Source organism: Streptomyces sp. NPDC058773 (assembly GCF_042746015.1).
Lineage (GTDB): Bacteria > Actinomycetota > Actinomycetes > Streptomycetales > Streptomycetaceae > Streptomyces.
This window is the reverse complement of record NZ_JBHYPE010000011.1, coordinates 1-56,577: the sequence shown is the minus strand read 5'-3', so window position 1 is coordinate 56,577 and position 56,577 is coordinate 1. Positions and strand designations below refer to the sequence as shown.

The following is a 56,577-nucleotide window of genomic DNA, read 5'->3' as shown; positions in this document are numbered from 1 at the left end:
TTGTGGCGGGCGGTCCCGTTTGCGGCGCCCCGTCAAGGGCGTCCGCGCGCGGTATCCGATGCCCCGCCGAGGAGCCGGGCCACGGCCCGGAAGGGCAGCGTGACGACGGTGGCGACGGCACCGCCGATGGACCTGAGAACATCCGCGATCGCTCGCAGCATGGCTGAACCTCCTTGTGGGCTGAATCTCCGTCATGGCCGTTCGGCAGCACACGCCTTGGCCGCCACGGGCCCGGGGCGAGGGGCGGGAGTGCCGGCCGGGCGCCAGGTCACCCGGGGGTCGCCTCGTCCGTCCAGCGCAGGATGGCGCCGAGCCCGCCGGACGGTGCCCGCTCCGGGTCCCGGACCACCACGATGTCGGCGCCGCTGGCAACCGCCGACCGCACCAGTGCGTCATCCGCCCGTGCGGCGGCCGGATGTGTCTCGCCCAGGTACGGCAACTCCGTTCCCCGTACGCCGAGTTGATCGGCTTCGGCGCCCACCCAGACCTGCCGGGCGATGTCCGAGCCGTGCGGGCTGACCAGCAAGGTGGCGATCCGGTGTTCGCGGGCCGCCTCGACCAGAGCGGGGATACCGGCCGCGGCGTGCGGGGCGCTCTTGCCTCCGGGCCCCGCGCCGGTGCGGAAGCGGTCCGCCACCTGCGCGATGTGCTCCCGTTCCTGAACCGCCCTGACCTGGGCGATGTCCCGGTCCACCAGCGCGCTTTCGGCACCGGGCGCCCGCCCGCCGTGTTCGCTCTCGTACGTGAGGGCGCGCAGCGGTTCGGGCAGTTTGTCGTGCACCAGATGGCGTTCACGGGCGTCGCCGATCAGGACGATGGCCTCGGCACCGCACTCCTCGAACGCCGCGCGCACCGCGTCGGCGATCTCTCCCGCGTTGTGCTCCCAGGTGTTCTCCACCTTGGCGCGGAAGTGCCCTTCGGACCAGTCGCCCGAGGCGGTGCGGTGGAGGGGCCAGTCGGCGCCGCTGACCCGGCCGGCGTCCTCGGTGCCGCGGGTACCGAGGACGGAGAAGTCCGCTCCGGCCCGGTCCAGCCGGACCACGAGGCAGAGCGGATCGTCGCCGACGGCCGCCAGGAAGGGGGTGACTCTGGGCACCGGTCCCCAGGCCGCGAACGGGGTCGCCGGGGGACCGGGAAGCGGGGTGTCGAGCACGATCACTCCATGGGCGGCGAACAGCACCCGCCCGGAGTGCTCGCCCGGTTCGCCTTCGCGCCGGGTGAGCAGCGCTTCGTGCACCGCACCGCAGGTGGCCTCGTCCGCGCCGAGCGCGAACAACTGCGCCGTGGTGGCACTCGCCGTCAACTCTTGCTGTTTCGCGGCGTCCTCGGTGCGGTGCGAGATATCGGCATAGACGGATGCCCAGGGGCCTGGCCGGTCGATGACCGGTTGCAGGAGCGAGAGTCGCATGGCGCTGCCTCCTTGGCTTCCTACGATTCCGTGGATTCTCCCGTTGTGCGGTGGCCGTCATCGGTATGCGGTGGGACTGCTTAAGTGGGCTGCCTTACGAATTCCCGTTCCCGAAAGGCGTATGCATCCAGGGCATATGCATCTGCTGTCACGTTCCGTGCCGGTCCGCGCGATTTCCGTAGGCACGGTTGAAACGGCGCCGCCGGGTTGTTAGGGCTGGGGGACCAGGGAAACTGGGAGTAACGCGACGGGTCCGTATGACTCGTGGAGCGGGAGGCACCCATGGTCATGGAACACGGCACGGACAAGACCGGTCCCGCCCGGGACGACATGATGAAGAAGCAACTACGGGGGCAGATGACGGCGGAGCGCTCGCTGCGCACGGACGAGGAGCATGAACTCCAGCCGGCCGGCGAGGACCAGCCGGTGGCGGCCTGGTCCCCCGAGAGCGAGTTCCGGGGCGGTACGCCGCGCGGGATGACCGAGCAGGACGTCGGGCTGCGCTCCGAACTCGCCCAGCACCTCGGGCGGAGCCTGTACCCGGCCGACAAGAGCGCGATCATCGAGACCCTGCGGCGCAACAACGCACCGGACCGGCTGGTCACCATGGCCGAGCGGCTGCCCGCGCACGAGCGGTTCGGCAATGTGCAGAGCATCGCCGAGGCCGTCGGGCTCGCGACGGAGCACCGGCGCGCCTGAGGCCGGCGCAGGTCCGCTCGTCCTGGCGCTGCCGGGAGCCACCAGGAGGCGGACAATTGGCTGTAGACGCACCTGCCGCACCCCGCGGCCGGGCGAAACGACGGGAAGAGGGAGGGCGGTCATGTCCGACGACGCGATGGGCGACGAGGTCTACCAGCCGCCCAGATCCGATCCCCAGGACAACCCCAACGACCTCGACATGGAGGACGCCCTCGACGAGCCGGACCTCGACGCGACGCTGGACACCGGCTATTCGCCGCCCGAGCGGCCCTTCGTGGTGAACCACGAGGGCACCACCGCGCGGGAGCTGCACGACCGTGAATCGCTGGAGCACCGGCTGTCGGTGGAAGTACCGGACGTCTGCGCACCCGACGGCGACGGGATCGGCGATCTGCCGGGCGGCGTCGGGGAACCGACGGACGTCGAATGCGGCGAGGAGCGGGCCGGCCGGCTGGTGGGCTCCGACGAGGGGTTCTGGCGCGGTGGCAGCAATGACATCGCCGCCCGGGACGTCGGAATCGACGGCGGCGCGGCGTCGGCGGAGGAGGCCGCGGTGCATATCACCCGGGACAATGCGGGGGACGGGGAGCGGGAGGTCTAGCCCCTGGGGCGTGCGACTTCCGGCCTTGCGCGTGTGCCTGATATCCGGGTGTCGGGCGTAAGAGGAGTGCACGCATTTTTTTGGGGTGCGGTCGGCCACCGAGCGTGGTCACTTCGATACCGAAAGCGGTGCCGCTGCGGCAGATATGCCGACCGGCCAGGGATAACGCTGAAGCGAAAACCCTGAAGCCGCTTTCGGACCGTATTTTCGAGCCCTTTCCATCGGCGTGTCAGAGGGCGGCCGTGACCAGCCGCCCGGCCCTCGCTCGGCGTGCCGCCGAGCGGCCGCCACCGTCAGAATGAGAGGGGTCATGTGTACCCGGCCGCACACCGGTTAGCCGACAGGGCAACACGGTGTGCCCGCGTCGGCCGTGGGCCCGTGCCGGACCGTGACCGCGGTTCGGCACGGCGCCAGGGCGTGTCCGTACGGTCCCGTCCGGCTCGCGCGGGCACCGTCCTCGACCGCAGGAGTCCACGTGAAGCGACGTCGTCCTCGGATCGTGATCGTCGGAGCCGGTTTCGCCGGCTACGAATGCGCCCGTACGCTCTCCCGGCAGGCCAAGGGGGCCGCCGAGATCGTGCTCATCAACCCCCATGACTACTTTCTGTATGTGCCGCTGCTGCCGGAAGTGGCGGCCGGCATCCTGGAACCCCGCCGGATCTCGGTGTCGCTCACCGGCACCCTGCCGGACGTCCGGCTCGTCCTCGGTGAGGTCCATGACGTGGACCTCGACGCCCGTCGGGTGGACTACACCGACCCCGAGGACCGGGAGGGCTCCCTGTCCTACGACCGGCTGGTGCTGACCGTCGGCAGTGTCAACAAGCTGCTGCCCGTCCCGGGTGTCGCCGAGCACGCCCACGGCTTCCGCGGAATGCCCGAGGCGCTGTACCTCCGCGACCATCTCACCCGTCAGGTCGAGCTGGCCGGTGCGGCCGAGGACCCGGCCGAGCGGGCCGCCAGAACCACCTTCGTGGTGGTGGGCGCCGGCTACACCGGTACCGAAGTCACCGCCCAGGGCGTGCGGTTCACCGACGCGCTGGTCCGGCAGAACAGCGGGCTGCGGGACGGACCACGCCCCCGCTGGCTGCTGCTGGACCTCGCCGACCGGCTGCTGCCCGAACTCGACGAACGGCTGTCGCGCACCGCCGAGCGGGTGCTGCGGTCCCGCGGCGTCGACGTCCGCACCCGCACCTCCGTCAAGGAGGCGACGCCGGACGGAGTGCTGCTCGACGACGGGGAATTCGTCAGCAGCCGCTCGCTGATCTGGTGTGTGGGCGTACGGCCCGATCCGCTGGTCGAGTCGCTCGGGCTGCCCACCGACAAGGGGCGGCTGTGCGTCGACAAGTTCCTGGGGGTGCCCGGCCGGCCGGAGGTGTTCGCCTGTGGTGACGCCGCGGCCGTCCCCGACCTGACCCGGCCCGGTGAGACGACGCCGATGACCGCGCAGCACGCCCAGCGGCAGGGCAAGGTCGCGGCGCGCAATGTGGCGGCGTCCTGCGGGCAGGGCACCCGGCGCGCCTATGAGCACCGTGACCTGGGCTTCATGGTGGACCTGGGCGGTATCCAGGCCGCGGCGAATCCGCTCCACATCCCGCTGTCCGGACCGCTCGCCGGTGTGATCACCCGTGGCTACCACCTCATGGGAATGCCGGGCAACCGCATCCGGGTGGCGGCCGACTGGCTCCTGGACGCGGTGCTGCCGCGCCAGGCCGTCCAGCTGGGCCTGGTCCGCTCCTGGTCGGTGCCGCTGGACACGGAATCCCCCGAAGTGGCCCGGGTGGCGGGCGGCGGTCCGGACCGTACCTGAGCGCGCAGCGCCGGACGGGCGACACGGAGCGCGCCGCGGCCGCCGGATGCGGCAAAGCCCTGCTTGGCTTGCCCGGGAGTGAGCCGTGCGGTTGGGTGCGGGCGGTTGCCCGCACGCCGTCGGCCCGAGGATTCCGGAGGCGGGAGATGGAGTTGCGGCACGGCTGTCCGGCGCCGGAGGACGCGGTGAGCCCGCCGTTCACGGAGCGCGCCGCACCGGGCGGCCCGCGGGCGTTCCCGGCGCTCCGTGTCGTCGCGCCCGGGATCGAGGGTCCCGAGGACGTGGTGGCCGATGGCGAGGGCGGTCTCTTCGCAGGCGCCGCGGACGGCGCGGTCTGGCGGCTGCGCCTCTCGGCCTCGGGCGAGGTGGCGCAGGCAACCCCCGTGGGACACACCGGCGGCAGACCGCTCGGTCTGCAGCCCCTCCCCGGCGGCGACCTGCTGGTGTGCGACGCCCGGCGCGGGCTGCTGCACCTCGACCCGCGCCGCGGGGCCGTACGGGTGCTCGCCGACGAGGTGGCCGGCGCGCCCCTGCGGTTCTGCAGCAATGCCACCGCCGCGGCGGACGGCACCGTCTACTTCACCGTCTCCAGCCGTCGCCACGGCCTCGACACCTGGCTGGGCGACTTCCTGGAGCACACCGGAACCGGTCAGCTGCTGCGGCTACGGCCCGGCGGCAGACCCGAAGTCCTCTTGGAGGGCCTGCAGTTCGCCAATGGCGTGGCCCTGTCCCCGGACGATTCCTACCTGGTCGTGGCGGAGAGCGGGGCTCGCCGCCTCTGCCGCTACTGGCTCACCGGCCCGCGGGCAGGCACCGCCGACACCCTGGCCGACGGTCTGCCCGGGTACCCCGACAACCTCTCGCGCGGTCCGGACGGCGTGTTCTGGGTCGCGCTGGCCCGGCCGCGGTCCGCCGGTGTGGAGCTGCTGCACGAGCTGCCGCGCCCGGTCCGGCGGACGGCCTGGGAGGTCGCGAAGCGGCTGCGGCTCTCCCTGCCGCCGCATCCGACGGCGCGGGTGCTGGCGGTCCGCCCGGACGGCACGACGGCCTGCGATCTGCGCGCCGTACGGTCGCCGTACCGGATGGTCACCAGTGTCTGCCGGACGGGAAAACTCCTGGTCATGGGCAGTGTCGCGGAGCGCGGGATCGCCGTCTGCGCGCTTCCCGGGGCGGACCGCGCGGCCCCCGCGCGCTGATCCGCCGCGCGCAGCGCATCCGCCGTCGTGGACCGCGCGGTGCCGTTACACCACCCGTTCCGCTCCGGCCTCCTCCTCCTCGGGGAGCCGTACGTCGCTGACCGCGATATTGACTTCCACGACCTCGAGACCGGTCATCCGCTCCACCGCGGAAATCACGTTCTCCCGTACCGCCTGCCCCACTTCGGGGATGACCTCGCCGTACTCCACGACGATGTCCAGGTCCACCGCCGCCTGTTTCTCGCCGACTTCGACCTTGACACCGTGCGTGGTGGTGGTGCCGCCTCCGGGTACGCGTTTGCGCAGCGCTCCCACCGACCGTGAGAGGCCGCTGCCCAGGGCGTGAACTCCGGTCACCTCACCGGCGGCCAGGTAGGCGATCTTCGCGACCACACCGTCGGCGATGGTCGTCCGCCCCAGTTGCCCGGTGTTCCGCGACCCGCGCTCTGCGAACTCGGTCATTGCGCATCACCCCAGTGCTCCATCGAGGGGAAGTCTTCGGCCCTCTCTTCACGCTATGGCCGTACGGGTGACGCTGCCTCCCGAGACGGGCCGCGGCGGCCGCGGGGCCGTCGGCCCGTCCCCCACCTCCCACTTTGCCGATGCGGCAAAGAACCTTGTCATTTTCGCCGCCCCGGGCGGAACATCCCGGCACAGGCGGTACGGCACGGAAACGGCGCCACCGGCCTGCCCGAGGCACACCGACCGAGGAGGATCCATGACCCATGACGCCACCGTCCCGGACGCGGAGTACTGGGACGCCCGCTACGCGCAGAGCGACCGGATGTGGAGCGGCCGCCCCAACTCCGCCCTGGTCCGGGAGGCCGGTGACCTCGCCCCGGGCCGGGCCCTGGACCTGGGATGCGGGGAGGGCGCGGACGCGATCTGGCTCGCCGAGCGGGGGTGGCGGGTCACCGCCGTCGACATCTCCGCCGTCGCCCTCGGCCGGGCGGCCGAACACGCGGCGGCGACCGCGGCCGCCGACCGCATCGACTGGCAGCGGCACGACCTCGGCTCCTCGTTCCCGGCCGGCCGCTTCGATCTCGTCACGGCCCAATTCCTGCACTCCCACGACGCCATGCCGCGCGAGGAGATCCTGCAGCGGGCCGCCGCCGCCGTCGCACCCGGCGGGGTGCTGCTCATCGTCGGACACGCGGGCATGCCCGCCTGGGACCCCGAGTCGGACGTACCGCTGCCCACTCCGGACGAAGTCGTCGAGTCCCTCCGCCTGCCGGACGGAGAGTGGGAGCTGCTGCGCTGCGAGGAGCACCCGAGCTTCCGGACCGATCACGACGGGAATCCGGACCCGCGCACCGACAACACGGTGAAGCTCCGCCGCCGGACCGCCTGACTCCTGCGGCTGCGGCACCGGTGAGCGGCACCCACCCGCACGGATTGCGCCAACTCACGTGCGATGAACGACAGTTGAGCGATGCCGTGCACACGGCTCCACGATAGTGTCTGCCACCGATACCGTCCCGGGCCTGCGGGGACCGGGGGTCGCGGGGGCCCGCGGCGGCCAAGGACATCTGTCAAAAGGGTGCCGCTCCCGGTGGCGGATCCGTATCGTCTGCTCGCGCCGGAGCCTTCTCGCCCCCCGGGATCTCCTCATGAGATCACCCCTGGGCGCCCGTGCCGTCGATGGCAGTGCCAGCAGCTAGGGAGCAAGTGGTGACACCCCTGATCGTACCCGTCATGATCACATTCGGGATATTCCTGCTCGGCATGGTGGCCGTGGGTATCTGGACGTATCAGGACACCGTGACCTTCTCCGATTTCGCCCTGGGCGGCCGCCGGCTGAGCGCACCGCTGGCGACGCTGTCCGCGGGCGCCAGTGATATGTCCGGCTGGCTGTTCCTGGGACTTCCCGGCGCCGTGTACGCGGCCGGGATCGGCGCCTCGTGGATCGCCGTCGGGCTGGCCATCGGCACGTATCTCAACTGGCTGCTGGTCGCGCCGCGGCTACGGACGTACACCGAGCTGGCCGGTGACGCCAAGACGCTCTCGGCGTATCTGGAGGAGCGGTTCGAGGACGGCAGCAGAATGCTGCGGCTGGTCTCGGCGACCGTCACCGTCGTCTTCTTCACCGTCTACGTGGCGAGCGGAATGCTGGCCGGGGGCGTGCTGTTCGAGGGGATCTTCGGCGGCGGCTTCGAGTTCGCACTCACCGTCTTCGCCGTGGTCATCGTCGTCTACACCGTTCTGGGCGGCTTCCGCGCGGTGAGTGTGACGCACTCGATCCAGGCGACGGTGATGTTCGGTGCGGCCGTGGCACTGCCGGCGATCGGCATCGCGACGCTGGGCGGCTTCGGGGCGTTCCATGACGTGCTCACCCGCAAGAGCCCGGCCCTGCTGGACATGGGGGCACAGGCCGGTTTCGACGGCAGCCGGTGGACATCGGGCGGGCCGCTCGGCGCGGTGGCGGTCATCTCCCTGCTGGCCTGGGGACTGGGCTACTTCGGCCAGCCCCACATCCTGGTCCGCTTCATGAGCATCCGCAGCACCCGCGAGATTCCCCGGGCCCGCCGGATCGGCGTGAGCTGGGTGGTCGTCTGCCTGGCGGGTGCCTCGCTGGTGGGCCTGGTGGGGATCGCCGCCCTCGACCAGACGCTGGACAATCCGGAGACGGTCTTCATCGCGCTCTGCGCCCAGTTGGTCAATCCCTGGGTCGCCGGCATTCTGCTGGTCGGTGTGCTGGCCGCGATCAAGTCCACCGCGGACAGCCAGCTGCTGGTCTCGGCGATGGCCCTCACCGAGGACTTCTACCGGGCGTTCGTCAAGCGGCAGGCCTCGGACGCGTCCATGGTGCTGGCGGCGCGCGCGACGGTGGTCGTGGTCGCCCTGGTCGCGTACGTCATCGCGCTCAGCGGCGGCGCCGTGCTGGACATCGTCGCGTACGCCTGGGCGGGCTTCGGTGCGGCCTTCGGGCCGGTGATCCTGCTGTCGCTCTACTGGCCGCGGATGACCCGGGCCGGGGCGATGGCCGGCATCGTCACCGGCGCGGCCACCGTCGTCCTGTGGAAGCACATCGACCCGCTGCTCGGGCCGCTCCGGTCCGGCATCTACGAGATGGTGCCGGGCGTCGTCGCGGCCACGGCGGCGGCGCTGCTGTTCGGCAAGTTCGTCGGCCGCCCGCCGCGCCGCATCTGGACGGGCGCCATGGAGCGGAAGCACGCCGGCGCGGTACCGGTCGGCTGAGGCGGCCGGCACCAGGATGCGGGCCGGCCGGGTCAGCGATTCCCGTCGGCGGCGCACGGCGGGCCCTGCTCCTGGGTCGCCAGCCCCTGCCGGTAGGCGCCGCAGGCGACCACCGAGACCGCCCCCTTGGCACCCTGGCGCAGCAGCACGAAGGTCTTGTCGGGCGGGGCCGTGTTGGCGCCCGCCTGGTAGGCGATGTAGCCGGTCGCCCCGTCGAAGGTCATACCGCTGGAGAGCGCGGTCAGCATGGACCGGCGGTCGGCGTGCTTGTCGCGGTAGGTGACATCGGCCGCCCGGGAGAGGACATGGAAGGCGTCGTACGCGACCGCCGCATGCCCGTCCTGGCGCCAGGGGTCGGCACCTTGCGTGGTGGTGCGCACGAAGCGGTCATAGGCGTCGACGAACTGCCGGGTCTTGTCGCTCGCCCGCCGGTCCGTGACCGGGATGCGGTGCGACGAGTAGTAGAGCCGCAGCCAGCGCTTGTCGCTGAACGAACCGGTCTGCGCCACCATCGTCAGCTCGTTGCCGCCCAGCACGGTGAGATCGTCCTCGATACACGTCCCCTGCGTGTTCAGGGCGTTGATGAAGGCGATGAAGTCACGGGCGCGCGCGGACCAGAACACGATGGATCGCGGCTGCGCCTTCAGCGCCCGGCACACCGTGCCCGCCAGGTCGTGCGCGCTGGTCACCCGGGGGGTGCCGGCGGGCGCACGCCGGAAGTCGCCGTTCTGCGCGAAGTTGATGACCTGCGACCGGCCGGGGAAGTCGTGGCTGAACTTCTCCGTCAGGCTTCTGCTGTACAGATCCGCCGGGCTCTGCACGATGACGGCCTGTTCGGCGGTGGTGCATCCGGCCTGTCCGTTCCGCCGCGCCACGATGTCGAACCGGCTCGCGAAGTCCGCCTCGATCCGGGACTCCGTGCTGTTGGCCGGTGCGAAGGGCCAGTAGCTCTGATTGTCCCCGTCCAGCATCTCGTCGGCGGTGGCCGTGGTCCCGAGGGTGGGGATCCCCGCCGCGCCGAGCACCTTCAGGGCGGCCCGGGTCTCGTCCCTGCTCTGGGAGTACCCGAGGACGCCGATGACCTGCTCGTAGGGCTTCCGGGGGCGGCCGTCACCCTGCTCGGCCACCAGCTTCCGTGCTTCCTGCTCGGCGTCCTGGAAGTCCTTTCCCGTGGTGCGTACCTCCACCCGCAGCGGCACCCGGGTGTCGTCGGAAATGGCCTCGTCGTTCAACTGCCGCTGCCACAAGGCGATTCCGCGCAGTTCGGGGATGCTGCCGTCGAACCGGGTGTTGATCTCGGTGGTCGGCCGGTTCGACTCGAAGGCCACGACGGTGCGGACCGTCCGGCCGGCGTCCACGGCGAGGGCCTCGGCCCGCTTGTTCTCCTTGCGGATCGCGTCGGCGGCGGCGTCGTACCACTCCTTGGGCCGGACGCTGACCGGCTCGGCCTGCGCGGACGCGGCGACGGAGTCGTCTCCGCCGACACAGGGATGGGCCTGCGGCCCCCGGATCACACCGGCGGCCCAGACGCCGAGCACGGCCGCGGACGCCACCGCTCCGGCCGTCACCAGCGAGGTCGTGGTCTGCCAACTCGTGTTGAACGTCTTCGGGTTCACCCGGAGAATGGGCAGCCCGTGCCGGGTCAGCGGCTCCTCCCGCAGCGTCACCAGGACCGGCCGGCCGTCCTTCTGGGTCAGCTGGAGTCCCGCCTGGGTGAAGTTGCTTTCCTCAGGGTTGCCGAGCTCCGCCAGCAGCGTGTCCGAGGGCCGGCCCACCGCGATGACCAGCGGGCCCGGCGGCTGTGCCGCGGCATGCGCCCGGTGGAACGCCCGCAGCATCCGTTCGGCCTGCACCGCCCCCGCCGTCCCCTCCGGAGGCACCTCCACCACGAGTACGGGCCGGGCGGTCCGGCGCCGCCGCCGGGGCAGCAGCCGGCCGGGCGACGGCACCCGCAGATCCTCCAGCAGCGCCCGCACCAGCAGGTCCTCCAGCCGCTGGAGCGACTCCTCCCGCTGGGGGTGGGACGCGTCGAGCGCCAGCCGCACCACCTGCCGCCGGGCCATGTCGTCCAGCACCCGGAAGAGGTTCTCCTTGCCGCGCTCGGCGTTGAGTTCGGCGCCGAGCCACCGCTCGCGGCGGAACGGCGAAAGGCGCATCGGCCGGACGAGCTGACGGGTCTTGCGCAGCGCCCACCACCAGCGCGGGAAGGTCTGGGTGAGCGGTACCCACAGGAGGCCGAGCAGCCAGCCGTAGAAGCTGTCGCCCGGCGGGTTCTCACCACCGCCGAGCTTCCAGAGCACGGCCGGCAGCCCGCCCCGCTGGACCCGTTGCGCATAGGCCTTGTCACGTAACGCCTTGGCGCCGATGGCCGCTCCGGTCCCGGTTCCGTGTGCCATGACCTCCGCGATCACATCGCGGAGCAGCGAGAAATGCGGAAGGCGGTCGGGAATCATGTGCCGGGGAATCCCGTATCCGAGCCGCTCCCCCGCCACAGCGGCCAGCAGGCCGGTGTCCGCCGCCCCGGCTTCCAGCACCGCGTGGGGGACGAGCTTCCCCATGTCATCGAGCGGCTGCCGTAACGCCTCGACGACGCGGCGGACCCGCCGCTCGTACTCGTCGCCGCTCCCCGGCACCCGTAACAGGAACAGCGGCGGCTTGGTCGACAGATACTCGCGGTCCGCGGGAGCCACCACCGTGGGGAACTGCGCGACGAAGGTGTCGGCACCGGTGTCGTCAGGAAAATGCGCGGGCACACCGAAAGGCACGGTCATGATTCCCCCGAATTCAAGTCACCCCACCCACAAGTGACATGAACCATATCCGTATGCCCCTGCAATAAACCGGGAACCGTGTCAACTCCCCACCCGACTCATGCGATCACCCGAGCCCCGCGCGCAATACTGCGCAGGCCGCCATACGCACGCTCCCGACTCCCCGCCAACTACGGCCACGTCCGCACAACTTGCGCTCCCCCTGCGGTCGTTACACCCCACTCCGCGTGGTAATCACCCCAAGCGAGCCGCTCCACAGCGTGCCGACACCTTCACACCAAGTGAGCGATCCGTCCGAATGGCGGGCGTTCACGTCGTACGCACAACACGCCCCCCAGACTCGTGTGGCTCACCTGACGTCTCACCCAATGAACAGGCACGACCATGAGTCGGACTAATACCCGGTCCCCCCAGAACGCTCCGGAGGCCGGGCAGAACTCCGAGTCCGTGTTGTCACACGGCCTCAAGCAGCGCCATTTGTCAATGATCGCGCTCGGCGGAGTCATCGGCGCGGGGCTCTTCGTAGGCTCCGGAGTCGGCATCGCCGCCGCCGGACCGGCCATCGTCCTCCTCTTCATGGGTACCGGTGCGCTGGTCATGCTGATCATGCGGATGCTCGGCGAGATGTCCGCGGCCCGGCCGTCCACCGGCTCGTTCTCGGTGCACGCCGAGGAAGAGGTCGGCTCCTGGGCCGGTGCCACCTCGGGCTGGATGTACTGGCTGATGCTCTGCGCCGGTGTGGCCGCCGAGGCCACCGCGGCGGGCTCGATCATGCACAACTGGGTCACGTTCATCCCCGCCTACGGCTGGGTGGCGATCTTCATGGCGTTCTTCTGCGGCAGCAACCTGACCGCCGTGAAGAACTTCGGCGAGTTCGAGTTCTGGTTCTCCGCCATCAAGGTCGCCACGATCGTCGCCTTCCTCGTGCTGGGCGTGCTGGGCATCCTCGGGGTGTTCGGCGACGCGCCCGGCACCAGCAACCTCACCGACCACGGCGGCTTCTTCCCGGGCGGCGCCGCAGGGCTCGCCGCCGGACTGCTGACCACGATCTCCGGCTTCGCCGGGCTGGAGACCGTCACCATCGCGGCGGCGGAGTCGGACAACCCCAGCCGGAACGTGGCCCGCGCCGTCCGCACCGCCGTCTGGCGCATCGCACTCTTCTACATCGGCTCGATGGCAGTGGTCGTCACCCTGGTGCCGTGGAACAACCCGCGGGTCGCCACGGACGGCCCGTACGTCACGGTGCTCGACAAGCTCGGTATCCCGGCGGCCGGCACGATCATGCAGGTCGTGGTGCTGGTGGCGCTGCTGTCCGCGATGAACGCCAACATCTACGGCTCGTCGCGCATGGCCTACTCCCTCGTCCACCGGGGCCAGGGGCCGCGCTTCCTGGCCAAGGTCACGAACGGTGTGCCCATGGCTGCCGTGCTGGCGTCCTGTGTCTTTGGCTTCGCGGCCGTGATCGCCGGAATCGTCTGGCCGACCACCGTGTTCACCTGGCTGCTGAACATCGCCGGCTGCGCGGTGCTGGTCGTCTGGTCCATCGTCTGCCTGACCCAGCTGAAGATGCGCCGCCGCCTGGAGCGCGAGGCACCCGAGCTGCTCTCGGTGCGGATGTGGGGCTTCCCCTATCTGACCTGGGTCGCGTTCGCCGCCATCCTCGGAGTGTTCGCGGTCATGGCCGCGAGCGAGGACGGGCGTCAGCAGCTCCTCGGCACGGCCGTCGTGGTCGCCGCGCTGGCCGGCGCCGGTCACCTCAAGCAGCTCCGCGACCGGCGGGCCGCCACCGAGAGCTGAGCGCGGCTCGGCGCGGCGAACCAGGGCGGTCAGATGCCGTCGGGGCCGCGCCAGACATTGTCGAAAGCCGCTTTCTCGAGGGCCCGGCGCTGCCGTTCGGCCTCCAGCTCCCGGACCGCATCATGAACGGCGGCGAGCACGGTGATGACCGCTTCGTCGGTCACATCGGGCTCGTCGCCGTTCTGCGTGCCGTCGAGGCCCGCTGCGGTGGCCAGGGCGGTGAGCACGGACTCGTGCGCGGTCCAGCGGTCCGTGGCCTGGCGGCGAGCGGGGGTATCCGTGAGCACCGTCCGGTCGCTCCGGAAGGGCCGCCAGCGGCGGTGTTCCCTGGTGAGCTGCCCTTCGTCCTCGAAGGCGGCCAGATAGGCCGCCGCCAGTCCGTGACCCCTGCGCCACAGCCAGTCGTCGACCGACTCGTACGGCGCCTCCTGGGCGAGTGAGGACGCGGCCTGGTCCAGCAGGCGGTCCGGGATCGCCGGCCGGTAACCCGGCACGATCCGGTCGCCCTCCAGTCGGGCGGCCTCGGAGCCGAGCAGATCGATCAGCTCGGCCCCGGCGAGCACGAGGGACAGATCACCGCGTTCCAAGGACCGGCCGGACTCCCTGTCCATGGCGACGATCAGCAGATCCCGCGGTGTGGTCATGGACGGCTCCCTGCCTCGTCGGCAGCCCGCCCACGTCGCCGACCGCCCGTCCTGCCTCCGCCAACGGGCCGGTCGGGCCGCTCAGGCCGGGTACCGGTCTCCGGTCCCATGGTCGCGCTTCCGGCAGCTGTTCGCCCGCCGACCGTCCATGGCTCCCGGCACTCGCGAGACATGCGGTCCGCCTCCCGGAGTTCGCCCTCCGCCCCGCCCTGTCCGGATCTGCCCGAAATCCAGTGATGAATGAGCAAACCGACTGCTAATGTCGCCAGTTCATCTACTTCAAGGACTGCGCATGACCATGCCCACGCCACCCGACGGCCGGCAGCCCGGTGACCGGATACCGGACGACCACGACCCGTGGCGCCCGCCGCCGCCCGGAGCGCCTGCCGCTTCCCCCTGGGCGCCGTACCCGCCGGCCCCCACACCGGCACCGCAGTCCCGCAACGGCATGGGCCTCACCGCCCTGGTGCTCGGCATCGTCGGCGTCGTCCTCGGTCTGCTCGTCATCCTGTTCTGGCTGTCCTGGCTGCCGGCCCTGCTGGCGGTCGTCTTCGGCTCCATCGGGCTGAGCCAGGCCCGCAGGGGCCGGGCGACGAACAAGGGAATGGCGCTGACCGGTGTCGTCCTGGGCGCGGCCGGTCTGCTGGTCGCGGCCGGCGGCGCGGTCCTCACCGTCACCGCGGTGCAGAAGGTCGCCGACAAGGCGCGCGCCGAGGTCGCAGACGTGAAGGCCTCCGCATCGGCGTCGGAAAAGGCCCGGCACCTCGCGTTCGGCGAGTCCTACACCTTCGAGAACGGGCTGAAGGTCACGATCACCGAGCCGAAGCCGTACATCCCGGACGACTATGTCCTCGGGCACGCCAAGGGCAACAAGGCCGTCCAGGTCACGGTCAGGGTGGTCAACACCGGCACCGCACGGGTCAAGGTGGACACCGGGCTGCCCGAGGTCAGCGATGCCGACGGGGCCTCGGCGGAGCTGCTGATCGACGGCAGCGGACGACAGAAGGTCATCACCGGTTACGTCCTCCCCGGTAAGGAAGCCGTCGGGAAGTACGCCTTCTCGCTGCCGCCCGACGCCGCCGACCGCATCGAGGTCGAGTTCAGCCCGGACGCCATGCAGTGGAAGGACGCCTCCTGGAGCGGGCCACTTAACTGACGGTACGTCACAATCCGTTGTGCCAGGGCGCGTTGCTGCACCCTCAGCTACTCCCCCGCACCTCCACCACCTGCTTGCCCACCACACCGCCCCGCTCGAACGCCTGGTGCGCCGAGGCGATGCCGGCCAGCGGATACACGCTGTCGATGACGGGCTTCAGTCCGCCGGAGGTCACATATCCGGCGCGTTCACCGGCCTTGAGATGCAGCGTGTCCCGCAGCGCCGTCAGCGCCGTCAGCGCCGTCGTTCCCGCGACGACCAGGGAGGCCGCCTCGACCGACGCGAGGTCCGCCGGTGCGGGCCCGATGCGGTCCGCGGTCACCACGACGTATTCGGCGGCGCCTGCGACGGTGTGCCGCTTGAGCGGGTGCACCGTGCCCCACACCCGGTCGCCCGCCTGGTGTTGGAGGGACCTCGGCACCGGTCGCGGCGACGACACCGGCGAAGTCCAGCCCCACCCCCATCGGGAACCGGCGCCCGGTCACGACCCGCAGCCCCCCGGAGCGAACGATGGTGTCGAGCCCGTTCACACTTGCCGCCTCGACCGATACCAGGACCTCATCCGCACGGGGAGCGGGGCGCTCAACGTCGTTGATCCGCAGGGTGTCCGGTGCACCGAAGCCGGTGATCTGTGTGGGCCTCGCCGCAGTCCACCTCGCCCCGGCCGACGATCCGTGCGTCGGGGAACCGCTCGGCCAGTTTGGGCACTTCGTGCGCGTGCCGCGGCAGGGTCGTTGGGCGGCAGCTCCTCGGCGCGGACCGTGAACGGGGGTTGCACGACGGTGATGTTGTGGAGGCAGCCGCCGCCGTGAACCATCCGGTCGGGCGGCAGTGTCCAGAAGCCGGGATCGTTCATGGACGACACCGTAGTGCGGAACACCGGGCCAGGGGCGCTGACTTGGGTCAGTGGAGCTGGCGAAGGTGATCACGCAGGGTGCGGGCGATGTGGGCCATCAGGGCTTCGGCTCCGGGCTGTGAACTGGCGGGTACCAGCGATTCGGTGAGGGCCGCGACGGCGAAGGTCTGGCCGTCGGAGTGCTCGACGACTCCGATCTCGTGGCGGAGGTTGAGCAGAGTGCCCGTCTTGGAGGACCAAGTGGTCGCATCGGAGCTGAAGTCCGGGGCGAGCCGGTGCCGCAGCAGGTTCTGGGCCATGAGGCCGCGTACCCGCTCGGCCACCTGTGGGTGGATGGCGGACGGGGTCCACAGGGCCTGCAGCAGGTCGACGAAGGCGCGGGCGCTGCCGGTGTTGGCACGGGAGGTGTCGAGCTGCGGAACCCGGTGGCCGCCGCCGCTGGTGCCGGCATCGATGGCGAGGGCATGGGCAAGGTGCGCCTGGGCGGCGTCGAAGCGTTCCGCGGGCGTATCGGTCAGCTCGTCGATGGTGTGGCGGACGGTGATGCCGTCGAGGCCGAGTTCGCGGAGAAGGGCGGCGACCTGGGCGGGCGGGGTGAGGTCGAACAGCGCGTCGGCCGCCGTTCCGTCACTCAGGCAGGTGCTCAGATAGAGCAGGTCGTCGATCGCGATCCGGGCGGGGTGACGAAACCGGCTCAAGCCGGTGGGGCCGGGTGCGGTGATCCTGCCGGGTCGCACTTCGAGCGGCATCGCTCCGTCCAGCTCGCCGCGCCGGATGCGCTCGGCGGTCGCGAGCGCGAGCGGGACCTTGACCAGGGAAGCGGCGGGCAGCTGGGTGTCCGGCTCGATCCCGATCTCCTCGCCGGTATGCAGATCACGTACGAACAGGCAGCCGTGCAGCCCGCCGTCGTCGAGCTGCCGGCGCAGGTCGCGGAGCAGGGTCTCGGTGTTCACTACGGCTCTCCGCCCGTGGTGCGGGCCCGTTGGTGGTCTGCGCCGAGGCAGCGGGCGATCGCGTCGCCCAGGCGGGCCTGGATGTGCTGTGGGGTGCCGGCCGCGGCGGCGGTCAGGGTGAAACCGCGACTGAGGGTGATTCCGCCCATCGGGCGCCAGATCAGGTCCAGTTCCGCCGCCTGCGCGGGTGAGCACAGCAACAGGTCGCCGGAGCACAGGACTTCCGCCGCGGCCGTGGGCAGGTCCGCCGCGACGGCGAGCTGTGCGGGCCGCAGACCCACCGCGTCACGCAGTCGCGTCAGCGGGTCCCGGATGTGCGGCACATCGTCCTCCGGCTGGATCCAGACGCGGCGGACGCGGTCCGGGCCGCCCCGGGAGACCCGGAGCGTTTCGAGGTGGACGCGCTTCCTGCCGGGGTCCTCCGCGCCGGCCAGGCCGAGCGGCACGGACCAGGTCGCCTCGGGCGGCGGCACCGCGAGCACACCGGCCCGGACCTGCTGGGAGTGGATGAGCTCCATCCGCTCCGCCGGTGCCGCGACGCGGAGGTCGAGTGTGATGCCGTACCCGCGGGCTTCGGCGACGAGGCGGGCGAGAGCGGCCGTGGAGCAGATGCCGGGCACCGCGAGCCGCCACGGTTTGCGCTGGGCGGCCTCCGCCTCGTCGAGCAGCACATCGGCCGCCTGCACCAGCCTCCTCGCGATCGGCAGCATGTCCCGTCCGAAGGGCGTGAGGACCGCTCGCCGGGCGGTGCGCTGGAACAGCTGCTCACCCAGGCATTCCTCCAGGGCGGCGACGCGACGACTGGCCACCGACTGGGACATCCGGGCGGCTGCGGCGCCGACGGTGAAGGTGCCGCGATCGCTCACGCTCACAAACGCACGGCACGCTCCCACCAGGTCCACAGCCGCAGCCTATGCCAGATCGGCATGAAAAGGCGCATCAGCGTATTGGCTCGCATAGCCACCCCGGGGTGAGGGTGGCTGCACGACCAGGCCCTGGTGGGTCCGGTCGCTCGGATCCCCTGTGCGCCGGTGCCACAGGGGCGACTCGGAGGTTGGACCATGCAGCTCACCCGCGCCCGACGCGCCGTCCTCGGCGCACTGACCGTGCTCACCCTCGTCCCGCTGGCAGCGTGCGGGGACGGCGGCTCCTCTGCCGCATCGTCCCCGGCCGCCGAGGCGGAGCGGTCGGACGCGGCGGCCAAGCCGTACACCGGCGCATTCAAACGGCTGGAGCGGAAGTTCGACGCACGGCTGGGAATCTATGCCGTCGATACCGGCAGCGGTCGCGAGGTGGCCTACAACGACGGCGAACGGTTCGCCTTCGCCTCCACGTTCAAGGCGCTGGCCGCCGGTGCCGTCCTGCGGAAGTACTCGGCGAGCGGGCTGGACCGGGTGGTCAAGTACTCCAAGGACGATCTGGTCGACCACTCCCCCGTGACCGAAAAGCATGTGGGAACGGGAATGAGCCTGGGCGATCTGTGCGATGCCGCGGTCCGGTACAGCGACAACACCGCGGGCAACCTGCTCTTCGACGCGCTGGGCGGCCCCAAGGGCCTCAACGCCGACCTCAGGAAGATGGGTGACGCCACGACCCGGATGGAGCGCCGCGAGACCGAGCTGAACGAATGGTCCCCGGGCGCCACACGGGACACCAGCACACCGCGGGCGCTGGCCGAGGACCTGCGTTCATTCGTCCTCGGCGACACCCTCGGCAAGGGCGGACGCGCACAGCTCACCCGGTGGCTGCGGAACAACACCACCGGTGGCGAACTCATCCGGGCCGGGATGCCCAAGGGCTGGGTGGTCGGCGACAAGACCGGCGCCGGCAGCACCTACGGCACCCGCAATGACATCGCCGTGGTGTGGCCCGCCGGTCGTCGCGCCCCCCTCGTCGTCGCGATCCTGTCGAACCGCACCGAGAAGGACGCCGACTACGACAACAAGCTGGTCGCGGAGGCGGCGTCGGTGGTCGCCGCCAAGTTCTCGTAACTGACGTAGCTGTCGTAGCTGTGGGGTGAGGGCCGGGACCCGGGCCGGGAGACGACCCGGCCGGGACCCGGCTCTCTCTTCGGGCAGAGGGGCCGTGGTCCGTGAGTGCGACCCGGCCGCGGCGGATCCGCCCTTCGGAGGGCGGCGCATTCCCGACCTGGGAGCGACGCATCGGGGATGCGCCGCGACAACGATGGATCGGGAATTCCGCACCTCCGCACCCCTCCCGGGAGTATCCATGTCGCAGCCCGCCACCCTGACCACCGGCCCCCGGGCGCCCGCCGGCGTCGCCGCCCGCGCGACGGAGCTGACCAAGGTCTACGGCGAGGGCGAGACCCGCGTGGTCGCCCTCGACTCGGTCTCCGTGGAGTTCGGCCGCGGCCGGTTCACCGCGATCATGGGGCCGTCCGGCTCCGGCAAGTCGACGCTGATGCACTGCATGGCAGGGCTCGACGCGGTCTCCGCGGGCTCGGCCCGGATCGGTGACACCGAGCTGTCCGGCCTGGACGACCGCCGGCTCACCCGCCTCCGCAGGGAGCGGATCGGCTTCGTCTTCCAGGCGTTCAACCTGATGCCCACCCTGAACGCCCTGGAGAACATCACGCTGCCGCTGGACATCGCCGGCCGCACGCCCAACCAGGAGTGGCTGGACCTGATCGTGCGGACCGTCGGCCTCTCTGGGCGGCTGCGGCACCGTCCCTCGCAGCTCTCCGGCGGCCAGCAGCAGCGCGTCGCCGTGGCCCGCGCGCTGGCCTCCCGGCCGGAGATCATCTTCGCGGACGAGCCGACCGGCAACCTCGACTCCCGTTCCGGCGCGGAGATCCTGGGCTTTCTACGGGATTCGGTACGGGAGTTGGGGCAGACGGTCGTGATGGTCACCCACGACCCGGTGGCCGCCTCCTACGCGGACCGGGCGGTCTTCCTCGCCGACGGACAGCTCACCGACGAGCTGCCCGCCCCCACTCCCGAGACCGTCCTCGACCGGATGCGGCACTTCGACACCACGGTGCGGACGGACTGACGACACGGACCGGCTGACGCGCCGCTCCCGTACGGCATCCGTCTCGCACAGCGCCGTCCCGTACGGCGCCCGTCCCGTACGGTGCCCGTCCCGTACAGCCTCGCGCCTCACCCGGCGCGCGCCCCTCCCGCGCCGCCTCCCTGCCCCACCCCTCGCACACTCCCCTCGCGTACCCATTCGCGTACTCCCAGGACTGGCCCACCATGCTGCGTACCGCCCTGCGCAATGTCCTTGCGCACAAAGCCCGTTTGCTGATGACCGCGCTCGCGGTCCTGCTCGGTGTCGCCTTCGTCTCCGGCACCCTCGTCTTCGCCGACACCACGGCGAACGCCCTCCGCAGCGCGTCGGCCGAGAGCCTCAAGGGCGTGGCCGTCTCCGTACGAGCGGACGATGCCACCCCCGATACGCCGGCAGGCGGCGCATCAGACCAACGGACGACCGTCCTCACCACCGTGCTGGCCCGGAAAATCGCCCGGCTGCCCGGTGTGGCCTCGGTACGCCCCACCGTCAACGGCACGGCCACCCTGGCCGCCAAGGACGGCCACCCGGTCAACGCCGACGACAACAGCCAGAACCTGGCCACCACTTACCTGCCCGGCCCCGGAGGCAAGGACAGCCGCTTCCCGCTCACGGCGGGCCGCGGTCCCGCCGCCCAGGGCGAGCTGGCACTGGACGCCCGGACCGCTGAGCTGGCCGGCTACCGGATCGGCGACACCGTCCGCTTCGCCATCGACGGGCCCACGCTGGCAAAGAAGCTGGTCGGCATCGTCTCCACCGACGACCCTCGGGTCACCGCCGGCAGCCCCCTGACGCTCTTCGACACCCGGACCGCACAGGAACTGTTCCTCCGCCCCGGGCAGTTCGACGAGATCGCGGTCGCGGCCAAGGACGGTACCGACGAGCGCGCGCTGACCGAACAGGTGCGGGCGCTGCTCCCCGAGCGGGGCGCCAGGGCCACCAGGGGAGTGGACCTGGCCGCTGAGCAGTCCGCCCAGATCGCCGAGGCCACCCGGTCGCTCACCAAGACCCTGCTGGTCTTCGCCGGAATCGCGCTGTTCGTCGGGGTGTTCCTCATCGCCAACACCTTCACCATGCTCATCGCCCAGCGCAGCCGTGAGATCGCGCTGCTGCGCGCCGTGGGAGCCTCGCGCCGCCAGGTCGTACGCTCCGTCCTCATCGAGGCCGCGCTGCTCGGACTCGTGGCGTCCGCCGCCGGATTCGCACTCGGCCTCGGCATCGCCGCCGCCCTGCCGCCCCTGCTCAACACGACCGGCGCCGGACTGCCCGACGGCCCCCTGGTCATCACGCCCACGGCCCCGCCGGTGTCGCTCGCGGTCGGGGTCGTGGTCACCGTCCTGGCCGCCTGGCTGCCGTCCCGCAGGGCCGCACGGATCGCCCCCGTCGCGGCACTCAGCAGCGTCGACCAGGCACCGCCCGCCCGTGCCCTGCTGATCCGCAATCTGCTCGGCGCCCTTCTCACCGCGGCGGGGATGCTGGTGATGCTCTACGTCTCCACCCTCCACCAGACCTCCGAATCGAATCTGCTCACCGCCATGCTCGGCTCCGCGCTGACCCTCGTCGGCGTGATCGTGCTGGCTCCGCTGCTGTCCAGGCCGCTGATCACCCTGGCGGGCAAGGTCACCACCCGGCTCTTCGGCGTCAGCGGCAAGCTGGCCAAGGAGAACGCACTGCGTAACCCGCGCCGCACCGCCGCCACCGCATCCGCCCTGATGATCGGGCTCGCCCTGATCACCGGCCTGACCGTCGGTGGGCGCTCCGCCCAGCGCGCCATGGACATCGAGGCCACACAGGGGCTGACCGCCGACTACAAGGTCACCTACGGCTCCGCCCGCGGCCTCGACAGCGACGCGGCCGGCAAGCTCGCCCGGGTACCCGGTGTCGCCGCGGCCGCTCCCGTCACCTCGGCGGGGCTCGACGCCCGGGGCCAGTACGCCGTGCTGACCGGCACGGACCCGCGGGCGTTCGGCAAGGCCGCCCAACTCGACTTCCGGGCCGGTTCGCTGCGTGACGTCGGCCCCGGGCGGATCGCGCTCTCCGACACGTTCGCCGAGCGGACCGGGCTCGGAGTCGGCGACACCGTCGATGCCCGGATGGGCAACGGCGCGGACACCGGTCCGGACGCGAAGCGGAAACTGACAGTGGTCGGCATCTACGCCAAGAGCCGTGCCGCCGACGACGCGCTGGGTGCGCTGAGCGATGTGCTGCCGTACTCCACCAGCCCCCGCGAGCTGGAAAACGTGCTGGTCAAGGCCGAGTCCGGAAAGACCGCCGGCCTGGAGCGGAAGATCCGTGCCGCGCTCGGCGACAGCCCGCTGCTCAAGGTCCGGGACCAGGAACAGCTCATCAAGGAGAACAGCAGGTCGATCTCCAGGGTCCTCACCATGATGTACGGGCTGCTCGGCATGGCCGTCGTCATCGCGATCCTGGGTGTGGTCAACACCCTGGCCATGTCGGTCTTCGAGCGCACCCGCGAGATCGGGATGCTGCGGGCCGTCGGCCTCGACCGCTCCGGCGTCCGTCGCATGGTCCGGCTGGAGTCGGTGGTGATCTCGCTGTTCGGCGCGGTGCTCGGCATCGGCACGGGCATCTTCCTGGCCTGGGCCGGCGGCAACCTGACCACGACCTCAATGCCGGCGTTCGAGACCGTACTGCCCTGGGACCGGCTGGGCATCTTCCTGGCACTGGCGCTACTGATCGGCCTCCTGGCCGCGGTCTGGCCGGCCCGCCGGGCAGCCCGCCTGAACATGCTGCAGTCGATCCAGCCGAGTTGAGCCGAGCGGCTACTCCGCAGGGACCTGTTCCGCGGCTCGACGACGCGCCGCGACGTTGCGGAGAAAACCGGTCAATGACGGGCGCCCGAAAAGAACCAGATGATGACGGCAGCCCCCAGCATCTCCACCGACCAGAACAGGCAGGAGTCCCTGATATCGGGAGACTGCTGATGTGCCGTCAGAACAGCTAGGACTCAAGGACATCCGAAACAAAAGACGTCGGGGAGTCAGCACGGCACGAGCAGAAGGGAGAAGGGCCAAAAACACCCCGACCGCTTGCCGATATGAGCCGGGGACGCCCTGCTGACCTGGGATGACACAGGTCGCGAGGCCGTCCCCGGTCTCATCGTCACCCGATTCGGGCGATCCCCCGCGTCGCCCGAATCGGGCTGCTTGACCGGATCCGTTCCCGTGGCGGGGATCCGGAGTCATACTGAGTGTGTTGGCCCCAAGCCAGTCAACGCAGGAGTTACAGGATGTCCCCCCGCAGCGCATCGGTCAATGAAGAATTGCGGCGGCGCTCCCGCGAGCGGCTGCTCCAGGCGACGGTCGACCTGGTGGCAGAGCGCGGCTACGAGGCGACGACGCTCACGGAGATCGCCCGGCGGGCGGGAGTCGCGCGAGGGCTCGTCTCCTATTACTTCCCCGGTAAGCGGCAGTTGCTCCAGTCCGCCGTGCACCGGCTGATGCACCTCACGCTACAGGCGGCGCTGGAGCGTGCGCCGAGGCCGAGCGGACCGGACGCCGGGCGGGAGCTGATGACCCGGGCCATCGACGCGATCCTGGGGCTTGCGGATGCCCATCCGCTGCTGATGCGGACGCACATGGCGGGGATTCTGACAGCCGAGGGTTTCATCCGGTGCCCCGAGCAGCAGCGACTGGCCAGGCTACTGCGGGAGACCCTGGTGGCGTACGGATCGTCCGATCCCGATACCGACTATCCGTTGCTGCGGGCCCTGTTGATGGGTTCGGTGGTGGCGATGCTGCTGCCGGGAGCGGCCATGCCACGGGACCGGCTGCGTACGGAACTTCTCCAGCGGTACGGACTGGAGGGTGAGTTGGGGGTCTCCTCGGATGAGGGAACGCCGTCCGGCGGGACGCGGGGACCGGGACCGGGTGGCCAGCGGTAGTCGGGCTGAGTCTGGACGTTGACTTGCGCCGGCATCACGGTGAGACGCGTCTGGGGCCGGCCGGGCCCGGTCTGCGGGTTGGGCTGCTGTGGCACGACACCCGCCGCCACGGGACGGCCCGCGGAGACCGGGGAGACAGGCCCTAACGCTTGTTGTGGCGCGGCGTCAGCAGTCCGTCGTCGCGGGCGCCGGCGATCAGTCGCAAGGATCTCCGGCGGTTACGGCCGGTGGCAAGCATGACGGCCGCCACCGGATCGCGCCCCTCCCGCTGTGCCTGCCGGTAGGCGTCCGCGGCGACCTTGCGCCGCTCCCCGGTCCGCGTCCGCGCGAGCACGGCGGAACGGGCCCGCGCCGCCGGTGTGGTGGAGGGGAGCGGCGCGGATGCCGGAGACGGCGCCGAGCCATCGGGGGGTGTGGATGCCGAGTCGGGCGTGGGTGAGTCAGGTGTCGTGGGCGGCCCGGGCGGCGTGGATGACGTCGCTGAGGCGGACGGCGGGGCAGGCGCGGACGGCGAGGAAGGTACAGACCGTCCTGCGGCGCCCTTGGCGGCCTTCTTCGCGGCAGCCTTGGCTGCGTTCTTGGCGGCGCTCTTGGATGCCCGTCCTGGCGCCTGCCGTGATGCTTTCCCTGACGCTTTCCGGGGGGCCTCCCCGGGAACCTGCTCGCAGGGTTGCTCCGCACGTGAGTCGGGGGCCGGGGAGGCAGGCAGGCCGGCGGGGTGGCCGAGGCCCGCACCGGTCGGAGCCGGCTTCGCTTCACTCTCACCATCGGCGACGCCCGCCACATCCGCCGCCGCCATCCCGGTCGGCTCCGTCGCCGTCGTCCCTGTCGCCGCCCCCATCCCCGTCGGCGACCCCGATCTCGTCGGCACCACTCCTGCCCCTGCCTCCCCCGTCTCCCCCGTCTCCTGCATCTCTCGTCTCTCCGCCTCCGTCACCTCACCCCCCGGCGGCCTCGCGCATTCCGCCGCCGCCCCCGCTCCGACGCCCGACCGTCCCGGCGCCGCTCCCGTTTCCGCTCCCGCCTCTCCCCTGGACTCCGTTCCCGTCCCGGACCGAGCGTGCCGCAGCGGCTCAGGCGACGATGCCGGCCGCTGACCCCGTACCGGATCGTCCGCCACACCGCACACGGACTCCGGCTGCGGCTCCGGCTCCGACGCCAGCCCGTCGTGCCATCCCCCACTCCGCTCCCGTACCACGTCCGCCGGGCCGGGCTGCCGGGGTGTGGGGCGGGGCTTCCGTGGGCGTCCGGTGGCTGCCCGGAAGGCGTCATCCAGGGGGCCGTCGATCCAGCGGGCGAGGTCGGCGAGGCCGCCGAGGGTCAGCGGCGGGTCGGCACGTACGTCCTCGACGGTGATGTGATCGTCGGAGACCGTCACGAGGACATCGACCCGGGCGCCGTCGGCGAAGGTCAGCCGGGCGCTGCACCAGGGGCCCAGCGGGTCGAGCCGGGGCAGCGGGCAACCGGGCCCCCCGGGTCCGGCCGGATCGTCCGGGGCGGCGGGGTCGGGAGCGGGCGCGGCGGAGCCGTGCGCCCGCAGCTCCCATGTGGGCCACTCCAAGGGCGCGCCCTGGGCTTCATATCGGTGATTAACGGTATAAAAGTCACTTTCCGACACATTTGAAAACCTAGCCCCCCGCTCACCCGGCCCAGTGGCGCGGCACGCTCATCCCACGGGGAGCAACCCCGATAGCGCATCTCCCGTCGCGCGCCCGCCGGTGCGATCCTGGGGGTATCCCGCAGAAGGGGCCACTCGTGCTTCGTGTCGCAGTGATCGGTTCCGGGCCCAGCGGCGTCTACACCGCCCAGTCCCTGATCGAGCAGCAGACCGTACCGGACATCGAGGTGTACGTCCTGGACCGGCTGCCCTGCCCGTACGGTCTGGTGCGCTACGGCGTCGCCCCGGACCACGAGAAGATCAAGTCACTGCAGAACAATCTCCGTACGGTGCTGGAGCACCCCAGGGCCCACTTCCTGGGGAATGTCGAGGTGGGGGCGCCGGGGCTGGGCATCGCGGAGTTGCGGAAGATCTTCGATGCCGTGGTGTTCTGTGTGGGCGCCGCCACCGACCGGCGTCTGGGCATCCCCGGCGAGGATCTGCCCGGCAGCCATCCGGCGACCGAGTTCGTCGCCTGGTACAGCGCGCATCCCGATGCGGCCGCGCTCCGCTTCACCTTCGCAGCCAGGTCGGCCCTCGTGATCGGAGTGGGGAACGTGGCGGTGGACGTGGCCCGGATGCTGTCCCGTGGCGCCGCCGAACTCGCCGCGACCGATATGCCGCAGGGACCGCTCGGCGCGCTCGCGGACAGCCACGTCGAGGACGTCTGGATGATCGGCAGACGCGGCCCCTCCCAGGCGAAGTTCACCACCAAGGAGCTGCGGGAGCTGGGTTCCCTTCCGGATACGGACGTACGGGTACGGCCCGAGGAACTGGCACTGGACCCGGCGTACCGGGACCCGGGCGAGCTGCCCGCGGCGGCGCGGCGGAACGTCGAGGTGCTGCGCGGCTGGGCGGAGCGGCCGGCGACCGGCCCGGAGAACCCGGACGCGGGGGCCGGGGCGCCGCCCGCGCGCCCTCGGCGCCGTATCCATCTGCGGTTCTTCCTGCGGCCCGTCGAGATCCTGGGGGACGACGGCGGCGTCCGCGCGGTCCGGTTCGAGCGGACCGCGCCCGACGGGGCGGGCGGGGTCTCGGGGACCGGCGAATTCGAGGAAATCGAGGGGCAGTTGGTGCTGCGTTCGGTCGGCTACCGGGGGACGCCGCAGCCCGGTCTGCCGTTCGACGAGGCGACGGGGACGGTGCCGCATCTGGCGGGGCGGGTGCTGCAGGACGGGGCGCCGCTCCCGGGTGTGTATGTGGCGGGCTGGATCAAGCGGGGCCCCACGGGGGTGATCGGCACGAACCGGCCGTGCGCGAAGGAGACCGCGTCGTCGCTGCTGGCGGACGCCCCCGCACTGGCGGCGCGCGGTACGGACGGGGGCCCGTTGGCGGCAGGGGCGGCGCACCGTACGGCCGAGGATCCGGTGGCGGCGCTGATCCGCGCCGGGCAGCGGCCGGTCCCGTGGCCGGGCTGGCTGGCCATCGAGGCCGCCGAGGCGGAGTGGGGCCACGGGCTGGGACGCGGCACGGTCAAGCTGCCGGACTGGGCAGGGCTGTTGAACGCGGCCCGCTCGGCGGAACCGTCCGACTGAGACTGTGGGCCGAGCCGGCTGAGCCGACGAGCCGGTCAGCCGGACGCGAGGGGAAGCGGCCGGAGGTGACCGGAAGCGACCGGACCAGAGGCATCCGCCTCGCTACACCACACCGGCCCCGCCCCGGGCAACCCTTCCCCCCCGAGGCCGGCCCCTCTCACCCCTCCCCAAGGCGGCGGGCCTGCAGTTCCGCACCCCTGAGGACGTCGTCGATCAACCCGGGGAAGAGTTCATCCAGATCGTCCCGGCGCAGCCCGTTCATCTTCGCCGTGCCCCGGTAGAACTGCTGGATGACGCCATGCTCCCGCAGCACCCTGAAGTGGTGCGTGCAGGTCGACTTGCTGACCGGAAGTTCGATATCCGCGCAGTTCAGCTCGCCCTCGGCCGCCGCCAGGGCACAAACGATCCGCAGCCGCATCGGGTCAGCGAGGGCATGCAGCACGTCGGCGAGCCGGATGTCCGCACGGGCCGGATGCTCCAGCGAACGGGAGCCCGACGAGGTACGCGGAGAGGTCGTATCGGTCGGCATGGCGGCTCCTGATTTCTTCGGCGGGACGCGGTATGGCCTGGTCGCGCCGCCCCGCCCGCTTATTGTACGAGAAGCATCGTAGTTTGACATCCGTCACAGAACACCCCGCCCACAGCGGCACCACGGCACGAAGGCCCGACGCCTACAGACACATCGCCGCACCAGGCCACCAGACGACTACCCCACCACCTACCCCACCGCCCACCGCGCGAGTCGGGTCGGGGCGGTCGGGTCGGGTCGGGTCGGGTCAACAGGGACATACAGCGATCCGAAAACCCAGGGCATGTCCGACGACTGAGAGGCCGCACGGCGAGCGCCCACGCAACCGCCTGGAGGACCCGGGCGTCTTTCGACCAGCCGACCGCAACAGCCACGAGACGTATCGGGGGACCAAGAATGGCCATCACACTGGCCGAGGAAATCATCCTGCTCTCACTGGACGACGAGTCCGGAGTACTGGAGCAGCGACAGGCGGCGGGCTGGGCCGTCGCGGGCGGGATCCTGCTGGACCTGGTCCTCGCCGGGAGGGCATCCGTCGAGGGCAAGCACCTCAAACAGACGGACGGGACGCCGACCGGTGAGCCCTTGCTCGATGACCGCATGGCGCTGCTCGACGCCTGGTTGGGCGGCCGCGAAAAGCGCCGCGTGACGGACTGGCTGACAAAGGACCGGGGCAACGCCGCCCGCGCGGCCATGGACAGCCTGTGTGCGCGCGGCGTGGTCATCGAGCAGCACTACAAGGTCCTCGGCCTGTTCCCGATGCGTCGCTACCTCAAGGCCGACAGCGCACCCGAGACGGAGCTGCGCCGGCGACTCCAGGCCGTCGTCCTGGAAGGCACGGCACCGGACGAGCGCACAGCGGGCCTCATCGCCCTGCTCCACGCGACCAAGCTGCACCGCCTGGCATTCCCCGACGCCCCCCGTAAGCAGGTGACCGACCGGATGGCAGCCATCGCGACCGGTCAGTGGGCAGCCGAGAGCGTTCGCACTGCGATCCGCGCCGTGCAGGCAGCCATAACGGTTGTCGCCGTGGCCGGCGCCACGGCCGGAAGCTAGGCCCGCCACCTGCCCACCGAACAGCGTACCCGTGGTGCAGGCGCCCATCGGGTCCGCGGTCACCACGGAGCTGGTGGCGGCGGTGGCCAACGCAGGAGGACTCGGCACCCTTGCACTGACCTGGGTCACGGCCGAGGAGGCGGTGCGCCGGATCCGACAGGTTCGGCGGGCGACACCGAGGCCCTTCGCCGCGAATCTGGTGCTGGACTTCCCCGTTGACGAGCTTCTCGACGCCTGCCTGGCAGAAGACGTGCCGGTCATCTCGACGTTCTGGGGTGACCCCTCGGACGTCACCGCGCGTGTGCACTCGGCCGGTTCCCTGCACCTCCACACGGTCGGTTCGGTCGCCGAGGCCGAACGCGCCGTTGCCGCAGGCGTCGATGTGATCGTGGCCCAAGGGTGTGAAGCAGGCGGCCATGTCCGCGGGGAGGTCACCACGATGGCGCTCGTGCCCGCGGTCGCGGACGCGGTGCACCCGGTGCCCGTCATCGCGGCCGGCGGGATCGCCGACGGGCGCGGGCTCGCCGCCGCACTTGCCCTCGGCGCCCAGGCCGGATGGCTTGGCACCCGCTTCCTGACGGCATCCGAGGCGGCCACGCACGAGGTCTACCGTCAAGCCGTCATCCAGGCGGCGCCGCAGGACGCGGTGCACACACGGTGCTTTGACGGCGGCTGGCCCAACGCCCCGCATCGCGCCCTGCGCAACTCCACGCTCCGCACCTGGGAGGCCGCGGACCGTCCGGCCGCTCCGAATCGCCCCGGCGAAGGCGCAATAGTGGCCCGGAGCGCCGACGGACGGGCCTGGTCGCGTTACGACGACACGGTCCCTGCCCCCGGAATGACGGGTGAGGTGGAGGCGCTCGCCCTCTACGCGGGCCAGAGCGCCGGGCTCGTCCACGACGTCACCCCGGCGGGCCGCATCGTGGTGGACCTCGCCGCGGACGCCGCAGCCCTCATCAGCCGGACGGGTGCCACCTGAGACTGCCGCTTCCCTGCACCACGCCACTACAGCGGTGAGTCCGCACTGCGCGATCGCCGAGGGAGAGACCGCCCCGAAATGGCAATGCCTGAATGCCAGTTGGAGTACTACGCTGCACTCCGACGATCGAGGAGGGAGCATGGAGCCCTGCGCGGAGTGCGGTGTGCCCGTCGTGGAGTCGCGATCCTGTGACGACCTGTTCCAGGTCTTGCTCGCGTTGGATCACGGACGGCAGGCACCGTGGGGGCCGTTGCACGGCGTCTCAGTCGCTTGCTTTCTGTTCCAGCACCCCAGTCGGCTTCCCTCCGACGGTGGCGCGAGGGCCTGGGCGCTCCTGCACGCATACCTCGAAGACGGCCTCGATGCGGTGAACCAACTTGTCGGTCAGGCTCGTCGTGGCAACTCGCATCGCGTGAAGAGCGGCCCTTCGCCAGTCGCCCGCGACACCGCACCGCCGCGCCGGGACGCGCCGCCCACCCGTTTCTCCGTCACGATCGAAGACGTCGCCGTCGACGGGACGTTCCCCGCCGAGGAGTTCGCGGAACGCGTCAAGGCTTGGGCCGCCGCCACGGTCGACGCATGGAGCCGCAGCGCTTGACCGGAAGTCCCTGGGCCCGGCGGGAAGCCGGCGCACGGCGCGGCTGAGCTGCTGGACGTGCCTTGCGTGATGCCGGTCAGCGGTGCCGCCCGCGCCGGAGACCATCACTGCCCCTTCCGCCCCTGCCCTTTCGGCTGCGCCCCGGCTCACCACGTTCGCGCCACTACTGGTGCCACCCCCGGCACCCCGCTCCATCGACCGCTCACCGGCCGCCGCCCCGCCTACCTGCCCACCCCCGCCCATCCATGCATCGTTCGATAGGCGTCGTAGTTTGACAGGTGCCGTAGTACGACGGCTATCGTATGACAGCGGGTTCCGGTCGGTGCCCGTTCACCTTCAGGTACAGGAGCCTGCTGTGAGCGCACTGTTCGAGCCCATCACCCTTCGCTCGCTGACCGTCCCGAACCGTCTCTGGATGGCGCCGATGTGCCAGTACTCGGCGGACCCCGAGGGCCCGGCAGAGGGGGTGCCCGGTGACTGGCACTTCCAGCACCTGGCGGCGCGAGCGGCCGGCGGAACCGGCCTGATCCTCGCCGAGGCGACCGCGGTGAGCCCCGAGGGGCGGATCACTCCGTACGACCTCGGGCTGTGGAATGACACGCAGACCGAGGCGTTCCGCCGGATCACCGACTTCCTCAAGGCGCAGGGAACCGTTCCCGGAATCCAGATCGCACATGCCGGCCGGAAGGCCTCGACCGAGCGGACGTGGGTGCATCGCGGGGGCCCGATTCTTCCTGGTCAGCGGCTTGGGTGGGAGCCGGTCGGGCCGAGTGCGGTGCCGTTCGACGACGGGTTCGCGACGCCGGCGGAGCTGTCCGTGGCGCAGATCCGTGAGCGGGTGGCGCAGTTCGGTGCGGCGGCGCGGCGGGCGCTGGCGGCCGGCTTCCAGGTGGCCGAGATCCACGGTGCGCACGGGTATCTGATCAATGAGTTCCTCTCCCCGTTCACCAACCGGCGCACCGACGAGTACGGCGGCTCGTACGAGAACCGGACACGGTTCGCACTGGAGGTCGTGGACGCCGTACGGGCGGTCTGGCCGGACGAACTGCCGGTCTTCTTCCGGATCTCGGCGACCGACTGGCTCACCGAGGACACCACTGACGCGCGCGAGGGCTGGACGGCCGACGACACCGTGCGCTTCGCCCACGACCTGCGGGAACACGGCGTCGACCTGCTGGACACCTCCACGGGCGGCAACGCACCCGACGCCAGGATCGCCGCGGGGCCCGGCTATCAGGTGCCGTTCGCGGAGCGGGTCAAGAAGGAGAGCGGCCTGGCGGTGGGCGCGGTCGGCCTGATCACCGAGGCACGGCAGGCCGAGAAGATCATCGCGGACGGTCAGGCCGACGCCGTACTGCTCGGCCGCGAGCTGCTGCGCTCCCCCAGCTTCGCCCTGCACGCGGCCCGGGAACTGGGGGCGGAGATCGCGGTGCCGAACCAGTACCACCGGGCCGTCTGAGGCCGCCGGAGGGCCCGCTGCGTCCGCGGCGGGAGCGGATGCCGCACCGTCCGACCTGCACGGATGTGGTCCGGGACGCCATTGTCAGTGGTCGGGTGCAGACTTGCCACTATCTGAGACAACGGCGTCCCGGAGGTGTTCCGGCATGACTGACGTACTACTCGCGGTGGGCACGCGCAAAGGGCTCTTCATCGGGCGTCGGCGACACGGCGACTGGGAACTGAGCGGCCCGCATTTCCCCGCGCAGGCGGTGTACTCCCTCGGGATCGACACCCGTCGCACGACGCCCCGGCTGCTGGCCGGTGCCGACAGTGCCCACTGGGGGCCGTCGGTGTTCCACTCCGACGACCTGGGCGAGACCTGGCACGAGCCCTCCCGCCCCGCGGTCAAGTACCCGCCGGACACCGGGACTTCGCTGGAACGGGTGTGGCAGCTGCATCCCGCAGGACCGGCCGCACCCGATGTGGTCTACGCGGGTACCGAGCCGGGCGGGCTGTTCCGCTCCGAGGACGGCGGCGAGACCTTCGAACTCGTACGGGCGCTGTGGGAGCACCCGAGCCGGGAGCAGTGGGTGCCGGGCGGCGGCGGGCTGGCCGTCCACACCGTGATCACCGATCCCCGGGACCCCGATGCGGTCACGGTCGCGGTCTCCGCCGCCGGGGTCTTCCGCAGCCTCGACGGCGGCGCGAGCTGGGCCCCGTCCAACAAGGGCGTCAAGGCGGTCTTCCTGCCGGATCAGCATCCGGAGTTCGGCCAGTGCGTCCACAAGATCGCGCGGGACCCGGTCAACCACAACCGGCTGTATCTCCAGAACCACTGGGGCGTCTACCGCAGCGATGACGCGGGCGCGCAGTGGACGGATATCGGCAGCGGACTCCCCTCGGACTTCGGCTTCGCGGTGGCCGCACACCCGCGCAAGGGAGACGTCGCCTACCTCTTCCCGATCACGGCCGATATCGACCGGGTGCCGGCCGAGCACCGCTGCCGGGTCTTCCGCACCGACGACGCGGGACGGAGCTGGGAGCCGCTGAGCGCGGGACTGCCGGACGAGGACCACTACGGCACGGTGCTCAGGGACGCGCTCTCCGTCGACGACAGCGACCCCGCGGGGGTGTATTTCGGCAATCGTAACGGTGAGGTGTACGCCAGCGCGGACGACGGCGACAGCTGGCAGCAGCTCGCCTCCCATTTGCCGGATGTGCTGTGCGTACGGGCGGCCGCTGTTGCCTGAGGGGGAGGACAGTGACGACGGGAAGGTGACAGAAGACGGGACGATGCCGAGAGCGGCAGGCGGACAGGCAGCCAGCCGGACAGGCAGCCGGACCGAGCGGCCGGTAACGGAGCGGCGGGGCTGAGCGGTTGAGGCGTTCGCCGCTACGGGCCGCCGGGGACGGCCGCCGCTCCGGCCGGGGTTCCAACGCTGCGGGCCGCCAAGGGGGTGCTCCCTCCGCCACAAACGAGGACCTCCTCGCTGCCGCTGCCGCCGGCCCGTCCCCAGGCCATCGGTTGAAGACGAGGGGCCCGCGGCCAGTAGGGTGATCCCGTGGCTGCACGACCTCTCCAAGACATTGTCGAACCGGGCTGGGCCAAGGCACTTGAGCCCGTTGCCGGACGGATCGCCGCGATGGGTGACTTCCTGCGGGCGGAGATCGCCGCGGGACGCACCTATCTCCCGGCCGGCAACAATGTGCTGCGGGCCTTCCAACAACCCTTTGACGACGTACGGGTCCTCATCGTCGGACAGGACCCCTATCCGACCCCGGGGCATGCGGTCGGGCTCAGTTTCTCCGTGGCGCCGGACGTTCGCCCGCTGCCGGGCAGCCTGGAGAACATCTTCCGGGAGCTGCACTCCGACCTCGGACTCCCGCGCCCGTCGAACGGCGATCTGACGCCGTGGACCCGCCAGGGCGTACTGCTGCTGAACAGGGCGCTGACGACGGCCCCCCGCAAGCCCGCCGCGCACCGCGGCAAGGGCTGGGAGGAGGTCACCGAGCAGGCCATCCGGGCGCTGGTGGCGCGCGGCCGCCCGTTGGTGTCGGTGCTGTGGGGGCGCGACGCGCGCAATCTGCGGCCGCTGCTCGGCGATCTGCCGGCCGTCGAGTCCGCCCACCCCTCCCCCATGTCCGCCGACCGGGGCTTCTTCGGCTCGCGGCCCTTCAGTCGGGTGAACGACCTCCTCGTGCGGCAGGGTGCCCAGCCCGTCGACTGGAGGCTGCCCTGACCACGGGCGATAGTGTGCCCCGCATGACGAATGCGAACATCCCTGCGGGTTGGTACGCCGACCCTCAGGGCACCCCCCACCAACTTCGCTGGTGGGACGGGTCCCAGTGGACGGAGCACACCCACCCGGGACAACAGGCCGCGGCGCCGGGCCAGGCACCGGCCGCCCAGCCGGCCCCCCAGCAGGCACAGCAGGCGCCCCAGCACCACGCACCACAGCAACAGACCGCTCAGCAGGCCCCCCAGGCGCCGGCGCAGCAGCAGATGCCGCAGCAGTTCGCTCCGCAGCAGCCCGCGCAGGCTCCGGGTCATGCGCCGGGCCAGGCCCCCTATCCGGGCCCGCAGCAGGGGGGCGCACCGCACGGCCAGGGCTACGGCTACCCCCAGCAGGCGCCCGGCCAGGCGGCACCCGGCCGGCACGCGCCCGGCCAGCCGATGCCGCAGCCGTACGGGCAGCAGCCGATGGCGGGGCAGCCGGGCGGGAACCCGGCCGGCGTGCAGCGGCAGGTGCAGCAGCAGGCCGGGGTGGCGGCCGGCGGTCCGGGCGGTGGCACCCTCTTCACCGAACCGGTGCTGGTGGTCAACCAGAAGGCCAAGCTGATCGAGGTCACCAACGAGTACAGCGTCTTCGACCAGCACGGCAACACCCTGGGCGCGGTCGTCCAGGTCGGCCAGAGCACGGCCAAGAAGGTGCTGCGGGTCGTCTCCAGCCTCGATCAGTACATGACTCACAAGCTGGAGATCCGGGACGCGTACGGCCAGCCGCAGCTGGTGCTGACCCGGCCCGCGAAGTTCATCAAGTCCAAGGTGATCGTGCAGCGTCCGGACGGTTCGCCGGTCGGCGAGATCGTGCAGCAGAACGCCATCGGGAAGATCAACTTCGCGATGATGGTCAACGGCCAGCAGATCGGCGCCATCAAGGCGGAGAACTGGCGCGCCTGGAACTTCGCCATCGTCGACCACGCCGACACCGAGGTCGCCCGGATCACCAAGACCTGGGAAGGCCTCGCCAAGACGATGTTCACGTCCGCGGACAACTACGTCCTGCAGATCCACCAGCAGCTGCCCGACCCGCTGCTGAGCCTGGTCGTCGCCACGGCGCTGACCGTCGACACCGCCCTCAAGCAGGACGCCCGCGGCTTTGGGTGACCCGGCCGGCCGCGCCCCGGAGGCCCCCGGGACCGGCCATGTCCTCGGCGTCGACTCGGGCGGCTCGGGGCTGCGGCTCGCCGTCGCCCGCGCCGACGACGCCACCCGGCCGCTGGCCCGGCGTACCTCGCACGAGCCGGTGCGCACCGGCCCCGCGGGGATCGACGCGGAGCATCTGCTGACTCAACTGCTGCCCGCAGCAGCGGAGTTGGCTCGGGAAGTCGGTGCGGACGGATTCACCGCGGTGTGCGTGGGCGCGGCCGGCATGGCCTCGCTGGGCGAGGAGCTGCGCGCCCGGCTGCCGGCCGCGCTGGCGACCGCCTTCGGGGTGCGGCAGCTGGCGCTCGCCGCGGACGCGGTCACCGCGTACGCCGGGGCGCTGGGGCAGCGGCCGGGAGCGGTCCTCGCCGCGGGGACCGGCGCGATCGCCCTGGGCACCGACCTGACCCCGGAGGGTGGTTGGCGCCGCGCGGACGGCTGGGGGCATCTGCTGGGCGACTGCGGTGGCGGCGCCTGGATCGGCCGCGCGGGTCTGGAGGCCGCGCTGCGGGCGTACGACGGGCGGCCGGGCGGTTCGGCCGCCCTGCTGACGCGCGCGGAAGCGGTGTTCGGGCCGGTCACCGAGCTGCCCGTGGCGCTCTACCCGCGCCCCGACCGGCCCGCCGTACTGGCCTCGTTCGCCCCGGAGGTCGCCCGCTGTGCCATCGCGGACGACACGGTGGCCCTCGGAATCCTGCGGGCCGCGGCGGGCCATCTCGCCGATGCCGCGGCCGCGGTCTGCCCGCCGGGCGCCGGCCGCGCGGTGGCCTGTACCGGCGGGCTGTTCGGCATGGGCGACATCCTGCTGGCTCCGCTGCGTAGGGCGCTCGTCGAGCGGCTGCCGGAAGCCGAGTTGACCTCCGCTGCCGGGAGCCCGCTCGCCGGGGCACTGACCCTCGCCGCGGCACTGGCCGGCGACCGGCTGACGCTGCCCGCCGAGGGGAAGTTGTTGCAGATCACACGGCTTGCGCCGGGGTGACGCGCGGGATAAATCGGGACGGATACCGCTCGACCGAACCCTCCCTCGGCGCGGGGGTGGTCCGAGGCGTTAGCATGCGACGCCATGAGTTCCCCCACTGGGCCCGCACCTGGCTCGCCCGATTTTGACGCCGCCTCCCCGAGCCCGGGAGCCGCACCCGGTCTGCCGGTACGTATGCCGCGCCGGCAGTCCGGCCGCCACCGCAAGCCGGAGCCGCTCGCCGCACCCGAGGGCGCGCCCGCCCTGGTGCTGGCAGTCCCCGGCTCCCCCTCCGCCGCCTCGCGCAGCCTGGCGGAAGAGGTCTCCAGCATCGCCCGCTCCGAACTCCCGGGCCTCGACGCCCGGATCGGCTATGTCGACGGTGGCGACGACGAGTTCCCGTCCCTGGAGGCCGTGCTGGCGCACGCCGCCGCCGAGCACAAGGACCGGGTGGACGCCGACGGACAGCCCGACCCCGGACCCGCCGCCGTCGTGGTGCCGCTGCTGGCCGGACCGGACAGCGCGCTGCTGCGCCGGATACGCCAGGCGATGATGAACAGCGGTTCCGGCGCCGAGCTGACCGATGTCCTCGGCCCGCATCCGCTGCTCGCCGAGGCGCTGCACGTCCGGCTGTCGGAGGCCGGTCTGGCGCGTGCGGACCGGGCCCGGCTGTTCACCGTCGCCACCGCGGCGGACGGCATCATCCTCGCCACCGTGGGCGGCGAGGAGGCCGTGCAGGCCGCCGGGATCACCGGCATGCTGCTCTCCGCGCGGCTCGCGGTGCCGGTGCTGGCCGCCGCCCTGGACGAGGAGGGCGCGATCTCCCGTACCGCCGAGCAGCTTCGGGAGGCCGGTTCGCAGCAGCTGGCGCTGGCCCCGTACCTGATCGGCCCGGAGATCACCGAGGGTCTTCTGGGGGCGGCCGCGGCGGAAGCGGGTTGCTCCTCGGCCGAGGCGCTGGGCGCCTACGGCACGGTCGGCCGGCTGGTGCTCTCGAACTACGCGGCGGCGGTGGGCATCACCCTCCCGACGCAGACGCAGGGGGTTCCGGTCCGCTAGTCCGCCCGGACCGGACACCGTTCTCCGAGGGGCCGTCTTCGCGCAGCGCGCGGGGCGGCCCTTCGCCTTGCCGAGGTGGATTCGCCCCTACCGGAGTCGCCTCAGCCGGACGGAGGTAATAGCTCCGCTTCCCGCCCTGAGCGGCGCAGACGCCCGCCAGACAGCCCGGAACGGCGAAGGGTGCGCTGCGGGTGAGCGAACACCCGTACGCCCGCGAGAGAGGCGCACAGGGCACTTGCTGTCCCCCTCCGGCGCCGGCCGATGACTCCGGGTGCCGGACGACGCCTACCGGGCCACCTACCGGGCCACATCGCGTGCCAGTTCGTCCTCTCGTGCGGCGTGCCCGGGTTGAGCCGCGTATTGGTCTGTCCGGGTGATACCGAGTCAAGGCGGTGGTGTTCCATTGGCCATTTCGGGTTAATGGTCGTGACCGTTTTCCGGTGGGTTGCCCATCTCTCCGGGGAGAGAGGCAACCTCCTGTGGTGCGCGGGTGCGCGGTACGTGCCGGCGTGGCCTCGCTCTGTCCCGGTGTGCAAGCGGTGATCCGGTTCGCGTATACCGGCGTCGTGCGACGCGGGCCCCGGTGGGAGTTCTTGGGCGGCCCTCTCAGCAGAGAGGTGTGTCATGGAACCGACTACGAGTTGGTTGGGAGCTCCGGCGGTAGCCGGCGGGGTCCGGCCGGTTGTACCGGCCGGTGGATCTGAAGCGGCCGCTGTACGGGGGCTTGCGGCCGCGCCGTTCAGTGCGGCGTTCTCCACGGTGACGATCCCGGCGGGCACGACCCCGCTGGCGGTGGCGGTGGCGCAGAACGGCAACGTCTACGTCGGCAACGCCAATTCGGCCAACGTCACGGTGATCAACAGCACCACGAACACCGTCCTGGCCACCGTCCCCGCCGGCTCGGACCCGGCCATGATCGCGGTGGCGCAGAACGGCAACGTCTACGTCACCAACCAGAGCTCGAACAACGTGACGGTGATCAACAGCGCCACGAACACGGTCCTGGCCACCGTCCCCGTCGGCGGGGGCCCGTTCGCACTGGCGGTGGCGCCGAACGGCAACGTCTACGTCGCCAACAGCACGTCGAACAACGTGACGGTGATCAGCAGCGCCACGAACACGGTCCTGGCCACCGTCCCCGTCGGTGCGGTCCCGGACGCCGTGGCGGTGGCGCAGAACGGCAACGTCTACGTCGCCAACCGGAACGCGGGCACCGTGACGGTGATCAACAGTGCCACGAACACCGTCATTACCACCCTCCCCACCGGTGGTTTCCCGGGCTATGCGGCGGTGGCGCAGAACGGCAACGTCTACATCGCCAACCAGACCTCGAACAACGTGACCGTGATCGACAGCGCCACGAACACCGTCGTGGCCACCGTCCCCGCCGGCTCGGTCCCGGGGGTGATCGCGATCGCGCAGAACGGCAACGTCTACGTCACCAACACCGTTTCCAACAACGTGACGGTGATCGACAGCGCCACGAACACGGTCCTTGCCACCGTCCCCACCGGCGGGGGCCCGTTCGGGGTGGCGGTGGCGCCGACCGGCAACGTCTACGTCGGCAACAGCAATTCCAACAACGTGACGGTGATCAGCAGCACCACGAACACGGTCGTGGCCACCGTCCCCGTCGGCGCGTTCCCGTTCTCGGTGGCGGCGGCGCAGAACAGCAACGTCTACGTCACCAACGCCAATTCGGCCAATGTGACGGAGATTTCGCCGTTGACGGTGACGAACTCGCCGGTGTCGCCGGTGTGCGGGCAACCGGTGACGTTCAACATTTCCGGGGGGACTCCGAACGGGACGGCGGTGGTGAACTTCGGGGACGCCAGCCCCGCGGTCACCGTCCCCCTGGACGCCACCGGGAGCGGGCAGACCACCCACACCTACACCGCGGGTATGTTCACCGCGACCGTGAACGGCAACCCCACCCCCGTCACCGTGAGCACCAACCCCACCACGACGGCGCTGTCGGTGACGCCGAACCCCTCCACCTGCGGGCAGAGCGTGACCGTGTGCGCCACCATCACCCCGGCACCAGGCACCACCTCGGTGCCGACCGGCACGGTCACCTTCACCCTCCCCAACGGCCAGATCCAGATGGTCCCCGTCAACGCATCGGGGCAGGCCTGCTTCACCACCACGGCCCTGACCACCGGCATCCTCACCGCCGTCTACAGCGGTGACAGCTGCTTCACCGGCTCCAACGCCGGCACCCCCGTCACCGTGAACTCCAACCCCACAAAACTGACCGCGCAGCCAGGCACCATCCGGCTCCGGCTGACCCCGCTGCCCGAGTTCTACATCCCCACCCTCAGCGCCACTCTGACGACCACCTCGGGGATGCCGGTGGCCGGTCAGCCGGTGACCTTCACCGCCACCACGCTCTTCGGCCCGGTCAACCTCGGCACCGCCGTCACCGACGCCACCGGTACGGCCACCCTCCACAACGCCGTCGTCCCCGTCTTCGCCATCGCCACCCCCTTCTACACCGCCGCCTTCCCCGGCAATGCCTGCTACACCGGCGCCACGGCCCACGGCATCCTGCTGTTCATCCCCCTCCCGGAGTGATCTCATTGGCTCCGAACGCCCCAGGTCACCTGGCCCGCTGCGACTGGAGGAACACACCGTGGCCCCACTGCACGATCCGGCCGCCCCCGTCGATGTCGTACGTGCCGCCTTCGCCGCCTATCTCGCCCAGGACCGCGCGGCCATGGAGCGATTGCTCGCCGAGGATTTCGTCTTCACCAGCCCGCAGGACGATCACATCGACCGGGCCGCGTTCCTGGCGATCTGCTTCCCCACGGCGGACCGGCTGCGCCGACAGGACATCCTCGATGCCGTGGCCATCGACGGCGAGCAGGTCTTCGTCCGGTACGAGTACGAGCTGACGACGGGCGAGCGCCATCGGAACGTCGAGGTGATGACGGTGCGGGGCGGACGGGTCACCGAGACGCAGGTGTACTTCGGCGGGCGCTTTCCGCAGGGGTGAGGGGCCGGTCAGGCGAAGACCACGCAGGAGGCGGCCGGCGCCTCGACCGATCCGCCCCTGGCCGGGATGCCGGTCGCCGGGTCGACGGTGAACCAAGTGACGTCTCCGGAGCGCTCATTGGCGGCGTACAGGTGCCGGCCGTCGGGGTGCAGCGCCAGGTCGCGGGGCCAATGGCCGCCGCAGGGGACGGTGGTGACGAGTGTGGCGGTGTCACCGGACGCGTCGAGGGCGAGGACGGAGAGGCTGTCATGACCCCGGTTGGCGGCCCAGGCGAACCGGCCGTCCCTGGAGAGGACGAGTGCGGAGGGGAAGGTGCCGTCGGACTGTGTTTCGCCTCCGCCCTGTGATGAACGCTGGGAGGTGGAGTCCGTGGCGGCGCCCTCCGGGAGCAGGCGGGTCTCCCTCAAGGGCGTCAGCACGCCCCGGTCGGCGTCCCAGCGGCAGACGGTCACCGTCGGGTCGAGTTCGTTGATGACATAGGCACGGTCGCCGCGCGGGTGGAAGGCGAGATGGCGCGGACCGCTGCCGGGGCGCAGCCGGGCCTCGGCGCGTACGGTCAGCGCCCCGTCGCCGGCGCCGAGGGCGCAGCTGCGGACCGAGTCGGTGCCCAGGTCGACGCTGAGCAGCCAGCGGCCACCGGGGTCGGGCAGCACGGCATGGGCGTGCGGGCCCTCCTGGCGGTCGGCGCGCGGGCCGCTGCCCCGGTGGGTGAGCACGATGGCGGGGCCGGCGAGCGTGCCGTCGTCCCGTACACGGAGCGTACTGACGCTGCCGGAGCTGTAGTTGGCGGTGACGAGCCGGCCGTCCACCAGGGTGAGATGGGTGGGGTCGGCGCCGCTCACGGGGACGGCGGGGGCGAGCAGTTCGGGTCCGTCCGGGGTAACGGCGAAGGCGGCCGCGGCGCCGTCCGGGGTCTCGCTGACCGCGTAGAGGTACCGGCCGTCGGGGCCGGGCGCCAGATAGGAGGGGTTGGGGACGAGGTCGGTGGAGTGCAGCGGGGTGAGGGCGCCGGACTCCGGGTCGACCGCCGCGGTGGTGATGCCGGGGCCGCCGGCCGTGGTGAACGATCCGATGTAGGCCCGCAGGCCGCTGACGCTGGTCCCCACTGGTCCGCCCTTCGTCCGCCTCCCCATTGAGGCGCTGCGGCGACGCTAACAGGCACGGGCGTGGCGTCCGGGGCGTTGGCCGGTTCCCGCCGTCGGGGCCGGACCGTACGTACCGCGAAGGCCACTCCCTACGGTCAGGAGGGCCTGCTGCCCCCTGTTGTGCCCGGGTCAGGCGTCGACCAGCGGGGCGCGCGGGGAGCTGCGCAGGGGCGCGGAGAGTCCGGCCAGCGCCTGTTCCAGGCCGTGCAGATGGACGAGCGCGGGCTCCGCCGCGGGCGGCTGCGACACCACCACGGCGGCGGCCGTCGCGTGACGGTTGCTGCGCGGTGCGGTGAGCGCCTCGACGGCGGCCTCCACCCGCAGGCAGGCGGCGGTGAGCCGGGCGTCGTGGGAGGCCTCCGGGTCGGCGGCGACGGAGGCCAGCCCGCGGACCTCACGGGCACAGTCGTCCAGCAGTGCGAGCACCTGGCGGGCCCGTGTCTTACGGGCGCGCAGCGGGCTGAGCGGGTGCACCAGCGGGGCGAGCGAGAGCCGTACGCGGTGGAGCAGGGGCGTGAGTTCGGCGATGTGCGGTGCGGGGTCGGCGGTCGGGGAGCCGGCCAGGCGGGCGGCGGCCTCGGCGGTGCACCGGTGGACGCAGCGCAGGGCGCGCTGGATCCAGGCGTCGGTGGTGGCGTGGGTGGTGACGGGCAGCACGAAGAGCACGGCCAGGACGGCGCCGAGCGCCCCCACCCCGGTCTCGGCGAGGCGCAGCACGAGCAGCGCGGGGTCCAGCACGCCCAGCAGCCCGTACAGCAGCCCGGCCATCAGCGTCACCGCGAGCATCATCCAGGTGTAGGAGACGGCGGCCGTGTAGAAGATCCCGAACACGCAGAACGCGACGAGGGCGACCGTGGGGACGGGATTCCCGTGCAGCGGGACGGCGACGACCAGTCCGAGGCCGATGCCGAGCACCGTGCCGAGGGCCCGGCGGAAGCCCCGGACCAGGGTTTCACCGCGGGACGTGGTGTTCACGAAGATCCACCAGGTGGCGCCCACGGCCCAGTACCAGCGCTGTTCGGAGAGCAGTTGGCCGGCGAGCAGGGCGAAGGTGCTGCCGGCCGTCGCCTGGATCGCCTGGCGGGTGGTCGTCCGGGCCAGCCCCCTGGCCCCGGGCGGGGCGGGCACGGTCACGGGCGGCAGGCGGAGCTCGTAGCACCACACGGCGAAGCGGACGGTGGCGGCGGCGAGCAGCGCGAGGGCGACCGCGGTGTACAGCTCGGGCAACTGGGCCGGCACGGTGTGCAGGAACTGCGTCGCGAAGAAGGTCATGAACGCGAACACGCCGAGGGCGTGGCCCCGCGGCCCCCAGCGGCGGGCGTAGACGCCCGCGCCCACCACGGCGACGAACACCGCGTCGCGTGCCAGAGGGTGGTCGTGCAGCACGGCCGCGACGGCGAGCACCGGGAAGCCGACCGCGGGCAGCAGCGCGGTGGTGATCAGCTGGCCGCGGACGGTGGTGTCGGTGACCGTGAAGAGGGCGAGCAGCGCGGCGAGCCCGCCGGTGATGGCCGCGACGAGCGAGTGCCCCGTGAGTGCACACACGGTGACCGCCAGGCCGATGCCGAGGACGGACCGCGTGGCGCTGCGCAGCCGCAGCAGCCCCGGATCCGGAGCCACGAACACCCTCTTCAGCACAGCTGCCGCCCTTCGACATCACCGCATGAAAAAGGCGCCGCGGGGATCCGCAGCGCCATCGACGGGACCATCACAGCATCACTGCGGCAGGTTGCTCAACAGAGGTCGGAAGTAGTGTGCCATTGGTACAGTCGGCTGGCTTCCGTGCCCATCGGCGCGAGGCCAATGGACGGGAGTGTGACCGAGAGTGACCGCTCCTGTGAGCTGTGCGTGAGGAGACCGTTGAGCATGGCCGTGGATGCGCTGGACGCCAAGATCCTGGGACTGCTGCTGGAGCAGCCGCGCACCAGCGTCCGGGAGTACGCACGCCTCCTCGGCGTCGCCCGCGGCACCGTCCAGGCGCGGCTGGACCGCCTCGAACGGGACGGCGTGATCACCGCCTACAGCCCCCGGCTCTCCCCCGCCGCGCTCGGCCACCCGGTGCTCGCCTTCGTCCACATCGAGGTCACCCAGGGGCATCTGGAGGAGGTGGCGGACGCGCTGGCCGAGGTGCCGCAGATCATCGAGGCGTTCTCGACGACCGGCGGCGGGGATCTGCTGACCCGGGTGGTGGCCCGGGACGCGGCGCATCTGGAGGATGTGATCCAGCGGCTGATCAGCCTGCCGGGGGTGGTCCGGACCCGTACCGAGATGGCGCTGCGGGAGCGGGTGCCGCACCGGATGCTGCCGCTGGTCGAAGAGGTCGGCGGCGGGCCGCGGTGAGTCGGCTTGGCATGCTGGTGGGCATGAGCGCCTCCCCCGCTTCTCCGCTCCCGCCCGCCCCGGTGATCTTCGACCTCGACGGCACCCTGGTGGACAGCGAGCCGAACTACTACGAGGCGGGGCGCCGGCTGCTGGCCGCCTACGGGGTGCCCGACTTCAGCTGGGAGCACCACACCCGCTTCATCGGCATCGGCACCCGCGAGACGCTGACGCACCTGCGCGCGGAGTACGGCCTGGACGCCCCGGTCGAGGAGCTGCTGACCGGCAAGAACCGGATCTATCTGGAGCTGGCGCGGGCGCACACCGAGGTCTTCCCCGAGATGCGGGTGCTCGTGGAGCGGCTGTCGGCGGCCGGGCATCCGATGGCGGTGGCGTCCGGCTCGTCGCGGGCCGCGATCGAGGTGGTGCTCGCCGGAACCGGGCTCGACGCGCTGCTGACCACGGCCGTGTCGGCCGAGGAGGTGGCGCACGGCAAGCCGGAGCCGGATGTGTTCCTGGAGGCCGCGCGCCGGCTGGGGGCCGATCCCGCCCGCTGTGTGGTGGTGGAGGACGCGGCGCCCGGTGCGCTCGCGGCACATCGGGCGGGCATGCGGTGCATCGCCGTCCCGTATGTGCCGGCCACCGCCGATGACCCGGCATTTGCGCAGGCGGGGCTGCTGTTCCGGGGCGGCCAGGGGGAGTTCACGGCGCAGGTGGCGTACGACTGGCTGGCGGCGCTGAAGTGACGGCGCCCGTCGGTGACCGGTGCGTCCTCACCGGCCACCGACGGGCGCCTCTCGCCCTATACGGCGCTTGACTGAGTGGTGGTCACTCCAGGCCGACGCCCTTGCAGGCGCTGGTGAAGCCCTCGCAGAGCAGGTCGGTCCGGACGACTCCGTCGCGCACCACGGTGTCCTTCAGATTCTTCTTGGTGACGAGCTGGGCCTTGAACAGCTGGGCCGGGATACCGGACTTGCTCTTGCTGTCGGCGGTGGTCGTCGTCAGGGACTTGATGCTCTTGCCGCGCAGCAGACGGAAGGCGATTTCGGCGGCGGTTTCGGCCTCCGGCCGGACTTCCTTGTAAATGGTGAAGGTCTGGGTGCCGGCTACCACCCGCTGCAGTGCGGGGAGTTCGGCGTCCTGGCCGCCGACCGGCACATTCTTGATACCGGCCGACTTGAGCGCCTCGGCGATGCCGCCCGCCATACCGTCGTTGGCCGAGTAGACCGCGTCGAAGCCCTCCGCGCCCTGCGCGTCGATGAGATCGGACATCTCCTTCTTGGCCAGCGCAGCGGACCAGTCGGGGATGCTCTTCTCGAAGACGATCTTATGCACCTTGCCGTCGAGCACCTCGTGCGCGCCCTTCTTGTAGGACGGCGCATTCGGGTCGGTCGGTGAACCGTTCATCATGACGACATCGGAGGTGGCCGCCTGGGAACCGAGGGCGGCGAGAATGCCCTGTGCCTGGAGCCGGCCGATCTTCTCGTTGTCGTAGGAGACATAGGCCGCGACATCGCCCTCGGCGAGCCGGTCGTACGCGATGACCTTGACGCCCTTTTTGGCGGCGGAGTCCACCCAGCCCTTGGCCGCCGCGGCGTCGACCGGGTCCAGAATGATGACCTTGACGCCCTTCTTCACCAGAGCATCGAACTGTCTCTTCTGATTGGTGACCTGCTGCTCGGCGTTGTGGTAGTCAACTTTGCATTCGAGGCAGAGCGAGGCAACACGCGACGAAATGATGCGGCGGTCGAACTTCTCATAGCGGTCCGCTTTGTTCTCCGGGAGGAGCAGACCTATGGAGTCCTTGCCGGCACCGGCATCCTGTTGATCGCTTCCACAGGCCGCCAAGGGTGCAGCGAGTGAAAGTGCCATCGCGCCGGTGAGGGCACGCCGCATTATTGCATTCATTTCCGGTACCTCCAAAGGGGCCGCCTGACCGGCCCAGAACGGCTGAAGTGAACGTCATCCGCCGCCCTACCGTCAAGAATCAAAGTCACAACGATATGAAAGTGAGCTGTGAGTTGACCCTCTGAACCACCGTCATCCGCCGGGCGTTCCGGACAGTACCGAAAAGTTCAATTCGTTCCGTATCACTCCGGAACGTTCCGTTTTCGAGCCGGTCACACCCGGCCCGGTTCCCGAAGTGTAACGCGAGGTAACACCTCCCCCTCGGCCACCCGTTGAACCACCAACCACCCAGCGCCTGAACGGAGTTGCACGACCGGGAAGGACCGCGAGATCGCCGACGCCACGGCCGCGCACTTCCCCCTTTCGTACCGAACAGCAGGAAAGGAAGGAATGTAGATGCTGCGCACAGCTTTCCGCCGTGGCCACAGCGCCGGTCCGACGCCGTTCCGCACCGCCGGGACTGCCGATACGCCGCACTCCGCCGCCCGGCCACGAGCCATCACGGAGCATTTCCCGATCCCGCTTCCATCGCCAATTCCGGCAACGGCAATGGGAATTCCCCCGGAATCTCTTCAGCTGGTTTTTCCGCTGCCGATTCTTCGGGCGGGGCGGGCACAGGGGCCCGACAGCCGCGGATACCGCGGCGGCCCGCCACCCGGCCGTCGGGCCGGTTCGGTGAGATCCTGGAACCGGGCGACCCACCACTCCCCCGGGACGCGGCGGGCGGAGCCCGCTCGACCCCCGGGTGCCGAACCAGGTGACCGACATGAGCACTGCCCGGCAGTACACCCCCGTCTCCGCCGACGGCCGGCCGGGAGCCCCGGACCAGCACCCCGGCCGCAGCGACCCGGCCTACCGGCGCCGCCGCGACGCGCTGGCCGCACGGGCCGAGGGACATCGGGTGGGCGCGCCCTACCCGGCCGTCGAGTACACCGAGGACGAGCACCGCACCTGGCGGGCCCTGCACCAGGCCCTCGGCCCGGCGCACCGCGCCCATGCGTGCCGTGCGGTCCTGGACGCCGGGGAGGACGCGGGCATCCGCGCCGACCGGATCCCGCAGCACTCGGAGGTCAGCGCCGCCCTCACCGCCCGGACGGGATTCGCCTTCACCCTGGCCGGCGGGGTGGTGCCCAACGAACGGTTCCTGGGGGCGATGGAGCACGGCTACTTCCACGCCGTGCAGTTCGTCCGCCACCCGGCCGTCCCGCTGTACGCGCCCGAACCCGATGTCCTGCACGACGTCTTCGGGCACGGCGTCCATCTGTCGTGCGCGCGCCTGGCCCGGCTGTACCGGCTCATCGGGCAGGCCGCCAACCGGGCCGGGACCGACGAGGCCCTCGACATCCTCAGCCGCGTCTACTGGTTCACCCTCGAATACGGACTGATCACCGAGGCCGGGACCCCGAAGGCCTTCGGCGCCGCCCTGCTGTCGTCGTACGGCGAGATCGGCGCCCACGAGCTGCGGACGATCCGCCCGCTGGACCCCCGCGCCGCGGCCGCCACGCCGTACCGCATCTCCGGCTACCAGCCCGTCCTGTACGCCGCCCGCTCACTGGAGCATCTCGAAGACGTTCTCGGCGCCTTCTGCGCGGACTTCGACGACGAGAGCGCGCACCGGATGCGCGTCCCGGCGCTGTCGCACGACTGGGTGTAGCGCCCGTCTTTCAGGTCGGTCCGGTGCGCGCCACGGGGCCCGCCCGCCGGGTCAGCCGACCCAGCCGCCAGTGAGGCCGAGCACCGCCGAGCCGTCCAGGTCGGTGAGCTTGACGCCGGTGAACTCGCGCGCCCAGTCCGACGTCTGGAGGCGGAACGCGGGCCGGTCCGCGGTGAGCGCCTCCAGCACGGTGCCGGCGACCTCGGCCGGGGTCTGCGCGTTGCCGCTGAACTGCGCGAGGGTGCGGTCCAGGTACGCCTGCAGCGCGTCCGCGTACGGGCCCGCGGCGGCCACCTCGGCCTGTGGGTCGACGCCGACATTGCTGACGAACTCGGTCGCCACGGCGCCGGGCTCGACCACGGACACCGACACCCCGAGCCGGGCCGCCACCGGCGCCAGGCTCTCCATGTACCCCTCGACGGCGAACTTGGCCGCGCAGTACGCCTCGTTGAAGGGCTGCCCGATGACCCCGCCGACGCTGGTGACGGTGATCAGACGGCCACCGGTGGCCCGCAGATGCGGCAGTGCCGCCTTCGAGACATGGAGCACGCCGAAGAAGTTCACCTCCATCACGCCGCGCACCGCGGCCACGCTCTCGTTCTCCAGGGTGCCGAGGTGCCCGGCACCGGCGTTGTTGATCACGGCGTCGAGGCGGCCGTACTCGGCGATCACCCCGTCGACGGCGGCGGCGACGGAGCCCTCGTCGACGACGTCCAGCTGCCGGACGTCGAGCTCCACCCCCGCTTCCTCGGCGGCCTTGCGCAGCGCGCCGGAGCGGCCGGTGTCGCGCAGCGTCGCCACTACCCGCCAGCCGGCCTGTGCCGCGGCGACCGCGGCGGCCAGGCCGATGCCGGAGGAGGTACCGGTGATCAGAACAACCTTGGACGAGGGGGAAGACATGGCGAACCTTTCGGCCGTGCGAGCTGATTAAGTGCGTGTACACACACCATAAACATTATGTGTGCGCACACGCAACCGGTAACCTGGCCGCATGGCGAACAGGAAGCTCACCCAGGCCGAGATGCCCGTGGCCGATCACGCCTTCTACGGCCTGGTCTGGGCCGGAACCGTCCTCACCGAACGCGTCGACCGTGCCCTGAGCAAGGCCCACGACCTGCCGGTCTCCTGGTTCGAGGTGATGCTCTGGCTCGCTTCCAGCCCGGAGCCGGTGCCGGCCTCCGTCCTCGGCAACAGCACCATGCTCAGCCGCAGCCAGGTCTCCCGCGTCGTCGACGCGCTCAGCAGCCGCGGCCTGGTCACCCGCACCCCCTCGGCCCGCGACGCCCGCTCCGTCGAGGTGTCCCTCACCCCGGAGGGCCGCCGGCTCTTCGAAGAGGCCGACGCCACCCGGCGGGCCTGCCTGGCGCCGGTGTTCACCGACCTGCTCGACCAGGAGGATCTCGAAGCGCTGGGCGCGGTGTGGCGGAAGCTCAAGGCCAACAAGGACGGCTGAAAGGGTGGGAGTTGGGGCCGGGTGACGCTTCCCGTGTTCTCCGGCACCGGGGCGCCGCCGGCCCGCTCAGTGGGCGATGGTGCGGGCGATGTCCAGGGTGAGACGCTGCCAGGGGTCACGGCGGGACCGGCCGCATCGATGGGCTCCGCCACCAACAGGCAGTAGACATCGGGGAGTTGGATGCCCAGCCGGGCGGCGCGGTCGGTCAGCGCCCCGAGGGAGGCGTGCCGGCCGGTGATCAGGTCGTCGAGGAGCAGCCGCAGCGCCCGGTCGCGGTCCCCGGCGAGGTTCTCGCTCGTGGCGGTGTACGCCGTGGCCATCTCCTCGGCGAGGGTGTCGAGGGTGGTCAGTGCCATACGGGTGAGCGCGATGGCGTCCGCGGCGGACGGCGGGGGCGTGACGGCCGCGATCTCGTCCGTCAGGGCGGTCGCCGCGACCCGGTAGGCCCGCAGCACCGCCTGCACCGGGCGGCCGTCCGTGGCCCGCGCCGCGGCGATCCCGCGGAGCCGCCGGAGGTCGGCGGGGGTGAGCGCGCCGTCGGTGACCCAGAGGCGGAGCAGCCGGTCCAGCGCCCAGGCGGCGATGGCACGGACCTCGTGCAGCCGGCTGTCGTCGAGCGCGGCGTAGGCCGGGACCTCCGCGCGCACCGCGGCGACGGTCCTCGCGACGACCCGTGGATCGGCGATCAGTTGCTGCCTGACGCGCTCCCGTTCCTCTGTCACAGGGTGATGATTCCACCCGCGTGTTGTGCGCAGCGCGGTGGACGGGTCTTGTCACTGTCGCCAGGATCGCGGGGAGCACGCGGTATCGGCGACGAGAGGCGGGACGACGGATGGCGAAGCACTGGGCGGACTTCCAGTACGAGATCTATCTCCACGGTATGACGGGCGCCGTACCGCGGCTGCCGACGGATCTGACCCGGCTGGAACGGCTCGCCGAGCAGCGGCTCGGGCCCGGTCCGGTCGGCTATGTGGCGGGCAGCGCGGGCACCGGCAGCACGGCCGACGCCAACCGGGCCGCGCTGGACCGGCGGCGGATCGTCCCGCGGATGCTCCGTGATGTGCACGACCGCGAGCTGTCCGTGGAGCTGTGGGGCCGGACGCTGCCCGCGCCGCTCGCGCTCGCACCGGTCGGAGTGCTGTCGATCATGCACCCGGACGCCGAGTCCGCCGCCGCCCGCGCCGCCGCGGCGCAGGGCGTGCCGTACATCCTGTCCTCCGCCTCCAGCACACCCATGGAGCAGGTCGCCGAGGCGATGGGCGACGGGGAGCGGTGGTTCCAGCTGTACTGGGCGAAGGACCGCGAGGTCACCCGGAGCTTTTTGAACCGGGCGAAGGCGGCCGGCTACACCGCGCTCTTCGTCACCCTCGACACCCCGCTCCTCGCCTGGCGCCCGCGCGATCTCGATCAGGCCTATCTGCCGTTCCTGCACGGGGTGGGCACCGCCAACTACTTCAGCGACCCCGCGTTCCTGGCCGGGCTCGCCAAGCCGGTCCACGAGGACCCGAACGCGGCGGTCAGGCACTTCGTGGGGATGTTCGCCGACCCCGCCAAGACCTGGCCGGACCTGGCGTTCCTGCGGGAGAACTGGGACGGTCCGATCGTGCTCAAGGGCATCCTGCACCCGGACGACGCGCTGCGGGCCGCCGACGCCGGAGTGGACGGGGTGGTCGTCTCCAACCACGGTGGCCGCCAGGTGGCGGGCTCCGTCGCCGCCGCCGATGCGCTGCCCCGGGTCGTCGAGGCCGCCGCCGACCGGCTCACCGTGCTCTTCGACAGCGGTATCCGCACCGGCGACGACATCGTCAAGGCGCTCGCCCTGGGCGCGAAGTCGGTGCTGGTGGGTCGGCCTTACGCGTACGGGCTCGGCCTCGACGGGCAGGCGGGTGTCGAGCACGTACTGCGCTGTCTGCTCGCCGAGTTCGACCTCACCCTCGCGCTGTCCGGGCACTCCCGCCCCGCCACCCTGTCCGCCGACGACCTGATCGAGGAATCCGTATGACCACCGCGCCACACTCGGACTCCACCCCGGAGCCACAGCCCGTGAAGAACGTGCTCGCCGTCGTCTCGCCGCATGTCGGTGGCCGTACCGCCGGAGCCGCGCTGGCCGGCCTGTTCCCCGGCCGGGCCCGGGTCACCGTCGTCGAATCGGCCGACGAGGACCCGGCGGCGCTGCGGGAAGCGCACTTCCTGATCACCGGCCTGGGCCCGGTCACCGCCGCCCATCTCGCCGCCGCACCGCGGCTGGAGCTGGTCCAGTGCGCCAGCCACGGCTTCGACTACGTCGACCTGGAAGCGGCCCGCGAGCGGGGCGTCCCGGTCTGCAACATCGGCTCCAGCGGCGCGGAGAAGCAGAATGTGGCGGAGCAGACCTTCGCCCTGATGCTGGCCCTCGCCAAGCAGCTGGTCCCGGCCCACACCGCCCTGGTCGAGGCGGACTGGGCGCTGCCGCGGCTCCAGCAGTCCCTGACCGAACTGTCCGGCAAGACCCTCGGCATCATCGGCCTGGGTCACATCGGCGAGGAAGTCGCCCGCCGCGCCGTCGCGTTCGACATGACCGTCGTCTACACGGGACCGAAGCCCGCCCCACCGGAGACCGAGTCCCGTCTCGGCGGCGCCCGGTACCTGAGCCTCGACGAGCTGCTGCGCACCTCCGACTACGTCACCCTGCACGCCCCGCTCACCGACCGGACCCGCCACCTCCTCGACGCCGGGCGGCTCGCGCTCCTCAGGCCCACCGCGTTCGTGATCAACACCGCCCGTGGCGCCCTCATCGACCAGGACGCCCTGGCGGACGCCCTGGCGGCGGGCACCCTCGCGGGGGCGGGGATCGATGTCTTCGACCCCGAACCGCCGACGGCGGCACTGCGCCTGCTCAAGGCCCCGAATGTGGTGCTCTCCCCGCATGTCGCGGGCGTCACCCGGGAGACTCTGGTGCGCATCGCCCTGGCGGCCGTGCAGAACGTCATCGACCGGCTGGAGGGCAAACCGCTGCGGGACGTCGTGGCGTAGCGGACCGGGCCGCGGGGGCAGTAGTTGCGGGTGCCGGGTGCGGGACGCCTTTCTGAATTTCGGCCATTGTCCGGGGCCGGCCGACGGGCCCGCACACCCGGGCGGCGCGGTGCGGTGGCGCGTTCCTGGCGCGCCACCGCCATTTCTCGACACTCCCGGCGGCCCGCCCCCTGAGCAACAGGAGTAGCGTCCGCCCGGCATCGGCTCCGCTCACTCCCCACGCCCGACGGACGGCCGGGGGTGCGGAAAGCGCCTCACCAGGAAAGGCTGACGCACGCACGTGAATCCCCGTGGACGCACCCGTTGGGCGATCGGCGGCCTGCTCGCCGGCGGCCTCGTCATCAACTTCCTCGACCGCACGGCGATATCGGTGGCGAGTTCCTCCATCGCCGACGACTTCGGGCTGGACCTGCAACAACTCGGCGTGGTGCTCTCGGCGTTCACCTGGTCGTACTGCCTGGTGCAGTTACCCGCCGGGCTGCTGGTGGACCTCCTGGGCGTCTCGCGGCTCACCCGTATCGCCTCGGCGTTATGGGCCGGTGCGAGTCTGCTCACGGCGGTGGCCGGCGGGGTCGGCCCCCTCATCCTGGCGCGGCTGCTGCTCGGGGTGGCGGAGGGGCCGTCGATGGTCGGGGCCTCCAAGGCGACCGCGGCGTGGTTCCCGGTCGGTGAGCGCGGTATGGCGACGGCCCTGTTCGACGGCGCCACCAAGCTGGCCAACATGGTGGCCTTCCCGGTGCTGGCGTTCGTGATGAGCGAGTGGGGCTGGCGGGCCGGGTTCCTGTTCTGCGCAGTGGTCAGCCTGCTGTTCACCGCCGTGTGGTGGTGGGGCTACCGCGACCCGTCCGGGTACCGCTCACTGCGGCCGGCGGAGCGGGAGTTCATCCTCCGAGGCGGGGCACGGGACACCGACCGGGGCGGGCGGCAGCGGTTCCGCACCGCCCTGCGCTCCCCCAGGGTCTGGGTCGTGGCCTGCGGTTTCGCCTGCTACGGCTACACCATCAACATCGTGCTGACCTGGATGCCCGAGTTCCTGCAGCGGCAGTTCCAGGTGCGGCTGTTGCAGTCCGGTTTCTACTCGATGGTCCCGTGGGCGGTGGCGACGGTCGCCGAACTCGCCGTCGGGGGCTGGCTGGTGGACCGGCTGATCCGCCGGGGCCGCGACCCGTGGGCGGTCCGCCGCACGGTACTGACCGGCGGGCTGGCGCTGGGCGGCACGATCGGCGCCGCCGGGAGCGCCGGATCACCCACCGTCGCGGTCTGCTGGATGTCCGTCTCACTGGCGGGGCTGGCCATCGCCGCGCCCGTCGCCTGGGGGCTGCCCGGACTGCTCGCCCCGCCGGGAACCGTGGGCGCGGTCAGCGGGCTGATGAACTTCCTCAATACGGCGGCCACCGCGGGCGGCGTACTGCTCACCGGCTGGCTGGCGCAGGTGAGCGGGTCGTTCGACGCGCCCTTCCTGTTCGCGGTGGCCGTGCTGGCGGTGGGGATCGCGCTGTACTGGCGGGTGCTGCGCCGGGTGCAGGTGCAGGACGCGGGCCCGGTCCGGCAACTGCACCGGGTCTGAGGCGCGGAGGTGTCGCCTCGTGCCCGTCCGGCGCAGTTGCACACCGGACGCAAGATCTGTGTCAGTCATCACAGATTCGGCACTCCGCTCCAGGGAATCCCTAGGATGGCTGGGCAGTTGATCGGCAGGGGGGCGTGGGAAGCGGCTATGCACACCGTCGGCCCGTTTCCACTCCGGTCCGGTCCGGCCGCGCAGCGCCCCGGGCGGTCGCCGAAGTCGGACGGCCACGCCCCGGACGCCCCTCCGTCAGCTTCTTCCGCATCGCGCGCCGCCGCGGCCGAGGTTCTCCGCCGATGAACGACACGTCCGTATTAGCGACCTGCCTGGCGCGATTATCCTGGCCACCGGAGCGGCTGGCCCGCGAGATCAACAAGCGCTGCGGCAACGGCACCATCAGCAGCAAGGCGCCATACAACTGGCTGAAGGGCGCCTGCCCGCGGCGCCGGCTGCCGCACATCGTCGCCACCATCCTGTCCGATCAGCTCGGTGAGCCGATCGGGGTCGAGGCGCTGTGGCCCGAGCACTTCCCGTCCGCGGCCCCGCCGCACCAGGGCATCCCCGCGCAGCGGCGCCGTACGGCCCCCGTCCGGCGTCCGGCCGGCCAGGAGCCGCTGACCGCGTCGGTGGACTGGCTGGTGGCCGACGAAGCGCTGCCGCCGCCCTCGCGGCTGGGAGGCGACGAGATCCCCGAGGTCGCCATCGAGGTGCTGACCGCCCGCATCCAGCAGCTGCGCCGGCTGGACGACAGCGGCAGCAGCGGGCTCGTCCTGGACTGGGCGCTGCAGGACCTCCAGTGGACGGAGAAGCTGGCCGCCAAGTACTCCTACGACGCCGCGACCGGACGGCAGCTGCACCGCATCCTCGCCGAACTGGGGCAGCTCACCGCCTGGTTGACGGCCGATCAGGGGATGGACGAGCTGAGCAGCTCGCGTTTCCTGGCCGCGCTGGGCGCCGCACGGGCGGCCGGTGACCGGCCGCTCGCCGCGTACATCATCTCCTGTATGAGCTACCGGGCCGGCTGGGCCGGACGGGCGGAGGAGGCCCTGCGGCTGATCCGGATCGCGCGCAAGGGGTCGGCGCAGGAGGACATGGGCATCGGCCACGCCCTGCTGGCCACCCGCGAGGCCAGGGCGCACGCCGCACTCGGCGACGAGGCGGCCTGTCAGCGGGCCCTGGACGACGCCGCGGCGCTGAGCGGGGCGGGCGGTCCCGCGGCCGAGCCGCTCTGGGCGTACTGGCTCAGCCCCGCGGTCATGGTGGCCGACGCCGGCCGGGCCTGGCTGGAGCTGGGGCGCCCGGAGCGGGCGGAGGAGCATCTCACCCGCGGGATCGAACTGCTCCGGGGCGGCCAGCCGCGCAACCTGCTGCTGCACAGCGCCTCGCTGGCCGAGGCGCGGCTGGCGCGCCGCGAGCTCGACGGTGCCGCGGAGGCCGCCACGGACGCGCTGGCGCTGGCCGAGAACGTCAGCTCACAGCGCGCCCGGGCGCGGCTGACGGCGCTGCGGCGGCGGTTCGTGCGGTACGACAGTGCGGTGGCGCGCGACATCGTGCAACGGGCCGACGGTCTGCTGGCCACGGGCCGGGCGGGGGCCGCGTGCTGAGGCGTGGTCATCAAGTCCCGGCGTGCGCCACGCCGTTCGGCTGACGTCAGCAGGGACTCGGCCCCCGCCGCCGGCCCGGCGGCGCGGGCGGGCCTCCTGCCCGGCACACACTGAGGGCGGCACCCGCCCCAGGCGCCCCGCGCACCAGGACACGACACTCGACACGGAACGGCATCCAGGAGAACAGGAACATATGCGAGTCACTCATGAGGTACCGCTTGCCCCGCTGACGACGCTGGGCCTCGGCGGGCCGGCGGCGGTCCTCTTCGAGCTGTTCGACCCGGCGGACTTCCCCGAGTTCGTCGCGCTGGCCGGGAACCGCCCCGGCCGGCCGGTGTGTCTCGGCGAGGGAAGCAATGTGGTGGTCGGCGACGCCGGATGTGCGGGCGCCGTACTGCGGATGAGCACCAAGGGCATCCGGATGACCGGCCGCACCGCCGAGGGCCGGGTGCTGGTCGAGGTCCAGGCCGGTCACCCCCTCGGCGATCTGGTCGACACCACCATCGCGGAGGGCCTCACCGGCATGGAGATGCTCGTGGGCATCCCCGGGACGACCGGCGCCACACCGGTCCAGAACGTCGGCGCCTACGGTCAGGAGACCGCCGACTGCCTGGTGGAAGTGACCGCGTGGGACTGGGAGTCGGGCCGGATGGTCACCCTGGACGGCGCGGCCTGCGGGCTGGGGCACCGCACCAGTGTCTTCAAGCACTCCCGCCGGTGGACCCTGCTGAGCCTGGTCTTCGCGCTGCGCCGGTCCGAGCTGAGCGCGCCGGTCAACTACCGGACGGTCGCCGCCACGCTCGATGTCCCGGTCGGGAGCCGGGTGCCCCTGGACGAGGCGGCCCAGGCGGTGCTTGCCGTCCGGCGGAGCAAGGGCATGGTGCTGGGCTGCAGCGGCACCGACGACAGATCGGTGGGGAGTGTGTTCCTCAGCCCCGAGATCACCGCCGCACAGGCCGAGCGCCTGCGGGCGCGGAACGCGCCGGTGAACCACTTCCCCGACGGCTCGACCCGGGTCAGTGCGAGCTGGCTCATCCGGCAGGCCGGTTTCGAGCTGTGCACGCCGATTGTCACGGGTGTGCGCATTTCCTCGCTGCACTACACCCTGGTCGCCGAGGAAGGGGCGACCGCAACCGGTTTCACCCGCGCGATCGACCTCGTACGCCAGGAGGTACTGCGCCGCACGGGCGTCCGGCTCACCTCCGAACTTGATTTCCTCTGAGCCGGCGCACCGTCTCCGCGAACGTTCGGCCGAAGCGCGCCGGGGGTGAACTCCGGCTCGGAGCAGGGGCGTTGGGTTTTGATCACAGCCAAATGCTCTTGACGCGTCTCACGGCCTCGGATGGAATACCGGACGGTTGCGGGATATCTCCGCAACGACCGGAAATACTCCGGAATTAAAATATCTTTCTTTGGAGGGGACCATGGAGAACGTCACCATCAACCTGGACGAATTCGACCTCGATCTGGACATGGAAAGCACGGAATCGGCCACGACCGCCGTGAAGGCGCAGGGTTCCAAGCTCATGACGCAGGTCTGCACGCCCACCTCCTGGAGCTGCTGAGACACGGGTGCGGGGGGGGGGGGGGGGGCGGGGCCCCCCGCCCCCCCCCCCCCCCCCCCCGGCCCCGGGGCGGCGGGGGGCGGGGCCGCCGCCGGAGGCG

At 71.6% G+C, this 56,577-nt stretch carries 49 protein-coding genes and 1 pseudogene; 34 read left to right on the top strand and 16 right to left on the bottom strand.

The genetic code is table 11. The annotated features are described in order from the left end of the window. Nucleotides 1–32: 32 nt before the first annotated feature. Nucleotides 33–161 carry an LPFR motif small protein gene (locus ACFW5B_RS12560; protein WP_386437441.1) on the bottom strand — a complete coding sequence of 43 codons (129 nt, stop codon included), beginning with the start codon at nucleotides 159–161 and terminating at the stop codon, nucleotides 33–35. Nucleotides 162–268: 107 nt separating this feature from the next. Beyond that, a complete protein-coding gene (locus tag ACFW5B_RS12555) occupies nucleotides 269–1,408 on the bottom strand; it encodes a Vms1/Ankzf1 family peptidyl-tRNA hydrolase (protein ID WP_386437438.1) in 1,140 nt (379 codons plus the stop codon). Nucleotides 1,409–1,690: 282 nt separating this feature from the next. Here ACFW5B_RS12555 and ACFW5B_RS12550 point away from each other — a divergent pair, with 282 nt between their 5' ends. The 4 genes from ACFW5B_RS12550 (at nucleotide 1,691) to ACFW5B_RS12535 (ending at nucleotide 5,711) form a co-directional block, all read left to right on the top strand. Continuing rightward, the gene (locus tag ACFW5B_RS12550; protein WP_386437435.1) at nucleotides 1,691–2,107 is read left to right on the top strand and encodes a DUF2795 domain-containing protein; all 417 of its coding nucleotides are present in this window, start codon (nucleotides 1,691–1,693) and stop codon (nucleotides 2,105–2,107) included. 121 nt (nucleotides 2,108–2,228) lie between these two features. Then, the gene (locus ACFW5B_RS12545; RefSeq protein WP_386437433.1) at nucleotides 2,229–2,708 is read left to right on the top strand and encodes a DUF5709 domain-containing protein; all 480 of its coding nucleotides are present in this window, start codon (nucleotides 2,229–2,231) and stop codon (nucleotides 2,706–2,708) included. A 499-nt stretch (nucleotides 2,709–3,207) separates the two neighbouring features. Then, entirely contained in the window at nucleotides 3,208–4,515 is a 1,308-nt protein-coding gene (locus ACFW5B_RS12540) for an NAD(P)/FAD-dependent oxidoreductase (protein ID WP_386437809.1), read from the top strand. Nucleotides 4,516–4,667: 152 nt separating this feature from the next. Beyond that, complete coding sequence (locus ACFW5B_RS12535) at nucleotides 4,668–5,711, top strand: SMP-30/gluconolactonase/LRE family protein (RefSeq protein WP_386437806.1); 1,044 nt, start codon at nucleotides 4,668–4,670, stop codon at nucleotides 5,709–5,711. A gap of 45 nt (nucleotides 5,712–5,756) precedes the next feature. Here ACFW5B_RS12535 and ACFW5B_RS12530 read toward each other — a convergent pair whose 3' ends face one another. Continuing rightward, on the bottom strand, nucleotides 5,757–6,173 hold the full coding sequence (locus tag ACFW5B_RS12530) for an Asp23/Gls24 family envelope stress response protein (RefSeq protein WP_386437430.1): 417 nt from the start codon (nucleotides 6,171–6,173) through the stop codon (nucleotides 5,757–5,759). 256 nt (nucleotides 6,174–6,429) lie between these two features. On the opposite strand from ACFW5B_RS12530, the gene ACFW5B_RS12525 reads away from it, so the two are divergent. Further along, nucleotides 6,430–7,062: a class I SAM-dependent methyltransferase gene (locus tag ACFW5B_RS12525; protein ID WP_386437427.1), complete on the top strand. Its 633-nt coding sequence runs from the start codon at nucleotides 6,430–6,432 to the stop codon at nucleotides 7,060–7,062. Nucleotides 7,063–7,406: 344 nt separating this feature from the next. Next, nucleotides 7,407–8,909, top strand: coding sequence for a sodium/proline symporter PutP (putP, locus tag ACFW5B_RS12520; RefSeq protein ID WP_386437424.1), 1,503 nt, complete (start codon nucleotides 7,407–7,409; stop codon nucleotides 8,907–8,909). A 32-nt stretch (nucleotides 8,910–8,941) separates the two neighbouring features. On the opposite strand, the gene ACFW5B_RS12515 is transcribed toward putP, so the two are convergent. Beyond that, nucleotides 8,942–11,680, bottom strand: coding sequence for an ABC transporter substrate-binding protein (locus ACFW5B_RS12515; protein WP_386437420.1), 2,739 nt, complete (start codon nucleotides 11,678–11,680; stop codon nucleotides 8,942–8,944). A 384-nt stretch (nucleotides 11,681–12,064) separates the two neighbouring features. On the opposite strand from ACFW5B_RS12515, the gene ACFW5B_RS12510 reads away from it, so the two are divergent. Next, a complete protein-coding gene (locus ACFW5B_RS12510; RefSeq protein WP_386437417.1) occupies nucleotides 12,065–13,477 on the top strand; it encodes an amino acid permease in 1,413 nt (470 codons plus the stop codon). A gap of 29 nt (nucleotides 13,478–13,506) precedes the next feature. Here ACFW5B_RS12510 and ACFW5B_RS12505 read toward each other — a convergent pair whose 3' ends face one another. Beyond that, nucleotides 13,507–14,121 (bottom strand): GPP34 family phosphoprotein, encoded by a 615-nt coding sequence (locus tag ACFW5B_RS12505; protein ID WP_386437414.1) that lies wholly within the window; start codon nucleotides 14,119–14,121, stop codon nucleotides 13,507–13,509. A 292-nt stretch (nucleotides 14,122–14,413) separates the two neighbouring features. Here ACFW5B_RS12505 and ACFW5B_RS12500 point away from each other — a divergent pair, with 292 nt between their 5' ends. Beyond that, nucleotides 14,414–15,277, top strand: coding sequence for a DUF4190 domain-containing protein (locus ACFW5B_RS12500; protein ID WP_386437411.1), 864 nt, complete (start codon nucleotides 14,414–14,416; stop codon nucleotides 15,275–15,277). A gap of 43 nt (nucleotides 15,278–15,320) precedes the next feature. Here the strand turns inward: ACFW5B_RS12500 and ACFW5B_RS12495 are convergent, their stop codons facing one another. The 5 genes and pseudogenes from ACFW5B_RS12495 to ACFW5B_RS12475 form a co-directional block, all read right to left on the bottom strand. Beyond that, on the bottom strand, nucleotides 15,321–15,716 hold the full coding sequence (locus ACFW5B_RS12495) for a zinc-binding dehydrogenase (protein ID WP_386437408.1): 396 nt from the start codon (nucleotides 15,714–15,716) through the stop codon (nucleotides 15,321–15,323). A 13-nt stretch (nucleotides 15,717–15,729) separates the two neighbouring features. Beyond that, a pseudogene (locus ACFW5B_RS12490) lies at nucleotides 15,730–15,807 on the bottom strand (hypothetical protein); the annotation flags it as partial. Next, nucleotides 15,804–16,133, bottom strand: a complete 330-nt coding sequence (locus ACFW5B_RS12485; RefSeq protein ID WP_386437405.1) for a DUF6333 family protein — start codon at nucleotides 16,131–16,133, stop codon at nucleotides 15,804–15,806. The pseudogene ACFW5B_RS12490 and the gene ACFW5B_RS12485, both read right to left, overlap by 4 nt. A gap of 47 nt (nucleotides 16,134–16,180) precedes the next feature. Beyond that, entirely contained in the window at nucleotides 16,181–17,086 is a 906-nt protein-coding gene (locus tag ACFW5B_RS12480) for a serine hydrolase (protein WP_386437401.1), read from the bottom strand. Continuing rightward, a complete protein-coding gene (locus tag ACFW5B_RS12475; protein ID WP_386437398.1) occupies nucleotides 17,086–17,958 on the bottom strand; it encodes a LysR family transcriptional regulator in 873 nt (290 codons plus the stop codon). Before ACFW5B_RS12475 ends, ACFW5B_RS12480 begins: the two co-directional genes overlap by 1 nt. A gap of 189 nt (nucleotides 17,959–18,147) precedes the next feature. Between ACFW5B_RS12475 and bla the strand changes: the two genes are divergently transcribed. The 4 genes from bla (at nucleotide 18,148) to ACFW5B_RS12455 (ending at nucleotide 24,020) form a co-directional block, all read left to right on the top strand. Further along, nucleotides 18,148–19,077, top strand: coding sequence for a class A beta-lactamase (gene bla, locus ACFW5B_RS12470; RefSeq protein ID WP_386437395.1), 930 nt, complete (start codon nucleotides 18,148–18,150; stop codon nucleotides 19,075–19,077). Nucleotides 19,078–19,315: 238 nt separating this feature from the next. Then, a complete protein-coding gene (locus ACFW5B_RS12465) occupies nucleotides 19,316–20,098 on the top strand; it encodes an ABC transporter ATP-binding protein (protein ID WP_386437392.1) in 783 nt (260 codons plus the stop codon). 203 nt (nucleotides 20,099–20,301) lie between these two features. Beyond that, a complete protein-coding gene (locus ACFW5B_RS12460; RefSeq protein ID WP_386437389.1) occupies nucleotides 20,302–22,890 on the top strand; it encodes an ABC transporter permease in 2,589 nt (862 codons plus the stop codon). 476 nt (nucleotides 22,891–23,366) lie between these two features. Next, nucleotides 23,367–24,020, top strand: a complete 654-nt coding sequence (locus tag ACFW5B_RS12455; RefSeq protein ID WP_386437386.1) for a TetR/AcrR family transcriptional regulator — start codon at nucleotides 23,367–23,369, stop codon at nucleotides 24,018–24,020. A 142-nt stretch (nucleotides 24,021–24,162) separates the two neighbouring features. On the opposite strand, the gene ACFW5B_RS12450 is transcribed toward ACFW5B_RS12455, so the two are convergent. After that, entirely contained in the window at nucleotides 24,163–25,638 is a 1,476-nt protein-coding gene (locus ACFW5B_RS12450) for a DUF6214 family protein (RefSeq protein WP_386437384.1), read from the bottom strand. A gap of 137 nt (nucleotides 25,639–25,775) precedes the next feature. On the opposite strand from ACFW5B_RS12450, the gene ACFW5B_RS12445 reads away from it, so the two are divergent. Further along, nucleotides 25,776–27,212: an FAD-dependent oxidoreductase gene (locus ACFW5B_RS12445; RefSeq protein WP_386437381.1), complete on the top strand. Its 1,437-nt coding sequence runs from the start codon at nucleotides 25,776–25,778 to the stop codon at nucleotides 27,210–27,212. Between the two features lie 157 nt (nucleotides 27,213–27,369). Here ACFW5B_RS12445 and ACFW5B_RS12440 read toward each other — a convergent pair whose 3' ends face one another. Then, nucleotides 27,370–27,741 carry an ArsR/SmtB family transcription factor gene (locus ACFW5B_RS12440; protein ID WP_386437378.1) on the bottom strand — a complete coding sequence of 124 codons (372 nt, stop codon included), beginning with the start codon at nucleotides 27,739–27,741 and terminating at the stop codon, nucleotides 27,370–27,372. A 396-nt stretch (nucleotides 27,742–28,137) separates the two neighbouring features. On the opposite strand from ACFW5B_RS12440, the gene ACFW5B_RS12435 reads away from it, so the two are divergent. From ACFW5B_RS12435 to ACFW5B_RS12385, 11 genes are all read left to right on the top strand, one after another. Further along, nucleotides 28,138–28,797 (top strand): GPP34 family phosphoprotein, encoded by a 660-nt coding sequence (locus tag ACFW5B_RS12435; protein WP_386437375.1) that lies wholly within the window; start codon nucleotides 28,138–28,140, stop codon nucleotides 28,795–28,797. Between the two features lie 31 nt (nucleotides 28,798–28,828). After that, nucleotides 28,829–29,776 carry an NAD(P)H-dependent flavin oxidoreductase gene (locus ACFW5B_RS12430; RefSeq protein ID WP_386437372.1) on the top strand — a complete coding sequence of 316 codons (948 nt, stop codon included), beginning with the start codon at nucleotides 28,829–28,831 and terminating at the stop codon, nucleotides 29,774–29,776. Nucleotides 29,777–29,915: 139 nt separating this feature from the next. Continuing rightward, nucleotides 29,916–30,374, top strand: a complete 459-nt coding sequence (locus ACFW5B_RS12425; protein ID WP_386437369.1) for a DUF5946 family protein — start codon at nucleotides 29,916–29,918, stop codon at nucleotides 30,372–30,374. 355 nt (nucleotides 30,375–30,729) lie between these two features. Then, complete coding sequence (locus ACFW5B_RS12420; RefSeq protein ID WP_386437367.1) at nucleotides 30,730–31,833, top strand: NADH:flavin oxidoreductase/NADH oxidase; 1,104 nt, start codon at nucleotides 30,730–30,732, stop codon at nucleotides 31,831–31,833. Nucleotides 31,834–31,978: 145 nt separating this feature from the next. Continuing rightward, nucleotides 31,979–33,064, top strand: coding sequence for a WD40/YVTN/BNR-like repeat-containing protein (locus ACFW5B_RS12415; RefSeq protein WP_386437365.1), 1,086 nt, complete (start codon nucleotides 31,979–31,981; stop codon nucleotides 33,062–33,064). Between the two features lie 312 nt (nucleotides 33,065–33,376). Then, nucleotides 33,377–34,054 (top strand): uracil-DNA glycosylase, encoded by a 678-nt coding sequence (locus ACFW5B_RS12410; protein WP_386437362.1) that lies wholly within the window; start codon nucleotides 33,377–33,379, stop codon nucleotides 34,052–34,054. Between the two features lie 23 nt (nucleotides 34,055–34,077). Continuing rightward, nucleotides 34,078–35,202 carry a phospholipid scramblase-related protein gene (locus tag ACFW5B_RS12405; RefSeq protein WP_386437359.1) on the top strand — a complete coding sequence of 375 codons (1,125 nt, stop codon included), beginning with the start codon at nucleotides 34,078–34,080 and terminating at the stop codon, nucleotides 35,200–35,202. After that, entirely contained in the window at nucleotides 35,195–36,220 is a 1,026-nt protein-coding gene (locus tag ACFW5B_RS12400; RefSeq protein ID WP_386437356.1) for an N-acetylglucosamine kinase, read from the top strand. The genes ACFW5B_RS12405 and ACFW5B_RS12400 overlap by 8 nt, the downstream gene beginning before the upstream one ends. Nucleotides 36,221–36,304: 84 nt before the next feature. Next, on the top strand, nucleotides 36,305–37,258 hold the full coding sequence (locus ACFW5B_RS12395; RefSeq protein ID WP_386437353.1) for a sirohydrochlorin chelatase: 954 nt from the start codon (nucleotides 36,305–36,307) through the stop codon (nucleotides 37,256–37,258). Nucleotides 37,259–38,017: 759 nt separating this feature from the next. Then, entirely contained in the window at nucleotides 38,018–39,832 is a 1,815-nt protein-coding gene (locus ACFW5B_RS12390) for an Ig-like domain repeat protein (RefSeq protein ID WP_386437350.1), read from the top strand. A gap of 67 nt (nucleotides 39,833–39,899) precedes the next feature. After that, nucleotides 39,900–40,253 (top strand): nuclear transport factor 2 family protein, encoded by a 354-nt coding sequence (locus ACFW5B_RS12385; protein WP_386437803.1) that lies wholly within the window; start codon nucleotides 39,900–39,902, stop codon nucleotides 40,251–40,253. 8 nt (nucleotides 40,254–40,261) lie between these two features. Here ACFW5B_RS12385 and ACFW5B_RS12380 read toward each other — a convergent pair whose 3' ends face one another. Continuing rightward, entirely contained in the window at nucleotides 40,262–41,359 is a 1,098-nt protein-coding gene (locus ACFW5B_RS12380) for a lactonase family protein (protein ID WP_386437347.1), read from the bottom strand. Nucleotides 41,360–41,527: 168 nt separating this feature from the next. Further along, nucleotides 41,528–43,036 (bottom strand): FUSC family protein, encoded by a 1,509-nt coding sequence (locus ACFW5B_RS12375; protein WP_386437345.1) that lies wholly within the window; start codon nucleotides 43,034–43,036, stop codon nucleotides 41,528–41,530. Nucleotides 43,037–43,264: 228 nt separating this feature from the next. Between ACFW5B_RS12375 and ACFW5B_RS12370 the strand changes: the two genes are divergently transcribed. Both ACFW5B_RS12370 and ACFW5B_RS12365 read left to right on the top strand, forming a co-directional pair. Then, the gene (locus ACFW5B_RS12370; protein WP_386437342.1) at nucleotides 43,265–43,738 is read left to right on the top strand and encodes an Lrp/AsnC family transcriptional regulator; all 474 of its coding nucleotides are present in this window, start codon (nucleotides 43,265–43,267) and stop codon (nucleotides 43,736–43,738) included. Between the two features lie 23 nt (nucleotides 43,739–43,761). Beyond that, nucleotides 43,762–44,463 carry an HAD family hydrolase gene (locus ACFW5B_RS12365; protein WP_386437339.1) on the top strand — a complete coding sequence of 234 codons (702 nt, stop codon included), beginning with the start codon at nucleotides 43,762–43,764 and terminating at the stop codon, nucleotides 44,461–44,463. 82 nt (nucleotides 44,464–44,545) lie between these two features. Here ACFW5B_RS12365 and ACFW5B_RS12360 read toward each other — a convergent pair whose 3' ends face one another. Beyond that, complete coding sequence (locus ACFW5B_RS12360; protein WP_386437336.1) at nucleotides 44,546–45,625, bottom strand: sugar ABC transporter substrate-binding protein; 1,080 nt, start codon at nucleotides 45,623–45,625, stop codon at nucleotides 44,546–44,548. A gap of 766 nt (nucleotides 45,626–46,391) precedes the next feature. On the opposite strand from ACFW5B_RS12360, the gene ACFW5B_RS12355 reads away from it, so the two are divergent. Further along, nucleotides 46,392–47,279: a phenylalanine 4-monooxygenase gene (locus ACFW5B_RS12355; RefSeq protein ID WP_386437333.1), complete on the top strand. Its 888-nt coding sequence runs from the start codon at nucleotides 46,392–46,394 to the stop codon at nucleotides 47,277–47,279. A gap of 51 nt (nucleotides 47,280–47,330) precedes the next feature. On the opposite strand, the gene ACFW5B_RS12350 is transcribed toward ACFW5B_RS12355, so the two are convergent. Then, nucleotides 47,331–48,179 (bottom strand): SDR family oxidoreductase, encoded by an 849-nt coding sequence (locus tag ACFW5B_RS12350; RefSeq protein WP_386437330.1) that lies wholly within the window; start codon nucleotides 48,177–48,179, stop codon nucleotides 47,331–47,333. Nucleotides 48,180–48,270: 91 nt separating this feature from the next. Here ACFW5B_RS12350 and ACFW5B_RS12345 point away from each other — a divergent pair, with 91 nt between their 5' ends. The 7 genes from ACFW5B_RS12345 to ACFW5B_RS12315 all read left to right on the top strand — a co-directional run bounded on the left by ACFW5B_RS12345 (nucleotide 48,271) and on the right by ACFW5B_RS12315 (nucleotide 56,477). Then, the gene (locus ACFW5B_RS12345; RefSeq protein WP_386437328.1) at nucleotides 48,271–48,732 is read left to right on the top strand and encodes a MarR family winged helix-turn-helix transcriptional regulator; all 462 of its coding nucleotides are present in this window, start codon (nucleotides 48,271–48,273) and stop codon (nucleotides 48,730–48,732) included. A gap of 832 nt (nucleotides 48,733–49,564) precedes the next feature. Further along, nucleotides 49,565–50,734 (top strand): lactate 2-monooxygenase, encoded by a 1,170-nt coding sequence (locus ACFW5B_RS12340; RefSeq protein ID WP_386437325.1) that lies wholly within the window; start codon nucleotides 49,565–49,567, stop codon nucleotides 50,732–50,734. Continuing rightward, on the top strand, nucleotides 50,731–51,744 hold the full coding sequence (locus ACFW5B_RS12335) for an NAD(P)-dependent oxidoreductase (protein WP_386437323.1): 1,014 nt from the start codon (nucleotides 50,731–50,733) through the stop codon (nucleotides 51,742–51,744). Before ACFW5B_RS12340 ends, ACFW5B_RS12335 begins: the two co-directional genes overlap by 4 nt. A gap of 280 nt (nucleotides 51,745–52,024) precedes the next feature. Next, nucleotides 52,025–53,311: an MFS transporter gene (locus tag ACFW5B_RS12330; protein WP_386437320.1), complete on the top strand. Its 1,287-nt coding sequence runs from the start codon at nucleotides 52,025–52,027 to the stop codon at nucleotides 53,309–53,311. A gap of 293 nt (nucleotides 53,312–53,604) precedes the next feature. Further along, a complete protein-coding gene (locus ACFW5B_RS12325; RefSeq protein ID WP_386437317.1) occupies nucleotides 53,605–54,912 on the top strand; it encodes a hypothetical protein in 1,308 nt (435 codons plus the stop codon). Nucleotides 54,913–55,105: 193 nt separating this feature from the next. Beyond that, the gene (locus ACFW5B_RS12320; protein ID WP_386437314.1) at nucleotides 55,106–56,134 is read left to right on the top strand and encodes a UDP-N-acetylmuramate dehydrogenase; all 1,029 of its coding nucleotides are present in this window, start codon (nucleotides 55,106–55,108) and stop codon (nucleotides 56,132–56,134) included. Between the two features lie 202 nt (nucleotides 56,135–56,336). Beyond that, nucleotides 56,337–56,477: a hypothetical protein gene (locus ACFW5B_RS12315; RefSeq protein ID WP_386437311.1), complete on the top strand. Its 141-nt coding sequence runs from the start codon at nucleotides 56,337–56,339 to the stop codon at nucleotides 56,475–56,477. Nucleotides 56,478–56,577: the final 100 nt, after the last annotated feature.

What these genes read in the sequence shown, in the direction of transcription:
- ACFW5B_RS12320 (WP_386437314.1), top strand. Translation starts at nt 55,106, where the DNA reads ATGCGAGTCACTCATGAGGTACCGCTTGCCCCGCTGACGACGCTGGGC.
- ACFW5B_RS12395 (WP_386437353.1), top strand. Translation starts at nt 36,305, where the DNA reads ATGAGTTCCCCCACTGGGCCCGCACCTGGCTCGCCCGATTTTGACGCC.
- ACFW5B_RS12360 (WP_386437336.1), bottom strand. Translation starts at nt 45,625, where the DNA reads ATGAATGCAATAATGCGGCGTGCCCTCACCGGCGCGATGGCACTTTCA.
- ACFW5B_RS12365 (WP_386437339.1), top strand. Translation starts at nt 43,762, where the DNA reads ATGAGCGCCTCCCCCGCTTCTCCGCTCCCGCCCGCCCCGGTGATCTTC.
- ACFW5B_RS12315 (WP_386437311.1), top strand. Translation starts at nt 56,337, where the DNA reads ATGGAGAACGTCACCATCAACCTGGACGAATTCGACCTCGATCTGGAC.
- ACFW5B_RS12345 (WP_386437328.1), top strand. Translation starts at nt 48,271, where the DNA reads ATGGCGAACAGGAAGCTCACCCAGGCCGAGATGCCCGTGGCCGATCAC.
- ACFW5B_RS12560 (WP_386437441.1), bottom strand. Translation starts at nt 161, where the DNA reads ATGCTGCGAGCGATCGCGGATGTTCTCAGGTCCATCGGCGGTGCCGTC.
- ACFW5B_RS12335 (WP_386437323.1), top strand. Translation starts at nt 50,731, where the DNA reads ATGACCACCGCGCCACACTCGGACTCCACCCCGGAGCCACAGCCCGTG.
- ACFW5B_RS12460 (WP_386437389.1), top strand. Translation starts at nt 20,302, where the DNA reads ATGCTGCGTACCGCCCTGCGCAATGTCCTTGCGCACAAAGCCCGTTTG.
- ACFW5B_RS12510 (WP_386437417.1), top strand. Translation starts at nt 12,065, where the DNA reads ATGAGTCGGACTAATACCCGGTCCCCCCAGAACGCTCCGGAGGCCGGG.
- bla (WP_386437395.1), top strand. Translation starts at nt 18,148, where the DNA reads ATGCAGCTCACCCGCGCCCGACGCGCCGTCCTCGGCGCACTGACCGTG.
- ACFW5B_RS12500 (WP_386437411.1), top strand. Translation starts at nt 14,414, where the DNA reads ATGACCATGCCCACGCCACCCGACGGCCGGCAGCCCGGTGACCGGATA.
- ACFW5B_RS12440 (WP_386437378.1), bottom strand. Translation starts at nt 27,741, where the DNA reads ATGCCGACCGATACGACCTCTCCGCGTACCTCGTCGGGCTCCCGTTCG.
- ACFW5B_RS12545 (WP_386437433.1), top strand. Translation starts at nt 2,229, where the DNA reads ATGTCCGACGACGCGATGGGCGACGAGGTCTACCAGCCGCCCAGATCC.
- ACFW5B_RS12530 (WP_386437430.1), bottom strand. Translation starts at nt 6,173, where the DNA reads ATGACCGAGTTCGCAGAGCGCGGGTCGCGGAACACCGGGCAACTGGGG.
- ACFW5B_RS12465 (WP_386437392.1), top strand. Translation starts at nt 19,316, where the DNA reads ATGTCGCAGCCCGCCACCCTGACCACCGGCCCCCGGGCGCCCGCCGGC.
- ACFW5B_RS12415 (WP_386437365.1), top strand. Translation starts at nt 31,979, where the DNA reads ATGACTGACGTACTACTCGCGGTGGGCACGCGCAAAGGGCTCTTCATC.
- ACFW5B_RS12525 (WP_386437427.1), top strand. Translation starts at nt 6,430, where the DNA reads ATGACCCATGACGCCACCGTCCCGGACGCGGAGTACTGGGACGCCCGC.
- ACFW5B_RS12515 (WP_386437420.1), bottom strand. Translation starts at nt 11,680, where the DNA reads ATGACCGTGCCTTTCGGTGTGCCCGCGCATTTTCCTGACGACACCGGT.
- ACFW5B_RS12435 (WP_386437375.1), top strand. Translation starts at nt 28,138, where the DNA reads ATGGCCATCACACTGGCCGAGGAAATCATCCTGCTCTCACTGGACGAC.
- ACFW5B_RS12350 (WP_386437330.1), bottom strand. Translation starts at nt 48,179, where the DNA reads ATGTCTTCCCCCTCGTCCAAGGTTGTTCTGATCACCGGTACCTCCTCC.
- ACFW5B_RS12505 (WP_386437414.1), bottom strand. Translation starts at nt 14,121, where the DNA reads ATGACCACACCGCGGGATCTGCTGATCGTCGCCATGGACAGGGAGTCC.
- ACFW5B_RS12325 (WP_386437317.1), top strand. Translation starts at nt 53,605, where the DNA reads ATGAACGACACGTCCGTATTAGCGACCTGCCTGGCGCGATTATCCTGG.
- ACFW5B_RS12550 (WP_386437435.1), top strand. Translation starts at nt 1,691, where the DNA reads ATGGTCATGGAACACGGCACGGACAAGACCGGTCCCGCCCGGGACGAC.
- ACFW5B_RS12485 (WP_386437405.1), bottom strand. Translation starts at nt 16,133, where the DNA reads ATGAACGATCCCGGCTTCTGGACACTGCCGCCCGACCGGATGGTTCAC.
- ACFW5B_RS12425 (WP_386437369.1), top strand. Translation starts at nt 29,916, where the DNA reads ATGGAGCCCTGCGCGGAGTGCGGTGTGCCCGTCGTGGAGTCGCGATCC.
- ACFW5B_RS12555 (WP_386437438.1), bottom strand. Translation starts at nt 1,408, where the DNA reads ATGCGACTCTCGCTCCTGCAACCGGTCATCGACCGGCCAGGCCCCTGG.
- ACFW5B_RS12355 (WP_386437333.1), top strand. Translation starts at nt 46,392, where the DNA reads ATGAGCACTGCCCGGCAGTACACCCCCGTCTCCGCCGACGGCCGGCCG.
- ACFW5B_RS12405 (WP_386437359.1), top strand. Translation starts at nt 34,078, where the DNA reads ATGACGAATGCGAACATCCCTGCGGGTTGGTACGCCGACCCTCAGGGC.
- ACFW5B_RS12455 (WP_386437386.1), top strand. Translation starts at nt 23,367, where the DNA reads ATGTCCCCCCGCAGCGCATCGGTCAATGAAGAATTGCGGCGGCGCTCC.
- ACFW5B_RS12340 (WP_386437325.1), top strand. Translation starts at nt 49,565, where the DNA reads ATGGCGAAGCACTGGGCGGACTTCCAGTACGAGATCTATCTCCACGGT.
- ACFW5B_RS12370 (WP_386437342.1), top strand. Translation starts at nt 43,265, where the DNA reads ATGGCCGTGGATGCGCTGGACGCCAAGATCCTGGGACTGCTGCTGGAG.
- putP (WP_386437424.1), top strand. Translation starts at nt 7,407, where the DNA reads ATGATCACATTCGGGATATTCCTGCTCGGCATGGTGGCCGTGGGTATC.